The following is a 53,426-nucleotide window of genomic DNA, read 5'->3' on the forward strand; positions in this document are numbered from 1 at the left end:
TCGGCGACACCGGGACGACCGAGGTGCTGAACGGCGGGGCCAACGACGTCGGCGGGACGTTGATGGAGGAGACGATCAGCCGGATGGCCGGGTCCGAGCACGGATCGGAGCGCAGCGTCGATGAGCTGCACGAACTGGCTGGTCGGGCGGGTCGTCCGGCGCGGCAGCGGACCACCACCTACGGGCGGGCGGGGCGAGTGCAGCTGGGCATCAGCCAGGCTTGACCCGTTCGAGTGTGTCTCGGGTCACGGCATTCACTGGATCGAGTGGCTGTGATCTGGCCGTGAACCGGCCGCCTACCTGCGTCGTTTCGAAGATCAACAGACCCGAATTCGTGAGCATTTCTCGGGAAAATATGATCCTTTCCGTCGTGGTCGGTTTACGCAATGCGACCACGTGCGTGACGGCCGACCGGTACGGTCCGGCACCAGACTCGGACGAATGCTGACCCGATTGGGTCATCTGTCGTTAGGGAGGCGCGCTCGTGCGTAGCCGAATATCTCGCGTGGCCACGCGAGTCTCCGTGCTTGGTGCTGCCGCCGGGGCGGCGTCGCTGGTGACCGCTACGGCGGCCGCTGCCGACCCGCTGGCGATGGCCATGAGCGGATCGATGGACTCGCTGGCCACGCCGGTCGGCCTCACCGCAGTAGGGCTCGGTGTGGTCGGCATGGTCGCGGGAGTGTTCCGCAAGAAGAAGGTCACGCCCGAGAACCAGCGCAAGACCTCCTGAGCTCCTCCGGTGCCGGACGACGGTCAGTTTTGCCTGAAACTGACACCTCCCACGTCCCGGCGCTCGGTCAGTTTCAGGCAAAACCGACACCCCGCCGCAGCGCTGTCGGAGGTCGTTCCCACCGGCGGCGCGCGACTTGCGAGAATCAGCACGTGAGCAGCGACACCGCACCCCAGAACAGCCAGTCCGCGGCTCGGCCGCGCGTGTTGTCCGGCATCCAGCCGACAGCCGATTCGTTCCACCTCGGCAATTACCTGGGCGCCCTGCGGGAGTGGGTCGCCATGCAGGACGAGCACGACGCCTTCTACTGCGTCGTCGACCTGCACGCCATCACCGTTGAGCAGGACCCGGCGCAGCTGCGCCAGCGCACCCGGCTCTCCGCCGCCCAGCTGCTCGCCCTCGGAATCGACCCGGACCGCTCCACGCTGTTCGTACAGAGCCACGTCCCGGAGCACGCCCAGCTCAGCTGGGTGATGGAGTGCCAGACCGGCTTCGGCGAGGCCGGCCGGATGACCCAGTTCAAGGACAAGTCCGCCCGGCAGGAAGTCGAGCACGTCAGCGTCGGGCTGTTCACCTACCCGGTGCTGCAGGCTGCGGACATCCTGCTCTACCAGGCCGACGCGGTCCCGGTCGGCGAGGACCAGCGCCAGCACCTGGAGCTCACCCGCAACCTGGCGCAGCGGTTCAACTCCCGCTTCGGCAACACCTTCACGGTCCCGGCCGCGCACATCCCCAAGGGCACCGCGAAGATCTACGATCTGCAGGACCCGACCTCCAAGATGAGCAAGTCGGTGCCGGCTGGGGTCGTCGAGCTGATGGAGTCGCCGAAGCGCTCGGCGAAGAAGATCCGCTCCGCGGTCACCGACCTGGAGCGCGAGATCCGCTACGACGTCGAGAACAAGCCGGGAATCAGCAACCTGCTGGTGATCTACTCGGCGCTGACCGGGCGCGACGTCCCGGAGCTGGAGACGGCCTACGAGGGCAAGGGCTACGGCGACCTGAAGAAGGACCTCGGCGAGGTCGTGGTCGAGTTCGTGACGCCGTTCCAGGAGAAGGTCCAGGACTACCTCGACGACCCGGCGGAGCTGGACAAGGTCCTGCGCCGCGGCGCCGAGCACGCCCGCGAGGTGGCGAGCGAAACGCTGCGCACGGTCTTCGATCGAGTGGGCTTCCTGCAACCGATGCGCTGATCTGATCGACTCCGGTTAGCCTGCCACCGTTCAGGGGAAGCCGTTGCGGCGGGAGGTGCACCGTGACCGGGCAGCAGGAGGAAAAACCGGGGCGGCTGGTGCTGCTGCGCCGAAAGCACGGTTGGCTGGATCGGCTGATCCGGGCGTTCGAGCGATACCAGAAGCAGTACGGCGACTACTACGCCGCAGCGATCACCTACTTCAGCGTGCTCGCCCTGGTGCCGCTGCTGATGATCGCCTTCGCGGTCGCCGGTTTCGTGCTGGCGGGCAGCCCGGAGCTGCTCGGGCGGTTGCAGAACTCGATCACCACGGCGGTGCCCAGCTCAGCGATAAGCCAGATGCTGACCGGCATCGTCGACCAGGCGATCCAGCAGGCCGGGGCGGTCGGGGTGATCGGTCTGCTCACCGCGCTGTACTCCGGGCTGGGTTGGATGACCAACCTCCGCGAGGCGCTCACGGCGCAGTGGACGCAGGTGCCGGACAAGCAGCCGATGCTGCGGCGGATGGTCTCCGACCTGTTGTCCCTGGTCGGTCTCGGCGCGGCGTTGGCGGTCTCGTTCGGGATCAGCGCGCTCGGCGGCGGTGTGGGGCCGAAGCTGTTCGAGCTGGTCGGGATGGAGCACACCGCGGCGGCGGTGTTCCTGATGCGGGGCCTGGCGGCGCTGCTGTCGCTGACGGCGAGCTGGCTGGTGTTCCTGTGGGTGCTGTCCCGGCTGCCGCGCCAACCGGTCACGCTGCGCAGCGCGGTGTGGGGTGCGCTGTTCGCCGCTATCGGCTTCGAGGTCCTCAAGCAGATCGCGGTGATCTACCTGAACAGCGTCACCACCTCCCCGGCCGGCGCGGCGTTCGGGCCGATCCTCGGTCTGCTGGTGTTCGCCAACCTGACCTCGCGGTTCATCCTGTTCGTCGCCGCCTGGACGGCCTGCGCCCCGGAGAACATGGAGCTGGCGCCGACGCCCCCGCCCCCGCCGGGCCCGGCGATCATCCGCCCGGTGGTCCAGGTGCGCGGCAACCGCATCGGCGCACGCGCCACGGCGGGCCTGGTGGGCTTGGGCGCGATCGCCGGCTTGGCCTGGCGCCGCCGTCGTTGATCCGGAATTCCAATGGAAATCGGATGTCCAATTTCCATTGAAATTGCGGAAGTTCTCCACAGGGACCCGGGGGTTGCCCACAGGTTTCGGTGTGTCGGGTTATGACATGCCTGGGAGAGTCGGATCAGTCGGTGCCGGCGGCGATTTCGGCGAGTAGGGCGGCGAGGTCGGTGGGGCGGGAGAGCATCGGCCAGTGGCCGGTCGGCAGGTGGTGCACGTCGACCCCGGCCATCACCGCGAACACCGGGCTGCCGCTGTCGGCCATGGCCTGCACGTCCTCCGGGGTGAAGGTCGTCGCGATCACCGAGCGCGGCACGTCCGGGAGGACGTCAGGCCGCTGCAGCGGCTGCGTGGCGGTGGCGAACGGCTGCGGGGTGCTCATGGTGCGCATGCGGGCCAGCTGGCCGTCGTCGAGCCCGGCGAGGTCCTCCGGGCCGAAGTCGGGGAGCGGCAGGCGCCAGCCGTTGCCCTCGGCCGCGACGCTCTCGCGCCACGCCTCCTGGACTTCCGGCGGGTTGAAGTCGAGCAGGGATGCCCCGGCCGGCATCGGCCCGGCGTCAACGTAGACCACCCGCGCGATCCGCTCCGGGATGCGGTCGCCGACGGCCGTGACGGGCATGTTCGCGCCGCTGTGTCCGACCAGCACGACCTCGCGCAGGTCGTCGTCCTCGATGAGCCGTACCAGGTCGGCGGTGTGTGTCTCGACGTCCACCTCCGGGGTGGCTTCGTCGGCGCGGTCCGCGAGCCCGGGCAGCGTCACCGGGTGCACGTCGTACCCCGCCGCCCGCAGTTCCCGTGTCACGTCATCCCAAGCCCAGGCTCCGAGCCAGAAACCGGGCACCAGTACGAACGTCGCCATGGCCGCCTCTCCTCGTCCTTCGGATTCGCCTCCTGACAGTAGGGGCGAGGTCCGACAACTACTCCGGACCGCCGAGGAGCCCGGCGCTGCGGTACACCGATTCGAGGTAGGCGCGGGCCCCCGCGATATCGAGCGGTTCGGGCTGGGCCAGGCGGAACAGCACGGCGCCGACCATCATGTCGATCAGCACGTCCAGATCGGCATCGGCGGAGAGCGTTCCCTCGGCCTGCGCGCGTTCCAGCAGCGCCCGGGTGGTCCGCCGCCGGGGCAGGACGTAGTTCTCCCAATAGGTTGCCATCAGCTCCGGATGGCTGACGTTCGCCCCGAAGACGCGGGCGATCATCGCGCGCAGCCGCGGTTCGATGATCGCCTCGGCGAGACCGGGCAGGAGTTCCCGGATCAGCGTCGCCACCGGTACGTCGGCGACGCCGGTCGGTGTGGTTTCGGGGATCTCGTCGCGGGCGAACTCGATCGCGGCGGCCAGCACCGCTTCCTTGGAGTCCCACCGCCGGTAGACGGTGAGCTTGCCGACCCCGGCCCGCTTGGCGATCTGTTCGATGCTGGTGCCCTCGACCCCGCCTTCGACGAACAGGTCCAGTGCGGCCCGGAGGATCGCCCGGTCCGCTTCGGGGTTGCGGGGTCGGCCGCGCGTTCCGGTCATCCGGCCCTCCCGGTTCGCAAGGTCGTTTCGAACCAGCGCGCGAGCTCTGCCGTGCTGGTCCCGCGCCAGGCGAGGTGGGCGTCCGGGCGCACCAACAGGATCTCGCGACGCGGGTTCTCGGGCACCAGGTGCACGACGCCGTCCCCGAGCGGGATATCGGCTTCCTGACTGGAAAGCACCACCCAGCGGCCGCCGAGCTCGGAGTGCAACCGCGTCCGCCGTCCGCTGCCGTCCCGGCACACCAAGTCCGGCACGCGGTCGCCGGGACGAGGGCGGGGGCCGCGCCGGGAGCCGAGCGGGCCGTTGCGGTAGTTCACCCACAGCTGGGACGCCAGCCAGGTCCCGCGCCGCTGGAACGCTCCGAGGTTGGCCACCCGCGTGAACAGGTTGCGCACTGATCTGCCGACGACGCCCCCGGCCAGCATGAGCTTGGTGTTCGCCGTGGTGCCGCGCAGGACGCTCTCGGCCAACGGCCGCCGTTCGGCCTGGTAGGTGTCCAGCAGCGCAGCACCGGCGCGGCCCTGCACCACCAGCGCGAGCTTCCACGCCAGGTTCTCGGCATCACCGATGCCGGTGTTCATGCCTTGGCCGCCGAACGGGCTGTGGATGTGCGCGGCGTCCCCGGCCAGCAGGACCCGCCCGGAGCGGTAGCTGTCGGCCAGCCGGCGGTGGATGCGGAAGGCCGAGGTCCAGGTGGCCTCGCGCAGCCGTGCGTCGGTTCGGCCGGTGCGCTCGGGGAGCAGGCGGCGCAGCTGGCCGAGGACGTCGTCCTCGGCGTGCGCGACGTCGGCCATCAACCGCCACCGGTCGTCGGTCTGGCTCCGCATCGGCATCGCGACGAACATCCCGTCCCGGGCGAACCAACTCGACGAGCCGAGGCGGTCCAGGTCCCAGTCGGCGTCCACGTCCGCGAGCAGCCACTGGTCCACCAGCTGCGCACCGGGGAAGCCGATGCCGGTGAGCTTGCGGACCGCGCTGTGCGCGCCATCGCAGCCCACGACGTAGTCCGCGCGCGCCGTTTCGCCGGAGATCGTCGCGGTCACGCCGTCGGCGTCCGGCACCAGGTCGGTGAGCTCGCGGCCCCACTCGACGGTGCCGCCGAGCTCGGTCAACCGCCGCCGCAGCTCGGCCTCCACCTCGGCCTGCGACACCACGAGCGCGGAGAGCTGTTCGCCCTCGACTTCGCCGAAGCTGATGGTGGCGAGGATCCTGTCCCCGGCGTGCATGGTGATCTGTATGGCGCGATGCGCGCGATCCGGCAGGTCGCCGAGAGCGCCCAGCCGGTTCAGCACCTCGACGCCACGTGCGTGCAGGATGTTCGCCCGCGAGGTCGTCGCCGGTCCGGCGGCTCGATCGACGACTCGAACCGGGACGCCGTGCGCTCGCAAGCCGCACGCCAGTGCCAGTCCGGTCGGGCCTGCCCCCACCACGAGAACGCTCATCGTCCGCCCCCATTGATTAACGGTACGGGTCCGTTAACGAATTGAACCACGGAAAGCACCCGGCCGGTAGTGCTTTTCGGATCAGGGGTGGTCGTCTCCACCGCGGCGCCGACGGCGGGCGATGGCAGCCCGACGGCGCTGCAGGGCGATCGCGGCAACGATGGCGATGGTCGCCGCGGCCAGCAGCGCCAGCGGTCCGCCGACCGTGCCGAACATCGACGCCGCTTCCGGCTGGGCCTGCACCGGCTGGCCGTCCGGCTGGGCGTTGGTGGGCGCGCCGGGGGAAGTGGTCACCAGCTCGCCGACGGCGCTCGCACCGTCCAGCGCGAACCCGTAGTCCAGCAGCTTCATGGTCTGAGCGGACTGCCTGATCGGCTCGTTCTCGCCGCGCATCAGCACCGCTACCAGCCGCCGACCGTCGCGCTCGGCAGCGCCGATGAAGGTGTGCCGGGCATCGTCGGTGAACCCGGTCTTGCCGCCGATCCCGCCGGGGTAGGCGCGCAGCACCTGGTTGTCGCTCCACACCTCCAGCGGCGGACCGCCCGGTGCGCCCGGCAGGAAGGCCTGCTGAGTGCCGGCGATCGCGGCGAAGGCGGGCTCCTGCATCGCAATCCGGAAGATGGTCGCCAGGTCGTAGGCCGACGTGCTCATGCCGGGACCGTCCAAACCGGACGGTGTCGCGGCGCGGGTGTCCAACGCGCCCAACGATTCCGCCAGCGCGTTCATCTTCTGGACGGTGGCCTCCACGCCGCCCATCTTCATCGCCAGCGCGTGCGCGGCGTCGTTGCCGGACCGCAGGATGAGGCCGGTCAGCACCTGCTGGACGGTGTAGGTGACGCCGGGCTCGAGGCCGACCCGGCTGCCTTCCTGATCGGCGTCTTCCTGGGTCACCACGATCTTGTCGTCCAGGCGCAGTTCGCGGATCGCGGTCAGCGCGGTCAGGACCTTGATGGTGGACGCCGGGCGGTGCCGGGCGTGCGGGGCGTGCGCGGCCAGCACCTCACCGGAGTCCAGGTCCGCGAGCACCCAGCTGGCCGCGGTGACCTCGGGCGGCGGAGCCGGCGCGCCGGGCGGGGCGACGAACCCGCACCCGCTCATCTGGTCGCCGCCCACGGGCGTCTCAGGCACCGGCAGGGGCTCCGGAACGGGCTGGCCGGGCGCGGGTACCTCGGAGGTGTCCACCGGCGGCGGAGGCGCCGCGACATCGGGGCAACCGTCCTGCGCGTGCGCGGTGCCACCCATGAGCGGGAGCGCCACGCCGAGAACGCAGACGACGATCTTGGTGCGAAGCAGGTTTACCGAACCACGGGCACGTCGAGGCACACGCAGCAGGCTAGCCAATCCGGAAGGTCCGCGTCCGGGCAGAGTCCACCCGGGCCGGTGGGTGAGGCCGGTTACAGCGGATACTGTTCCCGTGACGATTTCCCGACGTGTTGCGCTGTTCCTGCTGGCCTTCGGCGTGTGGTCCTACCTGCTGTGGCCCAACTTCGTGCGCAACATCTGGAACAGCGACCGGTCCTGGGCAGACGGCTCCCCGACGAGCTACCTGATCGTCCACCTGGTGATCGCGGTGGTCTCCCTGGTCCTGGGCACGATCATCGGCGTCCTCGGCTGGCGCGCGTTCCGAGCTACCCGCCGCACCAACGACGACCAGAACACCACGGCCTGACACGCCGTTCCGCCTGATCAGCACCCGTGAGTCTTTTGGGATGCCATGACAGCCCAAAAGACCCACGGGTCCTGACCAGCTGCAGACCGACCCAACGAGCACGAAAAACCGGCGCTCACCCCGGAAGGTGAGCGCCGGTTCTTGCTTTCGCTGGAAGTCAGCGGCGCCGGAACATCAGCGCGCGCTTGACCTCCTGGATCGCCTTGGTGACCTGGATGCCACGCGGGCAGGCGTCCGTGCAGTTGAAGGTCGTGCGGCAGCGCCACACACCGTCGACGTCGTTGAGGATGTCGAGGCGCTCCTCGGCACCCTCGTCACGGCTGTCGAAGATGAAGCGGTGGGCGTTGACGATCGCCGCCGGGCCGAAGTAGTTCCCGTCCGACCAGTACACCGGGCACGACGTGGTGCACGCCGCGCACAGGATGCACTTGGTGGTGTCGTCGAACCGGGCCCGCTCGGCCACCGACTGCACCCGCTCGCGGGTCGGCTCGTTGCCCGTGGTCATCAGGTACGGCTTGACCGACCGGTAGGCCTCGAAGAACGGCTCCATGTCGACGATCAGGTCCTTCTCCAGCGGAAGGCCCTTGATCGGCTCGATGGTCAGGGTCGTCTCGCCGCCCTTGACCAGCAGGTCCTTCATCAGGACCTTGCAGGCCAGCCGGTTGACGCCGTTGATCCGCATCGCGTCGGACCCGCACACGCCGTGCGCGCAGGACCGGCGGAAGGTCAGCGAGCCGTCGACGTACCACTTGATGTAGTGCAGCAGGTTCAGCACGCGGTCCGAGGGCAACGCCGGGATCCGGTAGGACTCGAAGTGCGGGTCCTCGTCGGTCTCCGGGTTGTACCGCAGGATCTTGACGGTCACCATCGTGGCGTCGTCCGGGATCGGCGGTGCGTCAGCCGGCAGCTGAGTCTTCTCGTTGTTCGTGGTGGCGGCGGTCATCAGTACTTACGCTCCATCGGCTGGTACCGGGTGACGACGACGGGCTTGTAGTCCAGCCGGATGTCGGACTGGAAACCGGTCAGCCCCAGCGGGGCGTCCGGGTCCTCCTCCTCCGGCAGCACCTTGTACTGCATGCTGTGCCGCATGAAGTTGACGTCGTCGCGGGCGGTGTAGTCCTCGCGGGCGTGCCCGCCGCGGGACTCCTTGCGGGCCAGCGCGGCGTTGACCAGGGCCTCGGCCAGGTCGAGCAGGAAGCCCAGCTCGATGGCCTCCAGCAGGTCGGAGTTGTACCGCTTGCCCTTGTCGTGCACGGAGATCCGGCCGTAGCGCTCCTTGAGCGCCTGCACGTTCGACAGCGCCGTCTTCAGCGTCTCCTCGGTGCGGTACACCGACGCGTTGGCGTCCATCGTCTGCTGCAGCTCGGTGCGGATCGTGGCGACCCGCTCGCCGCCGTGCGCGGTGCGCAGGTGGTCGACCATGCCCTCGACGAGCTTGGTTGGCTCTTCCGGCATCTCGACGTGCTCGTGGGCCTTCGCGTACTCCGCGGCGGCGATGCCGGACCGGCGGCCGAACACGTTGATGTCCAGCAGCGAGTTGGTTCCCAGGCGGTTCGAGCCGTGCACCGAGACGCAGGCGCACTCACCGGCTGCGTAGAGGCCAGGGATGACGTTCTCGTTGTCCCGGAGGACCTCGCCCTCCACGTTGGTGGGGATGCCGCCCATGGCGTAGTGCGCGGTCGGGTAGACCGGCACCGGCTCCTCGGTCGGCTCCACACCCAGGTAGGTGCGGGAGAACTCCATGATGTCCGGCAGCTTCGCTTCGAGCAGTTCCTCGCCGAGGTGCGTGACGTCCAGCAGCACGTAGTCCTTGTTCGGACCCGCGCCGCGGCCTTCCAGCACCTCCAGGGCCATCGACCGGGCGACGATGTCGCGCGGCGCGAGGTCCTTGATGGTCGGGGCGTAGCGCTCCATGAACCGCTCGCCGTCGGCGTTGCGGAGGATGCCGCCCTCACCGCGGACGCCCTCGGTGATGAGGATGCCCAGGCCGGCCAGGCCGGTCGGGTGGAACTGGTAGAACTCCATGTCCTCCAGCGGCAGGCCCTTGCGGTAGACGATGCCCATGCCGTCACCGGTCAGGGTGTGCGCGTTCGACGTGGTCTTGAAGACCTTGCCGAAGCCGCCGGTCGCGAAGATGACCGCCTTGGCGTGGAAGACGTGGATCTCGCCGGTGGCCAGCTCGTAGGCGATGGCGCCGGTGCAGACCTGCTTCCCGTCCGGACCCTCGCTGAGCATGACGTCCAGGACGTAGAACTCGTTGTAGAACTCCACGCCGTGCTTGACGCAGTTTTGGTACAGCGTCTGCAGGATCATGTGGCCGGTGCGGTCCGCGGCGTAGCAAGCGCGGCGAACCGGTGCCTTGCCGTGGTCGCGGGTGTGGCCGCCGAACCGGCGCTGGTCGATCTTGCCCTCGGGGGTCCGGTTGAACGGCAGCCCCATCTTCTCGAGGTCCAGGACCGCGTCGATGGCTTCCTTCGCCATGATCTCGGCGGCGTCCTGGTCGACCAGGTAGTCACCACCCTTGATCGTGTCAAAGGTGTGCCACTCCCAGTTGTCCTCTTCGACGTTGGCCAACGCCGCGCACATGCCGCCCTGGGCGGCACCCGTGTGCGAACGGGTGGGGTAGAGCTTGGTCAGGACGGCGGTGCGGGCGCGCTGCCCGGACTCGATCGCCGCGCGCATCCCGGCGCCTCCTGCGCCGACGATGACCACGTCGTACTTGTGGATTTGCATGGTCGCCTCCTCGGGCGGCGGCGAGGTCCGTGGTCGGGCGACGACCTCGCCGCAGGTGATCGTCTGCGGCTAGCCGATGTTCGGGTCGAAGGTGAAGAGGACGAAGGTGCCCAGACCCACGGTCAGCAAGACCGAGACGTACAGCAGCATCTTCAGCCAGAAGCGCGTGCCGTCCTTGCGCGAGTAGTCGTTGATGACGGTACGCAGGCCGTTGCCGCCGTGCAGGCCGGCCAGCCAGAGCATCGTCAGGTCCCACATCTGCCAGAACGGGGATGCCCAGCGACCCGCGACGAAGGCGAAGTTGATCCGCTGCACGCCGCCGTCCAGGAACAGCATGATCAGCAGGTGACCCAGAACCAGGAACAGCAGGACCACGCCCGACAGCCGCATGAACAACCAGCTGTAGAGCTCGAAATTGTTGCGGCGGGCGGCGGGCCGGGAGGAGGAGCGCGGCTTCTCCACGGAAAGCGGTGCGTTGGTGACGGTCATTGCCCTCAACCCCCGAAGAACTCGTTGACGGCGCGGCTGAGCAGGCTGATCGCGGCTGGGACGATCAGGACCAGCCACAGCACGAGGACGGTCCACAACATCGGCTTCTGGTACTTGGTGCCCTTGGCCCAGAAGTCGACCAGCATCACGCGGATGCCGTTGAACGCGTGGAAAATCACGGCCGCCAGCAGACCCAGCTCGAAGAGGATCATCACCGGGTGCTTGTAAGTCTCGATGACCGTGTCGTACGCGTTGGGCGAAACCCGCACCAGGGCGGTGTCCAGTACGTGTACGAACAAGAAGAAGAAGGTGAGTACGCCCGTGATCCGGTGGGCGACCCACGACCACATGCCCAGATCGCCGCGGTAGAGACGCCCCTTGGCGCGCAGCTCGGTGGCGCGTTCCGGTGCGTCGGCCGCGGAGGCGGTGGTGCTGGCCATGGTGGAAGGCCTCCAACCTCGCTGGTGGACTGACGGCCCAGTTCGGGAACATGAGCGACCGGCCCCGAGTCGCAGTTGGTCCCAATGGGTATTGGGTGTACGCCCGTCACCGGCCACGAACAGGGGCCTTGACGCATCGGATGCTAGACCCGACCAATCACCCAGGCCTACTCACCCGCGCCCTCTGTGATCGACCAGACAGGCCAGCTAGCCCGGTTGATCGATGTAGAAATCATTTCGTGACACGCGAGCAATGTTCACTCGGCGGCGTCAAGACTTAATTTCGAGAGCCACGTCACCGAATGGCGTGCGCCGCGAACCGGAAGAACAATTCACCGAGGACGACACCATCGAGTGGAGTTCTACCGGAACCGCATCTCTCCGGCATGCCGGAGGCGCGGTTGGGGGCGTCGCGGTGGGACCAACAGGAAAGGGGAACGGCATGCGGCGGACGCCGACATGGAGGCGCTCGGGTGCCGGACGTTCACGAACGGCCACTGCGGTGGCCGTGCTGCTCACCGGGGCGCTCGCGCTCTCCGGCTGCGCGAAGGACAGCGGAGGGGGCGGCGGCAACAACGCCAGCGGTCAGGGCTGTCAGCTCAGCGCGCCGCCAGCCGGGGCCCCGGCGCCCAACCCGTCGCCGCAGCCGTCGGCCCCGCCGAACGCCAAGGACATGCGGGTCGGACTGGCCTTCGACATCGGTGGGCGCGGCGACGCCTCGTTCAACGACGCCTCGGTGGCCGGGCTGGACCGGGCGAAGTCCGAGATGGGCTTCTCCGAAGTCAAGGAGCTCGACGCCGGTGCCGGTGAGTCCGAGGACGCCAAGCAGACCCGCCTGCGTCAGCTGGCGCGCGAGGGTTACAACCCGGTGATCGCCGTCGGCTACGCCTACGCGGACGCGCTCAAGGCCGTCGCGCCGGAGTTCCCCGGCACCAAGTTCGCGATCATCGACGAGCAGATCGACGGCGTGCCCAACGTCACCCCGCTGGTCTTCGCCGAGGAGCAGGGCTCGTTCCTGGTCGGCGTGATCGCCGCGCACCGGTCGAAGAACTGCCAGGTCGGTTTCGTCGGCGGGGTGCGGACCCCGCTGATCCAGAAGTTCCAGGCCGGGTTCGAGGCGGGCGCCAAGGCCGCCGCGCCGTCGATCAAGATCGACAGCAAGTACCTGACCCCGGCGGGTGACTTCAGCGGTTTCCAGGACCCGAGCAAGGGCGCCGAGATCGCGACCGGCCAGCTGGAGGAGGGCGCGGACGTGATCTACCACGCCGCGGGTGCCTCCGGTAAGGGCGTGTTCTCGTCGGTCAAGCAGTCCGGGGCCATGGCGATCGGCGTGGACTCCGACCAGTACAACCAGCCGACCGTGGCCGAGTCCAAGGAAGTGATCATCTCGTCCATGCTCAAGCGCGTCGACCTCGCGGTGTACGACTACATCTCCGCGGTCGCCCGCGACGACCTGGGCTCGCTGCCGAAGAAGTTCGACCTGGCCATCGACGGCGTCGGGTACTCCAAGTCCGGCGGCATGGTCGACGACCTGGTGCCGGTGGTGGACGCCTACCGGAACGCCATCGCCAACGGCGACATCGAGGTCTCCGACAAGCCGTGACGTTCGACGGCGGTTCCGCGCGGGTTTCGCGCGGAACCGCCCGGTGGGGGTTTCACCCGGGCGGTGGCGGTTTCGCGCCAACTGGGTTGCGCCTGGGCCGAAACCGTCCATTGTTGAGCGTCCGTTCGCTTCGCTGCCGCGAGACGACGTCCTCTGGAGCGCCATGAACACCGCCACCGAACCGGAATCCGGTGACCCGCCCGCCGTCGAGCTGACCGGCATCACGAAGGCCTTTCCCGGCGTGGTCGCCAACTCCGATGTGAACCTGTCGGTGCGCGCTGGCGAGGTCCACGCGCTGTGCGGCGAGAACGGTGCCGGCAAGTCGACCCTGATGAAGATCCTCTACGGCATGCAGGCCCCGGACTCCGGCACGATCCGGGTCCACGGCGAGGAGGTGCGCCTGCGCACCCCGGCCGAGGCGATCCGCGCCGGGATCGGCATGGTGCACCAGCACTTCATGCTGGCCGACAACCTGACCGTGCTGGAGAACATCGTGCTCGGCGCGGAAGGCGAGCACGGCATCGGCGCGAAAGCCCGCCGCGAGGTGCGAGAACTGGCTTCCCGAGCGGGCTTCGAGGTTCGCCCGGACGTGCTGGTCGAACGGCTCGGCGTCGCCGATCGGCAGCGCGTCGAGATCCTCAAGGTTCTCTACCGCGGCGCGCGGATCATCATCCTGGACGAGCCCACCGCGGTGCTCGTGCCGCAGGAGGTCGACGAGCTGTTCGCGACGCTGCGCACCATGCGCGAGCAGGGCTTCACGTTCCTGTTCATCTCGCACAAGCTCGACGAAGTGCGCGCGATCGCCGACACGATCACGGTTCTGCGCCGCGGCACCACCGTCGGAACCGTGCCCACCGGCGAGGTCACCAGCCAGCGGCTGGCCGAGATGATGGTCGGCAGCGAACTCCCGGTGCCCGAGCGCGGCGAGTCCACGGTGACCGATCGCGAAGTGCTCGTCCTTTCCGGACTATCCGCATCGGAGCAGGACCGCGCGGTGCTGTCCGACGTGGACCTGGTGGTGCGCGCCGGGGAGGTCGTCGGCATCGCCGGGGTGGAGGGCAACGGCCAGACCGAACTGGTCGAAGCGATCATGGGCATGCGTTCGGTCGACTCGGGCCCGATCACCCTCAGCGAGCGCGACCTGACCGGCCTGCCCACCCTGGCCCGCCGCGAAGCCGGTATCGGCTACGTGCCCGAGGACCGGCACCGGCAAGGCCTGCTGCTCGACGAACCGCTCTGGTACAACCGCATCCTCGGTCACCAGACCCGCCGCCCGGTCGCCCGCGGCAGGTGGCTGGACCGGCAGGGCGCGAAGACCGACTCGGTGCGCATCGTCGAGCAGTTCGACGTCCGCACCCCCGGCATCGAGGTCGACGCGTCCGCGCTCTCCGGCGGCAACCAGCAGAAGTTCGTCGTGGGCCGGGAGCTCTCCGGCGATCCGGTGCTGCTGATCGCGGCACATCCGACCCGCGGCGTGGACGTCGGCGCCCAGGCCGTCATCTGGGACCACCTGCGAGCCGCCCGTGCGGAAGGACTGGCGGTGCTGCTGATCTCCGCCGACCTGGACGAGCTGATCGGCCTGTCCGACACCATCCGGGTGATGTTCGGCGGACGGCTGGTCGCCGAGGCGGACCCGCGCTCGGTGACCCCGGAGGAACTCGGCGCGGCGATGACCGGCGCCCAGGACGGTGAGGTCGCATGAGCAGCCCTGTGCCCGACCGCGCCTCGGGGGAACGTGACGCGACCCGGTCACAAGAAGCCGCGAAACGCGAGATCACTCTCGAACGCAACCACCACTGCGATTCCCGGAGAGGCGGGACCGCATGAACAACTGGCGGACACGCCTGCTACCTGCGGCGTTGGCGATCGTCTTCGCGACCGTGCTGTGCAGCGCGGTGCTGATGTTCTCCGGCGCGAACCCGATCGACACGCTGCTGGAGATGGTCACCCAGGTCGGCCGCGGGACGACCGCGGTGGACGTGGTCAACACCGCGGGCAGCTACTACCTGGTCGCCATCGCCGCCGCGATCGGGTTCCAGATGAACCTGCTCAACATCGGAATCGAGGGCCAGTACCGGCTGGGCGCCTGCGTGGCGGCGATCGTCGGCGGCGCGGTCAGCCTGCCGTTCGGGCTGCACGCGCTGCTGGTCGTCGTGGTCGGCGCGGTCACCGGCGCGCTGTGGTGCGGGATCGCGGCGGTGCTCAAGGTCTACCGCGGGGTGTCCGAGGTGATCTCCACGATCATGCTCAACACCCTGTCCATCGGGCTCATCGCCTACCTCGTGCAGGACTTCGGCGAGATGCGCGGAAACATGCAGGGCACCGCGATCATCCCGGAATCCGGCTGGGTGCCGGGGATTCCGCTGGGCGGCGCCGGGACGATGTTCGGGCTGGTGCTGCTGTCGGTGGCCGTGGGCGTCGGGTACGCGGTGCTCGTCGACCGCACCCGCTACGGCTTCCAGCTGCGCGCATCGGGCTTGTCGCCGACCGCAGCGCGGGCCGGTGGCGTCGACTCCAAGCGCATGATCATGTCGGCGATGCTGATCTCCGGTGCCATCGCCGGGGTGGCCGGGCTGCCGGAGATCCTGAGCCGCGACCACACATTCACCGTCAACTTCCCGACCGGCTACGGCTTCGCCGGCCTGGCCATCGCGCTGCTGGGTCGCAACCACCCGATCGGCATCGCGTTCGGCGCGCTGTTGTGGGCGTTCCTGGACAAGAGCTCGCTGACGCTGGACAACATCGGGGTGCCGAAGGAGATCGTGACCATCTTGCAGGGCACCATCGTGCTGTCCGTGGTCGTGGCCTACGAGCTGGTGCGCCGCCGCGAACTCGCCGCCGAGCAGCGACGGGTCGGCCGTGCGCTGGGGACCGGCGAGCCGGTCGCCACCGGAGGTGAGCGGGCATGACGACCGCGCTGAGCACCGAACCGGAGAAGACTTCGCACAAGGCCGCTCGACGCCAGATGCCCGGCTGGGCGCGCGTCGTGCTCTGGGTGATCGTCGCGTTCACGGCCGTGGCGATCGCCTCGTACCAGACCGGCGTGCCGCAGCTGACCTCGTCGGGCACCGTGCAGTCCGCGGTGCGCCTGGGCATCCCGATCCTGCTGGCTGCGCTGGGCGGCCTGTGGGCCGAGCGCGCCGGGGTCATCAACATCGGCCTCGAAGGCATGATGATCCTCGGGACCTGGGGCGGCGCCTGGGCCGGTTACCAGTGGGGACCGCTCGCCGGACTTGTTGCGGCGGCCGTGTTCGGCGCGCTGGGCGGCCTGGTGCACGCGATCGCGACGGTGTCCTTCGGCGTCAACCACATCGTGTCCGGTGTGGCGATCAACCTGCTCGGCGCAGGCATCGCGAAGTACCTGTCGACGCTGGTGTTCGAACCGATCTCGCGGAACCCGCGGGAATCGCCCATGGTGCCGAAGTTCGACACCTACTCGGCACAACCGCTGGGCACCTGGCTGCAACAGCTCGAGGACCTGCAACGGGTGGGCATCTCAGATCTCGCGGGCATCCTCGGCGGCCTGGTCACCGAGGTCTCGCCGCTGACGATGCTGGCGTACCTGCTGGTGCCGACGAGCTACCTGCTGCTGTGGCGCTCGCCGTTCGGCCTGCGCCTGCGCTCCTGCGGTGAGAACCCGGTCGCGGCCGAATCCGTCGGCGTCAACGTCTACCGCTACAAGTACCTGGCGGTCATCATCTCCGGCGCGCTGGCCGGAATCGGTGGCGCGGCGCTGATCCTCAACCCCGGCCAGGCGGGCTACCTGGAGGGTCAGACCAACAACCGCGGCTACATCGGCCTGGCGGCGATGATCTTCGGCAACTGGCGGCCGGGCGGCCTGCTCGGCGGTGCGGCGCTGTTCGGCTACTCCGACGGCCTGCAGCTGCGCAGCGGCGAGACCAGCGTGCACGCGCTGTTCTACGGTGCGACGCTGCTGCTCGTGGTGGTCGCGGCGGTGCAGGTGTGGCGGCGCAGCTGGTTCGCCGCCGGTATCGCGCTGGTCGCCGCGGCGGTGATGTACGCGGTGTACTGGTACACCGACTCGCTGCCCGAGGAGCTCACGGCTTACACCCCGCACCTGGTGACGCTGGTGGTGCTGGGCGCGGCATCGCAACGACTGCGACCACCTGCGGCGAACGGCCTGCAGTACCGCAGAGGAGCGGACTAGTGACCGCAGTGGACTGGGAAGCGCTGCGCTCGGAGGCGGTGAAAGCGGCGGCGCTGGCGTACTGCCCGTACTCGAACCTGCAGGTGGGTGCGGCGGCGCTGTGCGACGACGGCAGAGTGGTGACCGGCTGCAACGTGGAGAACGGCTCCTACGGAGTCACCCTGTGCGCGGAGTGCACGATGGCCGGCCAACTCCGCCTGACCGGAGGAGGCCGCTTCGTCGCAGTGGCCTGCCGAAGCGGCACGGGAGACCTCCTGATGCCCTGCGGCCGCTGCCGCCAAATCCTCCAAGAACTCGGCGGCTCCGACTGCCTCGTGGACACCCCCAGCGGAATCCTCCCGATGAGCGAAGTCCTCCCCGACGCCTTCGAGCTGTAGGCGGTTGTCTTCTGCGGTTGTCCGTGGGAGTTCGGCACCGTGGGTGTCGAGCGAGTCGTTGGGCCAGGTGCTTCCCGGGGCAGACCGGGACCCTGGCCCAGCGCATTTCCGCGGTGGAGTGCCTGCCGATTCAGTTGTAGAACTTGCTCGTATGACTGGACTTCTGCGTAGATCACTCGTTTGGGGTGTATCTGTTGGAGGGGTTCGCGCCTCTATATATGCGAGAGGTTTCTTCGGGCTTGGAGGTGGTTGGGATGCATTCCGCAGTTGATGTGATTCGGGCGAAGCGTGATGGTGGGCGGCTCAGCGATGCGCAGATCGACTGGGTGGTCGACGCCTACACACGTGGGCAGGTTGCTGACGAGCAGATGGCTTCGTTGGCGATGGCCATCTTGTTGCGCGGCATGACGGCGGCGGAGACCGCGCGCTGGACTGCGGCGATGGTCGCGTCCGGCGAGGTGTTAGCGCTGGACCGGGTGCGAAAACCCACTGTGGACAAGCATTCCACCGGCGGCGTGGGGGACAAGATCACCCTGCCGCTGACTCCGCTGGTCGCCGCGTGCGGTGCCGCCGTGCCGCAGCTGTCCGGGCGCGGGTTGGGGCACACCGGCGGCACGCTCGACAAGCTGGAGTCCATTCCCGGCTGGCGGGCGCAGCTCTCGGACGAGGAGATTCGCGCGCAGCTCGACGACGTCGGGGCAGTGGTGTGCGCCGCGACGGAGGGTTTGGCGCCGGCCGACCGGAAGCTCTACGCCTTGCGGGACGTGACGGGCACGGTCGAGTCGATCCCGCTGATCGCCAGCTCCATCATGAGCAAGAAGATCGCCGAGGGCGTGCAGTCGCTGGTGCTGGACGTCAAGTGCGGCTCCGGCGCGTTCATGAAGGACCCCGGCCAGGCGCGGGATTTGGCCACCGCGCTGGTGGAGATCGGCACTGCCAGCGGGTTGCGGACCAGCGCGCTGATCACCGACATGTCAGTCCCGTTGGGACGTGCGGTCGGCAATGCGCTGGAAGTGGCCGAGGCAGTGGATGTTCTGCGCGGTGGCGGTCCATCGGATGTCGTGGAACTGACCCTGGCCTTGGCTCGTGAGATGCTCGACCACGCTGGACTGTCCGATGTGGACCCAGCGGAGGTCCTGGCGGATGGACGCGCCTACGACTCGTGGTGCCGGATGATCCGGGCCCAGGGTGGAGATCCTGAAGCGGAGCTGCCACGCGCACAGCACGTCGACGTGGTCACCGCTCCGGAAGACGGTGTGCTCACCGAGCTCGACGCGTTCGCGGTGGGTATCGCCGCATGGCGGCTGGGCGCGGGACGAGCGCGCAAGGAGGACGACGTCGAGCACGCCGCAGGAGTGCTGTGCCTGGCGAAGCCAGGTGACCGGGTCACCGCCGGACAGCCGCTGCTGGAACTGCACACCGACCGGCCGGAAACCGTTGCGGGCGCCCGAGAAGCCTTGACCGGCGCATACGAAATCAGCGGCGCCGACTGGAGGTCGACGCCGCTGATCCTGGATCGAGTGGCTGCGAACAGCTGACTCAGCTGATGCGCGGCGGTTCGGGGCTACCCGCGCCGCCGCGCAGAGCCTGAAATTAGGCGCTCTCGGCGGTGAAGTCGTCTTCGCCGTCGGTCAGGGCCTTGTCCGTGGTGTCGCGCTTGGCGCTCTTGGAGCGGCCGCGGCGCTGCTGGCGGGGGAGCGTGGTGGGCGGCGGCGGGGCCGACGGCGCGCTGCCGCCGAGGATCAGCTCGGCGAAAGTGGCCATGGCCTCGTCGAGCTGCCCGGCATGGCGCCGCTCGCTCTCCTCGTTGGCCTCGCGGACCAGGGCGTTCAGCGAGTCGCTGTCCGGGCGGGACGCGAGCGTGCCCGACAGCTGCGTGAGGTTCTTCGACAGCGTGCCGCCGAGGTCGCCCAGGCCCGTCTTGACGCCTTCCTCGACGGTGTCGAGGCGGTTGGTGAAGCCCTGCTCGACGGTGTCGATGCGGGTGTTGACGTTGTCCTCGACCTGGTCGAGACGCGAGGTGACCTGGTCCAGCCGGTCGGTGAGCTGACCCAGGCGGTCGGCCAGCTTGTCCAGCTTGTCGGTCGGGTCCACCGCCGGGCGGGCCGCGAGCTGGTCCAGCTTGGCGTCGATCTGGTCGCGGGTGCCGGCCACGGCGTCGGACAGCGCGTTCTGCGCGTTGCCGGTGGACTCGGTGACCGCGCGCTGCAGGGCCTCTCGGGTGCCGTCGAGGTGCTCGTGGACGCCCTCGTCGATCTCGGCGAAGCGGCCGCGCAGGCTGGTCTCCAGCGAGTCGATGCGCTCGCGGACCGGGCCGTGCACCGTCGCGGGCAGCGACTCCAGACGGCCGTCCTGCTTGTCCAGGTGCAGCCCCAGCTCGTCCAGGCGCTTGTGGATGTGGCCGAGCTTGTCCTCCAGGCCGTCCATCCGGCCGACCACGCCGTCCATCCGCCCGGCGACTCCGTCGAGTCGACCGTCCAGCTGGGCGAACGGCTTCGCGAGCTTGTCGACCAGACCGTCGACGGAGCCCTTCAGCTCGACCAGCGCGCCGTCGTGCGCCTCGAGCTTGGCCAGCGCTTCGTCGAGTCGTTCGGCCAGCACGCTGACTTCGGTGCGGTCCGGCAGCTCGCTCAGGCGTTTCCGCACGGAACCCAGCGACTCCAGCGGGGAGAGCCGGGCGTGGATCTCGTCCAGGGCGTCGAAGATCTGCTGTTGTTCGCTCTCGCGGATCTCAGCCGCACGCGTGAGCATGTTGCGCATGCGGTCGAACGACATGTTCTCGGTCACGGCTAGGGGCGTCCTTCGTCGAGTGGGGATGAGGACTCGCCGAGCCTAGCCACTCTGTTCCGGCGTTCCCAGGCGCCCCCCGGTACATTGCGTGATTACCTGACGAGGCATGAATCCATTTGGGGCAGCACTGTTCCGCCAAAAAGTCCAGTCGACTCGACGCCGACTGCGATAAGCGTTGTATTCAGGATCCGTCCGAGTGAGTTCTGCGGGACGGCTGTTCGGCTCCGCAGGCCTCGGAAACCCGTTGTTCCTGAAGTTTTCGCAGGGTTTTCGCTGGTAGCTGTCCGTGATGCACCGATCGGCTCCCTGTAACGTGGATGCATGTCGACTCCGGTGAACCTGAACACCATCCGGCAGGCGCCCAAGGTGCTGCTGCACGACCACCTCGACGGTGGCCTGCGGCCCCAGACCGTGATCGATCTGGCGCATGCTGCCGGGTACTCCGACCTGCCCCACGAAGATGCTGCTGAGCTGGGACGATGGTTCGAAGCGGCGGCGGATTCGGGGTCGCTGGAGCGGTACTTGGAAACCTTCGCGCACACCGTCGCGGTGATGCAGACGGAGGAGGCGTTGGCCCGGGTCGCGGCCGAGTGCGTCGAGGACCTGGCCGAGGACGGAGTGGTCTACGCCGAGGTGCGCTACGCCCCGGAGCTCTTCCAGCAGGGCGGGTTGACGCTCGACCGGATCGTGCAAGCCGTCCAGGACGGATTCCGGGAAGGTGAGCGCCGTGTAGCCGCCGCCGGAAAACGTATCCGAATTGGTACCTTGCTGTGTGCCATGCGGCAGAATGCGCGGTCGGCGGAAATCGCCGAGCTCGCGGTTCGGTATCGGGACGCGGAAGTCGTCGGCTTCGACATCGCCGGACCGGAAGCCGGATTCCCGCCCACCCGGAACCTGGACGCCTTCGAATACCTGCGCCAGCAGAACGCGCATTTCACGATTCACGCTGGTGAGGCGTTCGGGCTCCCGTCGATCTGGGAAGCCATCCAGCACTGCGGTGCGGAACGGCTCGGGCACGGCGTCCGCATCGTCGACGACATCAAGGTCGACGAGGACGGCTCGGTGCACCTGGGTCGGTTGGCGTCCTACGTGCGGGACCGGCGGATCCCGCTGGAGATGTGCCCGTCGTCGAACCTGCAGACCGGGGCGGCCGAGTCGATGGCCGAGCACCCCATCGGCCTGCTGGCGAAGCTGCGCTTCCGGGTCACGGTGAACACCGACAACCGGCTGATGAGCCACTGCTCGATGTCGGGCGAGTTCGCCGCGCTGCACGAGGCCTTCGGCTACGGCTGGGAGGACATGCAGTGGTTCACGGTGAACGCGATGAAGTCGTCGTTCATCGGTTTCGACGAGCGCCTCGAGCTGATCAACAACGTGATCAAGCCCGGCTATGAGGCACTGCTCGACTAAGGAGAATGTTCCAGGCTCGTTCTGCGTGGCGGTGCGGGTGGCGGAACCTCAGCGTCCGCCTGGTCTGCGGGTGCCCTGACTTATGCCAATACACGGTGTCAGGGCCGTCCTCGCCAGGCGAACGCTGAGAACCCGCGGCGGCGCGAGTTGCGAGGGTGGGCTAAGCGGCTGCGCCGCTTTAAAAACAAAAATGGATCGAAACATCGCGTGCTGCACATAAGGTGCTGCGCTCGGATCGGCGGCATTGGATACTGCCAGTCCTGAACGCGATTCATGGTCGGCGCGAGGGCAGCGGCGCCGGGGACTCCCGGGAGGGACACGGTGGTACGGGGTGGCGCGCCAACGCTGATCACGTCGGTGCAGCGCGCGCTTCGGTTGTTGGAGGCGGTCAGCGAGCAGCCGTCCGGCACCACGGCGAAGAACCTGTCCAGGCGGACCGGGATCGCGCTGTCGACCACGTACCACCTGCTGCGCACCCTGGCCCACGAGGGATATCTCGAGAAGCTGGACGACGGCGCGTTCATCATCGGCGCCCAGGTCGCCGGGCTGCATTCGGCTGCGCAGGACCAGGGCCTGCGCAGCCGAATCCGCTCGGTGATGACCGAGCTGCGCGACGACCTGAACGCGGCGGTCTACCTGGCCCACTACTGCGACGGTGACGTGGTGGTGGCCGACATCGTCGACAGCGCGCGCACCCCGCGGGTGGACACCTGGGCCGATTTCAAGGAAGCCGCGCACGCCACGGCGATCGGGAAGTGCCTGCTGTCCGGGCTGAGCAAGGCCGAGCGCGCGGACCACCTCGACCGCTACCCGCCGGCGAACCTCACCCCGCGCACGATCACCCGGATGCGCGACTTGATAGACGGTCCGGAGAACGCGGTCGTCACCGATTCGGAGGAGTACTCGTTGGGCACGGCGTGCATGGCCGCGCCGGTCGTGGGCACCGGTTTGCCGATGACGCTGGCGATTTCGTTCCCGGCGCGCAAGCTCACGGCCACCGATTCCTTCGAAATCCCGTTGCTCACGGCTGCCGGGGAGATCTCCAGGACGGTCGCGGTCGTCGGCGATTTTCCCACGGCTGGGTGACTTTCGGGCGCGGAAGTCCGGCCTACCTGGGAGTAATCACTATCTGAAATATTCCATCTTGTCCTATGCCAGCGGTTTCGCGAGCATCTTTCGCAGCGGGGGCGTATTCGATGAGGGGCGTAAACCCCTTGGCGACGTCCCTCACCGGTGCAAAGGCTGAGGGGAACCATGTGCGCGGGCGACGACGGGGCACTGCTCGAAGCGGTCCGATCCGGCTCGTCCGCAGCGTTCGCCGAGCTCTACGCCCGGCACCGCGCGGCAGCGCGGACGATGGCCAAGCAGGTCGCGGCGACTCCGGCCGATGTGGACGACCTGGTCTCCGAGGCGTTCGCCAACATCCTCGACGTCCTCCAGCGCGGCGCTGGACCGGTCACGGCCTTCCGCGCCTACCTCCTCACCGCCATCCGGAATCTCGCGGCCGCGGCCAGCAGCCGTGATCGCCGCGTCCTCCTGGCCGCCGAGCTCGACGGCTCCCAGCTGGACGAAACCCTGCCGTTCGTCGATCCCGCGGTGGCGGAGCTGGAGCGCAACCTGGTCAAGCAGGCCTTCTCCCGGCTCCCGCGCCGCTGGCGCCACGTGCTCTGGTGCGTGGAGGTCGAGAAGCAGACCCCGGCAGAGGTCGGCAGGCACTTCGGGATCAGCCGGAACAGCGCGGCAGCGCTGACCTACCGCGCCCGCAAGGGCCTGCGCGAGGCCTACACCCAGGTGTGCCAAGGCGAACCGACCCAGCGTCGCCTCGCCGCTCCCGGCGAACTCCTGGCCGCCGCCTGATTTCTCACCCGCTCGAGTTCCGGGAATGATCCTTTTTCATCCTGTCTGGCCTACGGCCGCGAAGCGCGACCGGCACCGCGCGGCGAGGGGCCGCATGCGCCGCAGGTGCATAGCTCACCCTCGCAGCTGGCACCGCCACCCGCACCGCCACGCACAACGAGGATGGAAAAACCTCAATGAAAAGCGCGCACCTCCGGTGATGAGGTGCGCGCATTTCGAGTTCGGGTCAGTGCGAGCGGAAGCGCTCTTCGAGGTCTTCGACCAGCTTGCGCCAGGCCTCGACCTCGGCGTCGAACGGGCCGCTCGGGGGCAGCCGGTTCGGGCTGGGGCGCAGGACGAACGAGACCAGCCAGCCAAGCCGCTCCGACGCCTGCAGCGCCTGCTCGACGCTGTTGTCGTCGGCCCAGGCCGCCGCGTCCATCAGCAGTTCCTCGGCCAGGTCCAGCTGCGTCGGGTCCACATCGGACGGACCGCTGCCGAGGTCGGCGTCCAGGCCGGTCAGCACGTAGGTGTTGTCGTCTTCGACCTCGACCTCGAGCTCACCGGCGGTGGCCTTGTCCCGCACCTGCGACCAGGTCGAGACCCGCTCCAGGTCGGTGCCGGACACCGCGTCGTCGTCGGCGACGAACCGGGCCAGCGCGCGGGCGCTGGGGAACACGTCGATCTTCCCGCCGCTGCCCAGGAAGACCGGGTCGTCGTCGAGGTAACAGCGCAGCGAGTAGTGCTCGCCGGTGCTGGTGATGATGCGGATCGGGTCGATGCCGACCTCGCCCCAGAAGCCGAGCTCGACCTCCTCGATCTCGTCCACGTCGGACTCGTCGGAGGTGTCCGCCTCCTCCTCGGCGCTGGCCTCCAGGGACTCGGCGAGCTCGGTCTCGGCGGCGGCGACCGCGTCGTCCGGGACCTCCGGGGTGGTGACCACGGCGTCGATGGCGTCCAGGACCTCGTCCCAGCGCTCCACGACGACCTTGCACAGCTCGGTCCAGCGACGCTGCCCGTCCTTGCCGGAGAAGGCGAAGGTGCCCTGGTCGAGGATGGCGAACCCGTCGGTGGAGTCCAGCACCTCGTGCACCGCGTCCAGCTCGCAGACGTCGGCCAGCGAGCGGGCGATCTCGACGATGTCGGCGAGCTCGCCGACGGTCCAGGTGTCCAGCGGCTCGGCCACCAGCTCCGGGACGCCGACAAGGTCGAACTGGTGGTCCTCGTCCGGGTTCAAGTCCTCGGCAGCGAGCTGGGGCACCACGTGCCACGCCGGGTGGTCGTCGAGGTCGTGCTCCTTCGCAGTGCGCACGAACGCTGCCAGGTGCGCGGCGTCGGGGAACGCGTAGAGGTCGTCCTCGTGTCCGAGGAACGCTTCCCACTCCTCGCCGTCCTCGCGCCAGCGCGGCGCCCACAGGGTGACGACGTCGCCCTGCGGCAGCCCGAGCTCGATGGGGACGATGTCGTGCGCCATCTTTCTACCTCCGGTCACCGAACCAGACCTCGCGAAAGCCTACGTGTTGTCCGTTCGCTGCGTGTTCCCCGGTCCGGCTGTCACCGTATCGAGCCCGAGGTGTGCAACTGTCGACGGAACAATTCGTAACGATCAGTCGTTGGTGTGGTGGATTCGTCCCAATGGCGTTGGGCTGTTCGGCGCAGCGGGGGTCGAGGTCACCTTTGGCGGTACCCCTCCGATGTTCGCCGGGCGATCATGATCGGAATGGACGTCACGGAGCTGTGGACCGAGATCGTGCGCTGGTTGTCCGAGCACGCGCCGGTCACCGCAGCGTCGTTGCGCCCGCCGGTGCCGCCGCCGGACCTGGCCGAGCTGGAGGCGGAGTTCGCCGTCGGGATTCCGGCCGAACTGCGCGAGCTGTGGCTGTGCTGCGGAGGCACCGACGCGGATGTGCTCGCCGACGTCCTGCCGCCGTTCTACACGCCCTACAGCGCGGCTGAGGCGCTCCAGGCTTGGCGCGACCACCGCAAGCACTGGGCCGCGCAGTGGGAGCGCCCGGCCTGCGACTACTACGCGGGCTCGCCGGGTTCGAGCTTCCACCCGGCCTGGATCCCGATCGCCGGCGACGGCTTCGCCGACGAACTGGTGGTGGACCTGCGCCCGGGACCGCTGCACGGCTGCGTCCTGGAGTGGGAGCAGGAGGCGGCCCAGGTCCTCCGCCCCGAGTGGAAGGGCGTCGCGGCGATGCTGTCCGACGTCCGCCGAGCCCTGGCCGAAGGAGCCCCGGCGGGCCACAGCTACCCGACGGTCACCGAAGACGGCCGCCTCGACTGGCAAATCCGCTAACTCACCCGGCCTTCGCCACCGGACGCACGACGGCCTCGGCCGCTTCCAGCGCTGCGAGCAACCGCTGCGCTTGTTCTGGCCCTAGGCTGGGCGCTGGCTTCGCCGGCGGCTTTCCGTTCGCCAGAGCGTCGGCGCAGGCGGCGCGGATCCATTCGGACAGAGTCGAGCCACTGGCTTCGACTGTGGCGCGGATCTCCAGGGCTTCGTTCTGTGGAAGGCGGAACGACATCGTGACGTTGAGCGGGCGCGCGACCATCATCTCGACCTCGTCCCCGTCCAGATCGGGGTCGTCGCGATGGGCGTAGCGGTAGTCGGCCAACTCGGCGTCGGTCATTTCTTCGGGGTGCTTCGACACGGTGGAACCTCCGATGCGCTGATCGGCCGGGCGCTGCGGCGCGCGGCGTCGTAGATGAAGTTGACTCGGACGGTTCTACCTCCGTTGCTGCGGCCCAACACGTAGCGGTCGGCTGTTCTGCCGCTGCGGTTGTGCCGGAACACCAGTGCGTTCTCGAAGGCCGCGATGACCTCGGCGACGTGGACTCCGTGCCGCGCCAGGTGCGGCAGGTTCAGATCGTCGAACTCGATGTCTTCGATGATCAAGAGCTGATCTCAGCTCGTGTAATACATGCTACAGGCATTCGGTATTACATCACGAGGCGTTGCTTCTCGATCGAGCGATGGGTCCATGTTGTCGACTAGTTTGCGTCGCCTACTAGTTGGTGTTATGTTGTCGGCATGGCGGACAGGACGATCTCGGGACGGCAGGCGCAGTGGCTGCGCGGCGTGCTCGACCTCGCTGTGCTGGCCCTGCTGGCCGAGGACGGCGAGGGGTACGGCTACACGCTGCTGCAGCGGCTCGCCGAAGCCGGATTGCCGGGGATGAAGGCCGGGACGCTGTATCCGCTGCTCAACCGGCTCGCGGCTGATGGGCTGCTGAGCGCCGAGTGGCGGGCTGGGGAAGGTGGTCCCGGTCGGAAGTTCTTCGCGCTGACCGATGAAGGGCGCGCAGCGCTCGCCGAGCAGGGGTCGAAGTGGGTCGAGTTCGCGAAGAACTCGATCTCCGTGGTGGAACGAGGGGTGCAGTCGTGATGGTGTTGGACGAGAAGTACCGCGACGAGCTGCTGATCGCGTTGCGGATGCACGAGATCTCGGGTGAGCGCGTGGGTGAGGTGCTGGCCGAGGTCGAGGCGCACGTGCGCGAGACCGGGGAGGACCCGGTCGAGGCCTTCGGCAAGCCCCGCGAGTACGCCGCGCAGGTCGCGGAACAGCTGGACGCCAGCACCGGCAAGCCGTCGACGCTGGGGGTCACGATCAGCGTGCTGGCAACGGCAGCGCTGACCATGTTCGGCTCGGACTTCCTGCTGGACGCGCTGTTCGAGCGAACGGACTCGATCGCCTACACGCTGAAGGACACCGTCGCCCTGACCTCGCTGCTGGTGCTGTTCGTGGCCGGGACTCTGCTGGCGTTCAAGGCGTACACGGCGAAGTCGGCGAACAAGATCTACGCAATCGCGATGGTCCTGGCCTTCGGCCTGGGAATCCTGGCCCAGTACGTGGCCGGCCAGGTCTTCGACGACACGACCCCGCTGTACGAACTGCCACGCTGGGGCGCGGGCGTCCTCGGCGCGCTGGCACTCGCGGGCGCCATCGCCTTCCTGGTCCGTGCGGCCCGCCGAGGTCGAGTTGTCTACCCGAAGGTCGGGTGAGGTTCAGCGGGGCTCCGCGACTTCCATTGCAGCTGTAGGTTTCAGTCGCGACTGAACACAGTTTCAATTGAAACTGTAATTCCCAGGCAGGGGTGACCACAGTTTCAATTGAAACTGTGGTCCCTCCGGCGTGTCGGGCGCCTGACACGCCGGAGGTGTGGACAGGTCCCGAGTGCTGCGGAGAACTTCTGCAACTTCAATGGAAATTGGACGTCTGATTTCCATTGAAGTTGCGTGTTCATGGACCGTCAGGTGCCGACGGGGTGCCAGACGGTTTTGACCTCGGTGAAGGCTCGGAGGCGTTGGATGTCCGGTTCTCGGGTCCAGTCCGGTTCGCCTCGGACCGGGAGGACTCGTTTGACCGTGTCCGCCGCCGCACGCCCGAGTTCGGCGCGCAGGTCCGCCGGAGCGCCGGTCGGGTCGAGGGCGTTGACGTCGGCGTGCGACGCCAGCCACGGGCCGAGTTCGGCCGCCTGACCGGTCAGGACGTTGACCACGCCGCCGGGGACGTCGGAGGTGGCCAGCACCTCGGCGAGGGTCACCGCGGGCAGCGGCCGGTCCGCGCTGGCCACCACCACGCAGGTGTTGCCGGCCGCGAGCACCGGCGCCACCACGCTGATCAGGCCGAGCAGCGAGGATTCCTGCGGCGCGAGCACGCCGACCACGCCGGTCGGTTCCGGGACGCTGAACGAGAAGTATGGTCCCGCCACGGGATTCGCCGCGCCGAGGACCATCGAGATCTTGTCCGTCCAGCCCGCGTACCAGACCACCCGGTCGATCGCGGTGTCCACGATGGACTGAGCTCGTTCGGCCGACAGGCCTTCCGCGGCGGTGACCTCGGCGGCGAACTGGTCGCGCCGACCCTCCATCACCTCGGCGATCCGGAACAGCACTTGGCCCCGGTTGTAGGCCGTCGCGCCGGACCAGCCGGCGAACGCCTTGCGCGAGGCGGCGACCGCGTCGCGGACGTCCTTGCGGGACGCGTGCGCGGCGTTGGCGAGGAACTCGCCGCCCGCGCTGTGCACCGGGTAGACCCGGCCGGACTCCGAGCGCGGGAAGGATCCGCCGATGTAGAGCTTGTAGGTCTTGGCCACGGCTAGCCGCTCCGGGGTGCGGGTGTCAGACATCGAGGTACGCCTCCAAACCGGCCCGGCCGCCCTCCCGGCCGAATCCGGATTCCTGGTAGCCGCCGAACGGGGCGGTCGGGTCGAAGCGGTTGAAGGTGTTCGCCCACACGACCCCGGCCCGCAGTTGCTGCGCCGCCCACAGGATCCGCGAGCCCTTGTCGGTCCAGATCCCGGCGGACAGGCCGTACGGGGTGTTGTTCGCCTTGGCGATGGCCTCAGCCGGGGTGCGGAAGGTCAGCACCGACAGCACCGGGCCGAAGATTTCCTCGCGGGCGATCCGCATCGACTGCTGCACGTCGGAGAACACCGTGGGGGAGAAGAAGAATCCGCGTTCCGGCAGCGGGCACGAGCTGGTCCAGCGCTGCGCGCCCTCGGCGTCGCCGCTGTTGGCCAGCTCGGTGATCTTGGCCAGCTGCTCGGCGGAGTTGATCGCGCCGACGTCGGTGTTCTTGTCCAGCGGGTCGCCCACGCGCAGCGTCTGCACCCGCGCCCGCAGCTTCTCCAGCAGCTCGTCGGCGATCGACTCCTGCACCAGCAGCCGCGAGCCCGCGCAGCAGACGTGGCCCTGGTTGAAGAAGATCCCGTTCACGATGCCCTCGACGGCCTGGTCCAGCGGGGCGTCGTCGAACACGATGTTGGCGGCCTTGCCGCCGAGTTCCAGGGTCAGCTTCTTGCCGGTACCGGCGACGGTGCGCTGGATCTGCTTGCCGACCTCGGTGGATCCGGTGAACGCGACCTTGTCGACGCCGTCGTGGGCGACCAGCGCTGCACCGATGTCCCCGGCGCCGGGGACGATGTTCACCACGCCCGGCGGCAGTCCCGCCTGCTGGCAGATCTCGGCGAACACCAGGGCGCTCAGCGGAGTGGTCTCAGCGGGCTTGAGCACCACCGTGTTGCCGCAGGCCAGCGCCGGGGCGATCTTCCAGGCCAGCATCAGCAGCGGGAAGTTCCACGGGATGACCTGCCCGGCCACGCCGAGCGGGCGCGGGTCGGGACCGTAGCCGGCGTGGGCGAGCTTGTCGGCCCAGCCGGCGTGGTGGAAGAAGTGCGCGGCGGCCGTCGGGATGTCGGAGTCCCGGGATTCCTTGATCGGCTTGCCGTTGTCCAGCGTTTCCAGCACCGCGAGTTCGCGGCCGCGCTCCTGGATCAGCCGGGCGATGCGGAACAGGTACTTCGCGCGCTCGGTGCCCGGCATCGCCGACCAGGTCTGGTCGAAGGCGCGCCGCGCCGCCCGCACCGCTTTGTCCACATCGGACTCATTGGCGCTGGCGACCTCCGCGAGCACCTCCTCGGTGGCCGGGTTGATGCTCTTGAGCGGCTCACCGCCGCCGTCGGTGAACTCGCCGTCGACGAACATCCGGTAGCTGGGCTTGAGGTTCGCGATGTCCCGCGACTCGGGGGCGGGCGCGTACTCCCACGGGGTTTCGATCATCAATCCACCGCCACGTAGTCGGGGCCGCTGTAGTGGCCGTCGAGCTGGGTGCGTCGCTGCATCAACAGGTCGTTGAGCAGGCTGGACGCGCCGAAGCGGAACAGCTCCGGGGTGAGCCATTCCGGACCGGCGACCTCGTGCACGGCCACCAGGTAGCGGATCGCGTCCTTGGTGTTGCGGATCCCGCCCGCCGGTTTGACGCCGCGCAGCTCGCCGGTGGTGTCGCGCCAGTCGCGGACCGCCTGCAGCATCAGGTGCGTCACGGGCAGGGTCGCGGCCGGGGAGACCTTGCCGGTGGAGGTCTTGATGAAGTCGCCCCCGGCCAGCAGCGCCAGCCAGGACGCCCGGCGCACGTTGTCGTAGGTGGCCAGCTCGCCGGTCTCCAGGATGACCTTCAGGTGCGCGTCACCGCAGGCGGCCTTGACGGCCTTGATCTCTTCGAAGACCTGCCCGTACCGGCCGGACAGGAACGCGCCGCGGTCGATCACCATGTCGATCTCGTCGGCTCCGGCGGCCACCGCGTGCTCCACGTCGGCCAGCTTGATGGCCTGCGCCACGCGGCCCGCCGGGAACGCCGTGGCGACCGAGGCGACGTGGATGCCGGTGCCCTCCAAGGCCTGCACCGCGGTCGCAGCCAGGTCGGAGTACACGCAGACGGCGGCGACCTGCGGAGTGTCCGGTCGCGTCGGGTCCGGGCGGCGCGCCTTGGCGCACAGCGCGCGGACCTTGCCCTCGGTGTCCGCGCCCTCGAGCGTGGTCAGGTCGACCATCGAGATCGCGGTGTCGATCGCCTGGAGTTTGGCGTCTTTCTTGATGCTCCGGGTACCGAGCCCGGCGGCCCGCTGCTCCAGCCCGACCTGGTCGACACCGGGCAAGCCGTGCAGGAACCGCCGCAGCGACCGGTCATCCCGGACCGCATCGGCGAGCTCGGACGAAGTCGGCGACTGTGCCATGCCCGGAGTCTAAGCGGCGCGCCCTCGGCACCGCTGGTCCTGGAGTGATCACGCCAGCAGGGCGACCGGAGGCGGTTCGGAAACCGGCGTACTGGGTCCGGACGCTCTGGCTTCCAACCAGTCGGAAGGTCAACTCGCGGTGGGCCGGCTCACAACTGCGGCATGCTGGGCCGGTGGCACGCATGCACACCCCGTGGGGTGATTGGGAGCCAGCTGCGCCGGCTGAGGTGCACGAGTTGTTCGCGGAGTTCCCGGCACCGTGGTGGTTGGCCGGTGGCTACGCCGTCGAGCTGGCGCTCGGGCACCCGCTTCGCGAGCACGGAGACATCGACGTCGTGGTGCTCCGCCGCGATCACCTGGCTGTTCAGGAGGTTTTGCGCGGGTGGGAGTTGTGGGCCGCCGATCCGCCGGGGGTGCTTCGGCAGTGGCGAGCCGGCGAGGTCCTGCCCGTCGATGTCTGCGACGTCTGGTGCCGCCCGGACGCTGATCAGCCGTGGCGGATCCAGGTCATGATCGACGAGTCGGCAGGCGGGTACTGGACGTCGCGCCGCAACCCGCGCGTGCGCCGCAGCGTGCGGTCGATCGGCCGCACCGGTCCGGACGGCACCCCCTTCCTTGCGCCCGAAATTCTGCTGTTCTACAAGGCGAAGGACACCCGGGCGAAGGACGAGACCGACTTCGCCGCGCTGCTGCCAGTGCTCGGTCCTGAGCAGCGGCGGTGGTTGGTCGAGGCGATTCGCGATACCTGCGGTGGGCACCCGTGGTTGCCGCGCATCGGAGTGCTCACGAGTGTCCTGGTGGTACGCAACTTCCATTGAATTCAATGGAATTCGCGGATCCCCGCACTCGCGGGGCGTCACCTGCGGGCGCGGCGGGTTGTCGCCGGTCGGCGGGTTGCTGCTGGGCGATCGCCCCGGTTGGGCGTGGTGACCCCTGTCGTCTGCTGACGGTCCCAGGGGAGGAGTTGCTTGGAACTGCTGCGGTCGGCCAGGCGGAGGGACTGGGCCGAGGTGAGCCATTCCTCCGACGGTTCGGCGATTTCCAGCAGCAGCGCCTCGAACTCCGAGCGGGTCGTCTCCAGGATGTGCGGAGCCGCCAGCCAGCGCAGGACCTTCCGGCCGGTCACCGCCATCCGCTGGCGCGGCGAGGTGACCAGCTGCTCGCCGAAGTAGCGGACCAGCACCTCGTCCATCACGTCCCACGCGTTGGCCGCGCCGAACAGGTCCTTCACGTCCTCGGCGTCGAGGATCCGGAAGCACTCGTCCAGCAGCTGCATGACCTCCACGCGCAGCACGTTCAGGTGGCCGTAGGAGGTGAACTTCAGGTTGTTGCGCAGGTCCAGCCCGCTGCGCCGCACCACCGCCATGCTGCCGAACGACGGGTCGTGCGCGCGTTCCCGGATCACGTCGGAAACCCGCTTGTCCCGCCAGAACAGCGCGGTCTGGTTGTTGAACTGGGTGAACAGCCGGTGGAAGTCGGTGTTCGGCCGCGAGTTGCCCGAGCCCAGACCACGGCCGTAGCCGAGCACCCGTCGGTAGGCGTTGATCCGGTCGCGCTTGGTGTAGCGCAGCACGTCCCGCCGGTCGAACCGGTACAGCCCGAACGCGCCTTCGCCATCGAACAACCGGATCGCGCCGCGCTCGAACAGCTCCCGGAGCTTCTGCACCACGCGGAACATGCCCATCCGCTCGTGCTGGTACAGGTAGTACATGTCGGCGACGGCGATGATGCGTTCGGACGCGATGGTCTCGTCGTAGTTCTCGATGCCGTGCGGCATGCGGGTCGCGCCGATGTCACCGGCCGACTCGCCGCCGATGCCGACCAGCTGCGCGAGACCGCCGTCCGGTGGTCGGGGTTCGCTCTGGTCCTCGGTCTCGACGGCGAAGAGCATGTCGTCGATCTGCTTCAGCAGCGCCTCGCCGACCTGCGGGTTGCTGCCGAGCTCGTTCGACAGGTTGCCGGCGACTTCCCTGCGCAGCGCGGCGACCCGGTCGAACAGTTCCCGGTACTGCTTTTCGGTGGCCATCATTCCTCCGTGCGGGGCGCGGGCGGACCGCTATTCCGGCCGCGGGGCGGGCTTGGGCTCGGGTCGCGGCTTGCGTGTCCGCCGCTTGGTCGCGGCATCGGGCTCCGCGATGACCGGTTCCGCCGAGGCGCTGACCACCGGAACCGCCTGTCCAGTGCCGGGCGGTGGTGCCGGTGACCAGGGAGCCGGTCCGGCTTCCGGCGCCGGTGTCGACCCGGGATCCGGCGGCGGCATCAGCCCGGAACTCGGCGGTGTCGGGCCTGCGTCCGGAGGAGGCATCGGTTGGGACGGCGGAGCCGGTGGGCCCGGCGGGTCTTCGGGCACTGCGCCGTGCCGGATCGGCTTGGCGACGCGCACGATCTCCTGGAGGTGGTCGTGCAGCTCGTCGATCGCGCGCTGCACCCGGGAGCTGAAGAACCCGGCCGGCAGCGTCGCGCGGTAGTTGCCGTACACGTCCTCGGCGCCGCCGTCGTTGCGCCGCGGCAGGTTGCCGACGAGCCGAGTCAACCGGGTCACCACCTGCAGGAACGCACTGTCCACGCCGTCCTTGCCGGCCGATTCGATCAGCGTGCGGCCTTCGAAGCAGGCGAAGTCGTGCACCCAGCGCAGCAGACCGCCCAGCGCCATCGAGCCGCCCTCGGGATCGGGGATCCGCAGGACCTCCCGGTCGCCGCGGTGGATGTGCACCGACTTCAGCGCCCCGACGAGCTCCTCGACCTGCACCGCGGTCGCCGACAGCAGCTGGGACAGCGCGGTCACGGCCGGTCCGAAGAACGGCTGGCCGTTCTCCGGCTGCGCGAACGGGTCGATGCGGTCCCGCGAGTCCAGCCAGCCCCGGTACAGCGACAGCACCCAGTCGACCAGCGTGATGAACGAGGTCTGGATGCGCTCTTCCTCGATGGTGTTGACCAGCCCGCCGACCATGCCGAACTCGTCGCGCAGCATCCCGAGGTGGCCGCGCACCCGGTCCGGGTCCACCGCCGCCGACGGGCTGCCGAGCAGCAGCAGGAAGAGCTGGTCGACGCGCGGCACGCGGAGCAGCGCGCACTCCAGCTCCTTGCGGATCTCCTCCAGGTCGTGCCGGACCAGGCTGCGGAATCCCTCGCAGTTCTCCGGATTCGCGCCCGGGCGCAGCGGTTTCAGCGAGTCCAGCAGCTCGGTCGCGTCCTTGATGGCGCTGCGCGCGCGGGCCGCCAGCGACGCTTGGCCACCGGTGACCGCACCCAGGTCGGCCTGCACCGCGTAGCCGCGCGGCGTCCACCGGGCCTCGGTGTGCCCCTCGACGCGCTTGAGCTCGAAGCTGCCGGTCAGCGCGGCGGTGAAGCCCTTGGTGTCGCCGTTGCGCCACTTCCAGCCGAGCACGTCGCCGATCGCCTTGTTCGCCACTTTCCCGGGATGCGCCCACCACGGCGGGCACGGTGGTTCGTGCCGGGTAACCAGTGGGTACGCGCTGTCGATGTCCTGGGCTGGGGGGAGCGCGGCGCCCCGGTCCACGTCAGCGCCGCCCTCGTCCGCGTTGCGCTGGTTGAGGCGGTCGTCGTTGATGGTCATCGCCTGCCCTCGCTGCCTTCCTCGATGCCGAACCGCATCGCGAGTTCGGCGGTTTCGCGCCAACACCGCAGCATGGTGTTCTCCGTGCTGCGCAACGAATCCACGCATCCGTCCACACCGGACCGGATGCTGCGGGCCCAGCCGAGCCACTGCGGGCCGCGTCCCTGCACGGCCCGCGCCAGCTCGGTGGCCGCGTGGTGGCACCGGAACTCGTCGTCCAACCGCCGCTGTGTGCGCAGCAGCGCCAACGCGGTGGCGTGCAAGGCGTCCGCGTCGGGTCGCCCGCGCAACGCGCGCAGCGCCGGCTGCAGGTCCGCAGTGCCGTCGGTGACGACCTCGGCCAGCCGGTCGGAGGCCGCCGGGCGCTCACCGCTCGGCAGGTCTTCGACCACGCTCACCTCCAGCGCGCGCCACGCCGCCGCGAGCTGCCGGAACTTCCGGGCCAGCACTGGGAATTCGCCGTGCAAGGTCACCGCGACCGCCTCCCCAGCTCCTCCACGAAGAAGTTCGCCAACCGCTTCGGCGGCGCCATCCGCTGCTCCAGCGCGTACCGGACGGCTCCGATCAGGAACCGCTCCGGTGCGACGCCGGGAGACACCCCGCAGGCGAGCCGCTCCGCGACCTCCTCGACCATCCGCTGTTCCTTGGGCTCGAACCGCAGGACCCGCGCCAGCTTCCGGTCGCCCAGCGACGGGTACGAGGTGAAGCACATCGCCTGCACCACGGCCGGGACCGCCTTGGTCGCAGTGGCCAGCAGCGCGGGCGGCGCGCCGATCAGCTTCGGCCGCGGGTACATTGCGTGCCACGCGCGTTCGTGCTGCTCGGCCCGCTTCGGAAAACCCATCCGCCGCAGCAGCTCGATGTTCAGCATCCCGCGCAGGTAGGACGAGGGATGCGGGTCTCTCGCGCGGAACTTCGACGCGGCGCGCGGATCCCGGGCGATCACGTCGAACAGCGACCCCACGATCATCGGCCCGCCCAACAGCAGCCCGGCCAGGTCGGCGAAGGTCTCCCGGTTCCACCGCACCCACTGCGACACGATCGCCGGCGGTATCCCGGTTTCGGTCAACCGCGCCGCGACCTGCATCGGAACGGCCTTGGCAAGCCCCAGGTCGTTCTGCAGGTTGTGGCTGACCTCGTGCAGCACGGCGCCGAGCGTCCACGGATTGACCAAGCGGTGGAACGGAAGCTGGATCAGCGGGAACGGGTTGATCCGGTGGCTCAGCCGCTGCAGCGGGATGCCGCGGCGCGAGGTGGCCGGCCCGTGGCTGGGTTCCAGGTAGCAGAACGGCGGCGGCGTCGGGATCGAGCGCCACTTCCCGATCCCCAGGTAGGCGTACTGGTAGCAGTCGAGCGCGATCCGGTCCGAGGCAACGAGCCACGGGGCGATCGAGCTCTGCCGCTGGTTGAACAGCTCCAGGTAGAAGTCCCAGATCCGCTCGGTGTCGCGCACCAGCCGGTAGGCCTTGGACTTCGCCCGCAGCACGGTCTGCAACTGCTGCGAATTCGGTTGCCGGGCCGCGTGTTCGGCGACCCGGCGCAGGTCGCGGGTGGCTTCGTAGAGCGGTTCGCGGAGGCTGGTCATGGTCTCGTTGACCGCGGCCAGGTGCGCCCGGCTGGGCCCGGTGGCCGGATCGCCGAACTCTGCCCAGCTGAACGGCCGGAGCGCGGCGAGGTGGCGTTCGCTGCTGATGGCCTGGGTCCGCACCCAGGTCGCCAGCAGGCGCGCGGTTCCTCGGTCCATCGGCTGCGTCGGCCGCCTGGTGCGCACCGCGGCCGACCGCAGCTCAACGGCGGCGACCACGGCCTCTGCTCCGGCGCCGAACCGGCTTGCGCGCCCTGGCTACGCGGGCCCTGCGCATCTGAGCGGCACGGCGGGCCTGGGTGGCGCGGTGGTGACGCGGCGGGGCGCCGCGGCGGCGGGTGGCCGGACGACGTCCGCGCACGGCCTTGCTGTGGCCGACGGCGTTGGCGGTGTGCCCGGCCAGCGAACGCGCGATGTGCTTGCCGGTGACCCGCTGGCCCCGCGCGTAGCGGCGGCCCATGTCACGCGCAGTCCGGCCGGCGATCTTGGGCACCTGGCGGACCGCGCGGCGGGTCGTCGGGCTGCTCCACAGCTTCTTGCCGACCACTTTGACGCCCTTGATGATCTTCGGGGCGAACTTCTTGACCAGTGGCATGGCCTTCGGCGCCAGCTTCAACGCCAGCGGGGCCAGCGCGCCGAGGAATCCCTCGACCTCCGCCTCGGATTCGGCGCGCTCGGCCTCGAAGGCGAGCTTGGCCATGGTCTCGGCGTCCGGGTAGATGCGGCGGGACGGGCTGGAGAAGCCCTCGTCCTCGTCCTCGAACTCCGCTTCCAGCTCGCGGACCAGCTGCTCGAACTCCTCTTCCAGCTCGTCCTCGTCCTCGAATTCGAACTCGTCCTCGTCTTCGTCCTCGAGCTCGTCCTCCAGCTCCTGGACCAGGCCTTCCAGCTCGTCCTCGAGTTCGTCCTCGAACTCGTCCTCCATCTCGTCCTCGAGCTCCCGGGCGAAGTCCTCGTCTTCGAACTCGTCCTCGAACTCGCCTTCCAACTCGTCCTCAAGCTCGCGGGCCAGCTCGTCCTCCAGCTCCCCGTCGACCGCTCGGTAGCGACTCATGGTGGTCCTCCTGTCCTGCACCGCGGCCGGCGGAGTTGTCGGCCGGTCGTGGGTGAGCGCGTGCGAACAGTCCATTTCAAGCGGCATTCGGGTGGTAGTCACACGTTCTGATGCCGCCTTTCAGGATTAGTCAGCCTGCGTGTCACACGAATCGACGATGCGCGGATGGACGATGTTGGCTTTGCTGGTACGAAATGCGGTGGACGCCGCATCGGCCTGGCGTGGGGGGTGCGGGGCCACTCCGAGGTGGCGCGACCCGCCGCCCGACCTGGTTCTGGGGAGGCCGGTTGCATTGACGAAAGACGCGACTGCAACGCCGATTCCGCGCGTCGAACGAGAACTGCCGGAGCAGACCCGGCGCAGCCCTGACCTGCACTCCGACGAGCTGATCCAACACCTGGTGCGCGCGCTGGTGCGCCGGGTCGGCGAGATCGCCGGACCGAACCGCGGTGCGCGAAAACCACTGCTGGACATCACTGATCTCGGCGTGCGCTGCCTGCTGGTGCCGGTTGCGCCGAAGGTCGACGAACTGCTCAGCCCGCGGGAGCGGGAGATTGCGCGGATGGTCGGTTTGGGCTACACCAACCGCGCGATCGCCGCGGTCCTGGACATCAGCCTCTACACGGTTTCCGCCCACATGCGACGCATTTTCACCAAGCTCGGCGTGGGTTCACGCGCAGCGATGGTAGCCGCGCTTTCCGGCAACCTCGACCTCTACGCGGCGGACTGACCCGGCAGCGCGGTGGAATCCGGATGCGGCTTTTGGGCCGCTTTCCGATCGATAGCCTCGTGGACGCGGAAGGCCGACATGAGGAGATCGGGTGCGCAGAATTCCTTTGTTCGCAGCGGTATCCGCCGCTCTCGTGCTGTCCTGCCTGCCCGGCGCGCAACCCGCGCTGGCCGAATCCGACCTCACCCGGGAACCCTGCGGTGGTCAGCAAGGGGAGTGAACGACGGTAGTCCTGGTACCCGCAGGGCATCACCACGACCGCCGACGCCAGTCCGACCGGTGACTTGGCTGGCAAGTGGGCGGTGCTGATCAGCTGGTACGGCAAGGGGAAGGAAGCCGGAGACGCGAACGCGGCTGGGCTCGCGAAGGGCGTCCGGATCAGCTTTTTAGACGCGAGCACGGACCGGGGCTGCGTCGCGCAGAACCTCCCAACTTTAGGGAAATTTGGAGACCCCCAATGCCGGAGCCCGGCTCGCCTTCCTGTCGGGCTGGGTGCCAATTTCGCGAGAAATTGACCGTCACCCGGGTGAACGTCAATTTCTCGCGAAGTTGACGCCACCTGGCGGAACGCGGGGTGAGCTGGTCTCGGTCGGGTGAGGAGGCGGTAGATCTCCATCCGAACGGATGGATCACGGTCCGATGTGACGGGGTGGCCTTGAACGAGTGGAATCGGCGCCCGGTGGTCCCGGTCGGGCAGACAGGGGAACGGCTCGGTGGGGGTGATCGGGGTGTCACGGTTCGTCGGTGGATGGCGTGGAGGTTCGGGTGCAGTTACCGCAGGCGTTGTTGTGGGACCACAACGCGCACTACCACTCGTGGTTGCTGCGGCAGTTGCCGCTGCGGAGCGCGCGGGTTCTCGACGTCGGGTGCGGAACCGGTGAGTTGGTCCGGCAGCTCGCGGAACGGGCGGAGCGCGTCGATGCGGTGGACGTCTCGGCCGAGATGATCGAGCGCGCCAGCAGTGCGTCGAACGCGACAAACGTCCGGTGGTTGTGCGGTGACCTGCTCGATCCCGACCTCGAGCTGGATCCGTCCGGCTACGACGCGGTGACCGCCATTTCGAGCGTCCACCACATGCCGCTGCGCCCGGTGTTGACCCGCCTGGCTGAGCTGGTGCGGCCAGGCGGAACTCTCGCCGTCGTCGGCCACTACCGAAAGTCGACCCGGACAGACTTCGCCCTGGATGCGGTGACGCTCCCGGCGAACGCGGCGGTCGGTGCCTACAAGGCCGCGCGAGGCAGAGCGGGCAAGCCCCACGACGAGGGCATGCCGATCAGAGACCCGGCGGACACGCTGTCGGAAATCCGCGCCGCAGCGGAGAAAATCCTCCCGGGATCAGTCCTCCACCGCCGCCTCTTCTGGCGCTACACCCTCCTCTGGCGCAACCGCTGATCAGCCACCCCGCCGAACAGCAGTCAAAAACCCAGCCCACTGAGACCGGCTGAAGGTGAGGGTCCCGCCGGCGCGGTCCTTGGTGTCGCGAACGCCCACCAGCTCAGGCGTGACCGCGACCTCGACGCATGATGCGTTGTTCGCGCTGCGGCTGGACTTGCGCCATTCGGCCGTCGCTAAGCCTGACGATCGATCGTGCTGCATGCGCTCACCTTACGTCGCGATCACAAGCGCTGGTAGGCGTCGCGAATCCGCTTCAGCGAGTCTTCCCTGCTGAGAGCGCGCTTACCGGCTTCAGCATGGGCGAGGCCGTACTCCCGGACCATCATCGGATCGAAGATCAGCTGGGTCGACGTCACGGTTTCCTGCCACAGGAGCGTTGGCAGCTGCCCGCTGGGGAAGGTCATCAGGTAGAAGCTGGACCCTCCCATCGCGTGATGTCCGGTGGCTTCGAACGGGACGATCTGCAGCACCAGCGTCTCCCACAGGGCCTCGATCGATCGTTCCAGGTGCTTGAGCTGTTCGGCTAGGACATGCCGACCGCCGATCTGCTGGTACAGGGCAGCCTCGCTCATCACTGAGACGAGTTGTACCGGGGAGTCTCCGACGAGACGCTGCTGGCGGGCGAGCCTCGCGTTGAGACGGCGGTCTGCTTCGGCGAGCCGAACATTCGGGCTGCCGGATTCGATGACCGCCCGTGCGTAGTCTTTCGTTTGCAGCAGACCGTTGATCAGGTCGCTGTCGTACGTGTGCAGGCTGTCGGCGCCGTGCTCGAAGCCGAAGAACCGGATCATGTCCGTGTTGAAGATCGCGGTGTACTTGTTCCACCAGCCGCGACGTGTTGCGTCTTCGCGCAGGTTGCGGAGTTCTTCGGCCTCATCCTCCGCGAACTCGTAGATTTCGATCAGGATCTCCAGTCGGTCTGCTGAGAGATTCTTCTTCCCGCGCTCCACATCGGACAGGTAGGCAGCGGCGATGCCGATCTTCTTTGCGGCGCCTGCGCCGCTGAGTCCGGCTTCGTCTCTTTTGTTGCGCACGCGCAGTCCGAGTTCCCATGCCGCAACGGTTGGGGAGGTCGGTGCCATGGTTCTCCTTCCGTGTGATCCGCACGCACGAGATCAAACTCGATCGGTTGATACGACTGTGTAATTAACAAGGCGTGCCATATGGTCGGGGCAGGCGGTAACGATAGCAATACGCACTGTTACTGATCGGCGGTGGCCCTGGTCGTCCCTCCCCGGCCACGGGCTGGGGCCACTGCCTTCCCCCCTTCGATTTCCCTTGGGAGGCAACGTGTCCGACATCTTCCAGCCGCAGGGATTGATCGCCTACTGGCGGCCCGCCAGCGGGCTTCGGCACGGTTTGGAGCCCGATGAACTGCCACGGTCGGGTCAGGAGCGGGACACCTTGTGCGGGCTGAGCATCACCGTCGGTTCGCCGACCGAGCGCGATTGGCTCGATCCCACCTGTGAAACCTGTTGGAACGAAGCCAGATCCCGTCGCGACGCGGCATCCGGAGGTGCGCGATGAACCTGTTCGACCTCGTGCAGAACCCCAACGTCTACTTCATCGTCTTCGTAGTGTCCTCAATGGCAGTAGGAATTCTCGCACTCATACCCATACGAGGCGGCAACGGTCAGCACGCGGGCGCCGGGCCAGGCGCGGTGATGGTCTGGCAGCTCAGTGAGACCCTGGAAGCCGAGCGCACCGCCCGGACCACGCGTCCCCGTATCCCCGCAATTTCCATTGAAACTGCGGACCGTCCCGGGGATCCCACAGCTTCAAAACAAACTGTGGACGAACCCCCGCCCGAAAACGTGATCCGGTGGCCGGAGGAGCCGGTGGCGGAGTATGTGGGCCGCCACCGGCTCCTGTGGGACATCGACGAACACCCCCCGTGCCTCGTCGGCATCCAGCTGGGGCCGGATTTCCCCGGTCACGGGGGCTTGAGTCTTCTGGCCAGCTACAGCAACCCAAAAGACTCAAGGGCACTCAGTGGCGGAACGGTCCGGTGATCTCGTAGGTGTAGCCGTCGGAGAACTCGCCGGACGGGCCGTATTGCGAGGAGAAGTACATCCGGTCGCCCGCCGGGTTGAACGCCGGCCCGGTGAGCCCGGACGAGTCGTGCCCGTTCACCCTCAGCACCGGCGCCACCACGTCGTCCGGGGTGATGATGCAGACCTCCATGTTGTCGCCGTCCTCGGCGACGTAGAGGTCGCCGAAGGAACTCCCGGTCATGTTGTCGACGGCGCCCAGGCCCCCACCGCCGTCGTAGGCGAGCCCGAAGGTGTCGTCGGCGACGTTGAACTGCCACACGCGGGTGTCGCCGGTCGTGGTGAACCAGCACCGGTCGGAGGCGTAGTAGCAGCCCTCGCCGCCGTCGAAGTGCTTCGCGTCGTCGACCTGCTCGCGGGTCGGGGTGTCGCCCTCGTCCGGCGTCGGGTTCGGCACCTTCACCCAGCTGCCCTCGCCGGAGGTCTCCTCCCCGGCGACGAACACCTCCAGCAGTCCGCCCGCTCCCAGGTCGCCCCAGGTGTTCGGACGGAATCGGTAGAAGCAGCCGTCCGGTTCGTCCTCGGTCAGGTAGATGACCTTCCGATCCGGATCGCACGCCGCGGCTTCGTGGTTGAAGCTGCCCATCGCATCCCGCCGCACGGCTTCCTTGACGCCCCACGGGTCGGTCTCGAAGACGTACCCGTAGCTGACCTCCTCGCAGGAAAGCCAGGTGTTCCAAGGAGTTGCGCCGCCCGAGCAGTTGCGCCGGGTGTCTTCGAGGATCCGGTAGGCGTCGGTGACGTTGCCGCTGGCGTCGAACTTGATCGCCCCAACGCCACCGCCGGGCTCGACCTCGGAGTTCGACACGTAGATCCAACCGTCCCCGTCGACGAAGCACGCGCCGCCATCGGGCGCGTCGTGCCAGGTGTAGTCGGTGCCCGCGACCTTGTCGGAGGAGTGCGCGATGACGCGGCTGGTGAAGCCTTTCGGCAGCTCGATCCCGTTGTCATCCGCGCCCAGCAGCGGCCCGTAAGGACTCTCAGCAATCCGCCGAACCGGCCCGCCCACGGCGGCCCCGGTCCACAACCCACCGGTGAAAGCGGCAACCCCGCCACCGATCACGGCAGCCCGAAGAAAAGAACGACGCCGCACAACGACTCCCTTCAGTCCGTCGGCGGCGGACCCCCATCCTGACCGTCACTCACCGCGGAACGCCACCCATTGCCCCCGAACGGCCCAACACCGTCAACTTCTCGAGCAACCCTCGTTCGGGTGACGCCCATCCGTGTCTCGGGTTGCCTGGTACCGGGTAGTCCCGAGTCGGCACGGATAGGGGAAACGCGCGTCTTCACCCGGAGGTGGTCTGACATGAAGGCAGTCGTGTACCAGGAGCCGTTCTCGGTGGCAGTCGGCGAAGTGGACCGGCCGACGATCCAGCACCCCAACGACGTGATCGTGCGGGTCACCTCGACTGCCATCTGCGGCTCCGACCTGCACATGTACGAGGGCCGCACGGCCGCCGAGCCGGGCATCGTGTTCGGGCACGAGAACATGGGCATCATCGAGGAACTCGGTTCCGGGGTGACGAGCCTGAACCGCGGTGACCGCGTGGTGATGCCGTTCAACGTCGCCTGCGGGTTCTGCAAGAACTGCATGGCGGGCGACACCGGGTTCTGCCTGACCGTCAACCCGGGCTTCGCCGGTGGTGCCTACGGCTACGTCGCGATGGGGCCCTACACCGGTGGGCAGGCAGAGTACCTGCGGGTTCCCTTCGCCGACTTCAACTGCCTGAAGTTGCCCGCCGACGGCAGCCACGAGGCCGACTTCGTGCTGCTCGCCGACATCTTCCCGACCGGGTACCACGGCTGCGAGCTCGCGCAGGTCTCGCCGGGGGAGAGCGTCGTGGTGTACGGGGCCGGACCGGTCGGGTTGATGGCCGCCTACTCGGCGCTGCTGCGCGGGGCCGCGAGGGTGTTCAGCGTCGACCGGATTCCGGAGCGGCTGGCCAAGGCGGAGGAGATAGGTGCCATCCCGATCGACTTCTCGCAGGGCGACCCGGTTCAGATGATCAAGGACCAGACCGCCGGGGAGGGGACGGACAAGGGCATCGACGCGGTCGGTTACCAGGCGCAGGTCGGCGATGGCACCAAGGAGGAACCGGCCGTGGTGCTGAATTCGCTGATCGACACGGTCCGCCCGACCGGTCGGCTGGGAGTGCCGGGTCTGTACGTGCCGGCCGACCCCGGTGGTCCGACGGACGAGGCGAAGAAGGGCATGCTGCTGGTGTCGGTGGGGCGCATGTTCGAGAAGGGCCAGGTCATCGGGACCGGTCAGTGCAACGTCAAGCGCTACAACCGCCAGCTGCGCGACATGATCATCGCGGGCCGGGCCAAGCCGAGCTTCGTGGTGTCCCACGAGCTGTCCCTCTCCGACGCCCCGGACGCCTACCGCAAGTTCGACCAGAGGATCGAGGGTTACACCAAGGTCGTCCTCCATCCGTGAGCCGCGGGAGAGGGTGCCAATTTCTCGCGAAATTGACCACCGCCGAGCCAGGTCTGGCGTTTCCGCCAGGTGTGGCCCGTGAGCACTTTGTGGTGCTACGGCACCAGAAAGTGCTCACGGCCTAGCGGCTTCCCTCGGCCGGGTTAGCGGTCGAGGACCGTGCGCAGGGCGTTCTCCAGGTCGGCGGCGGAGCCGGGGCCTGGCTGCGCCAGGCGACGAAGCGGTCCGGGCGGACCAGGACGGCTCCGTCGGTGGGGACGCCGTACTTGCCGGTCCAGTCGCCGGACACCTCGCCGCCGAGCAGCTGTGCCCGCAGGCGGATCCCCAGGTCCTCGGCCAGCTTCTCGGCCACGCCGGCCCAGGACTCGGACTCGGTCAGCAGGACGAACTCCCGGCCGAACAGGTCGATGGTGGACCGCTCTCCGTCCGGTGTGGACAGTCGGACGTGCGGGGCGCGCGAGCCGGGGCGACCGGTCGGCTTGTACGGCTCCTCCAGGAGTTCGCCCTCGTCGCCCGGTTCCGCGACGACTGCGCCGTTGTGCCGGTAGCCGAACATCAGGATGTTCGCGTCCTCGATCGGCGGGGTGTCGTCCGGCCGCATCAGGTGCGGCATGCTGCGCACGATGGCGTTCATGTACTGGTTGTTCGCGATCAGCTCGCCCACCGGGCGCCGCTCGACGTCGTGGCTGTCCAGCAACCCAGGACCGGCTTCGCCCCGGAGCACCGCGGCGAGCTTCCACGCCAGGTAGAAGCCGTCGAGCATCGCGGTGTTGCCACCCATCCCGCCCTGTGGAGGCATGGTGTGCGCCGCGTCGCCGATCAGGTGCACCCGGCCGCTGGAGAACCGGTCCGCGACGTGCATGCCGGTGGTCGTGAAGTCGGCTTCGAGGACCTCCAGCTCCAGGTCGGGTACACCGACGACCATCCGGATCTGCTCGATGGCGCGCTCCTCGGGGAAGTCGGCCAGCCCTTCCCGCTCCGGGTCGTAAACGACGCCGACCACGAACTGGTCCGGGTGGTCGGTGCTGACCAGCACCCCCGAGCCCCCAGAGACCTGCGGGTTCACCACGTTGTAGAGGACTTGGCGGTCGCCCACGACGGACGTCAGATCGGTGCGGATCAGCCAGAGGATCGTGCTCTGCACGGTGCCGCGGCCGTGGGTGCCGATGCCCAGCTGCTCGCGGATCGGGCTGCGGTGACCGTCGGCGGCCACGAGGTAGTCGGCGTGCACCTCGCGGGTCCCGGCGGCGTCGCAGAGGACCGCGCGCACCCCGGATTCGTCCTGCTCGAACGACTCCAGCTTGGTGGAGAAGCAGATCTCGGCGCCCAGTTCGCGGGCGCGCTCGGCGAGGATGCGCTCCGCGTTGGCCTGGCTGGCGTCCGCCGAGCGAGCGGGCGTCAGCTCGTCGAGCGGCACGAAGGTGTCGTGCAGGATCTCGCGGAACACCGGGCCGCTCGCGCTTTCCGCTATTCGCAGCAGGAATCCCTGATCCCGCGGTGAGGCTTCGACCATGGCGTCGGCCAGCCCGGCGTAGCCCAGCGCTTCCATCGCGTCGTGCAGCTGGCCGCGTGCCTTCGGCTGGGTCGAGGTGCCCGAGCGGCGCTCGACCACCAGCGACGGAGTGCCGTGCATGCCGAGGAAAACGGCGGTCGACAGACCGGCCAGCCCGGCGCCGACGATCAGGACGGGAGTGCGTTCGGGCATTTCGGTGACCCCGCTTTGCGAACAGTGTTCGTGTGGCGAACACTGTTCTACACTCGAACAGTGTTCGCGTCAAGTACGGTGTTCGCGGCAAGAGCAGTGTTCTGATGTGGGGAGACCGATGTCCGTGCCCGTCCCGCCCTGGCGGCAGCGCGTTGAGCGCGAGCGGCCGGTGAAGCAGCCGTTGAGCCTGGAGCTGATCGTGCGCACCGCGCTCGACCTGCTCGACACCGAAGGACTCGACGCGGTCAGCATGCGCAAGGTCGCGCAGCGGCTCGGCACCGGTGCGGCCTCGCTGTACGCCTACGTCCGCAACAAGGACGAGCTGCACGAGCTGATGCTCGACCTGGTGATCGGCGAGCTCGCGCTGCCGGAACCCGACCCGGAGAAGTGGGAGGAGCAGATCAAGGAGCTGATCCGCCAGCAGGTCGCGGTGCTCAGCGCCCACCCCGGCATCGCCCAGGTCGTCATGCGCACCCCGGCGCCGACCGGTCCGAATGCGCTGGTCGTCAGCGAGACGATGATGACGGTCCTGCGCTCGGCCGGGATGCCGGATCGCGCGGTGGCCTTCGCGGCGGACATCCTCGCCCTCTACGGCACGGCGGTGGCCTTCGAGCGCACCGCGGACTTCGACCTCAGCGACGCCGAACGCCACGAGCGCTTCGCGCAGGTCGGGCAGTACCTCGCCGAGCTCCCGCCCGAGCGTTTCCCGACGATCACGGCTCTGCTCCCGGTCCTGATGGACGGCACCGACGACGAGCGCTTCGAGTTCGGCCTCGACCTCCTGGTCCGAGGCCTCGCCACCACCCAGACATGGCCCGGGTCAACGCAAACTCAATAATTGGAAATCGGACCCCTGATTTCCAATTATTGAAATCACGTGATCCATCCACAACCTCACCGACTTCTCCACAGGTCCCGGTGTGTCGGGGTCCGACACGCCGGTGCCGTGTCCGAGTGGATCTACAGTTTCAATTGAAACTGTGATCCGCCGTGGGTGGAATTTGCAGTTTCAATTGAAACTGTGGTCCCCGGGCCGGTGGAGGTATGGCGCCTGGTGATCGGTGGTTGACTTTGCGCAGCGGGTGGTTGCGACCGACGACACGTTGTCGAGCAGCTGCGACGTGGATCCGGTGGGCGGCCGTTACTGTTGTCGGTCATGGATGTTCGGGTCGTGGACCACCCCCTGGCGAAGGCAAGGCTGTCCACCATGCGTGACGCGCGCACCAACAGCGCCGCGTTCCGCGCCGCGTTGCAAGAGCTCACCCTGATGCTCATCTACGAGGCCACGCGGGAAGCCGAGGTGGCGGTGGAGCCGATCCACACCCCGGTGGCGCGCACCGACGGCTACCGGCTGGCGAACCCGCCGCTGCTGGTGCCGGTGCTGCGGGCCGGGCTGGGCATGGCCGACCAGGCGCACCGGCTGATCCCGGAGGCGCAGATGGGCTTCGTCGGCCTGGCGCGCGACGAGACCACCCTGCAGCCGACGCCGTACCTGGAGTCGCTGCCCGCCGACCTGTCCGGTCGCCCGGTGATGGTGCTCGACCCGATGCTGGCCACCGGTGGTTCGATGGTCCACACGATCCGGATCCTGGCTGACCGCGGCGCCACCGACGTCACGGCGATCTGCACCCTCGCGGCCCCGGAAGGCGTCCAGAAGCTGGAGGATTCCGGTCTCCCGGTGCGCATCGTGACCGCGAGCATCGACGAGCGCCTGAACGAGTCGGGCTACATCGTCCCGGGCCTCGGCGACGCGGGAGACCGCGAGTACGGCACGGTCTGACCCGTTCCCACATTTCCGCGGCAAAAGGATCCCGATTTCCCCGAAATCGGGATCCTTTCGCATTTCCCGGCTCATCACGCGGTGATGTGAACGGTGAAGGGCACCTTCAGGCCGTTCAACACCGTGGCGCGAAGCGCTTCCTCGGGGGTGGTCGGCTTGCCAAAAGGTGCCCTTCACCATGAAAAACCGGGGAGCAAGCGGGTTCGGCTGGACGGGCGATAGCTGGTCTAGACCTGATCAGAATATGGTCTATACCACATGAAGCGATCCCCCCGATGAAGCAGGAGTCGCCATGTTCAGCCGAAGACGACGGTTCCCGTTCCGACTCCCGGTGCTGCTCTCCGCGGTCCTCGCGCTGGGACTGCCGGTCCTGGCCTCCCCGGCGGACGCCACCGACACCCCCGCAGCCCCCCAACCGCAGGCCGCCGCCCGCAAGGTCGGCTACTTCACCCAGTGGTCGATCTACGATCGCAACTACTTCGTCAAGAACATCGACACCTCCGGCGCCGCAGGCCGGCTGACCCACCTCAACTACGCATTCGGCAACATCGACGCCTCCGGCCAGTGCTTCCAGGTCAACCAGGCCGGCGAGGGCGACGCCTGGGCCGACTACCAGCGCCGCTTCACCGCCGAGCAGAGCGTCAGCGGCCAGGCCGACGCCTACGACCAGCCGCTGGCCGGCAACCTCAACCAGCTCAAGCAGCTCAAGGACAAGTACCCGGACCTCAAGGTCTACATCTCCTTCGGCGGCTGGACCTGGTCGAAGAACTTCCACGCCGCGGCGGCAACCCCCGAATCGCGCGCCGCGCACGTGAAGTCCTGCATCGACATGTGGTTCCGCGGCAACCTGCCGCAGATCGGCGAGCCGCAGGGCGGTGAAGGCGTGGCCGCCGGAATCTTCGACGGCGTCGACCTGGACTGGGAGTGGCCCGCGTCCGAGGGCGGCCCCGGCAACGTCGTCGATCCGGCCGACAAGCAGAACTACACCGCGCTGCTGCAGGAGTGGCGCACCCAGCTCGACGCCGTCGGCCAGGAGCTCGGCAAGAACTACGACATCAGTGCCTTCCTGCCCGCCGACCCGGCCAAGATCGAGGCCGGCTACGAGGTGCCCAAGGTCTTCGACCTGCTCACCTTCGGCACCATCCAGGGTTACGACCTGCACGGCGCCTACGACCCGACGACCAACCACCAGTCGGCGATCCTCAGCCCGGACGGCGACCCGTCACCGGAGAAGTGGAGCATCGACCAGACGGTCAAGGCCTGGCGCGATGCCGGGGCACCGGACGACAAGATGGTGCTCGGCGTGCCGTTCTACGGGCGCGGCTGGACGGGCGTGACCAACGAGGACGACGGCCTGTTCCAGAACTCCACCGGCCCCGCGCCGGCCACCTACGAGGCCGGCATCGAGGACTACAAGGTGCTCAAGGCCAAGGCCGGCCAGTTCACCCTGCACCGCGACGACAAGGCCGGTTTCGCCTGGCTCTTCGACGGCACCACGTTCTGGACCTTCGACGACGCCACCGAGATCACCCGCAAGGTCGAGTACCTCAAGCAGCAGGGCCTCGGCGGTGCGATGGTCTGGTCGATGGACGGTGACACCCCGGACGGCGAGCTGGTGACCGCCCTCCACAACGCGCTCGGCTGACACCACGAGTTGTCGTGCTCGGTGTGGTGAGACCCGCCAGATCGGACACGACGCGCGCTGGCCCCGAAAGCAACCCCCCGTCGCTTCGGGGTCAGCGCATCCAGCCGACCATCCCGTTCGTCAGCGCCCGTTCGTAGCGGGCGCTGTCCGCGTTCCCGGCGAGCGCGGTTCCGAGCAGCTCCAGCGAGATCAGGCCGTGCACCAGCGACCAGGCGGCGAAGGTGATCTCGTCCGGATCGGCGTCGATGAGCACGCCCTGCTCGATGCCCCGCGCGACGACCTCCTGCAGCGGGCGCATGCTGCGCAGCGCGGTGGCCGCGGCCTCCTCGTCCGGGACGAAGTCGGGCACCGCTCGGCCGAACATGATCGAGTAGAAGTGCGGGTTGGCCAGCGCGCTCTCCCGGTAGGCCAGGCCGAGCGCGCACAGGTCCTCCACCGGTGATCCGGTGCGCGCCACCTGCTCCATTCGGTCGCCGAGCCGCCGGAAGCCCTCCACGTACAGCTCCCGCACCAGCCCCGGCTTGCCACCGAACAGCGAGTACACCGCGGTGGTGGAGGTGTCGACGTCCGCGGCCAGTCGTCGCAGGCTCAGTCCTTCAGGGCCTTGCGCGGACAGCAGCTCGCCCGCCCGGTCCAGCAACCGGGTACGCAGGGCGTCGTCGTGCGCTCGCGGTCTAGCCATTGACCGAAACTATCGCCTTCAACGAGTGGTATCAGCGCGATACCATCTAGCGCATGGCCATGACCCTGCGCCTCACCGAGGAAGAGAACCAGCGGCTCGCCGAGCTGGCGGCGGCCGAAGGTCGGTCCAAGCAGGAGGTCGTGCGCAGTGCGCTGGCCGAACGCTGGGCGCGGCAGCAGAAGGAGCAGCAGCTCGACGAGGTCGTGCAGCGGGTGCTGCCCCGCTATCGGGGCTTGCTGGACAAGCTCGGCAGCGCATGATCGACTATTGAGAACGTGATCGTTTACCTCGACACGTCGGACCTGCTCCTGCTCGCCACGGCGGTGACCGACGGCGACCTGATGGTGCGGGACGGCGGCCTGCTGGACGCGGCGGCGTACCGGCCGCACGCCGAGATGTTCGGCGTTCCGGCCTACGAGACGTTGTGGCTGAAGTCCGCCGCGCTGCTGGACTCGATCGTCCGCACCCGCCCGCTGGCCGAGGGCAACTGGCGGTTGGCGTGGGTGGCCGCGGTGGCGATGTGCGACCTCAACGGCTGGTGGGTGGAAGCCAGCGACGACGCGGCCCTGGACCTGGTCCGGGAGGTCGGTCGGGACCAGCGCGAGCTCACCGACGTCGCCGTTCTTCTGGAGTCCTGGGCGAAGCCGAAGGCTTGATCTCCGCATTCATGCCGGGGGAGCGGTATCTGAAACGCTCCAGAGCCCCGGTACTTCGAGAGAGTTCGGCCCGGACGAGCGGTGGCCCGGTCGGGATTTCCGGCCGGGCCACCGAGTTCCTGCTTCGGTTGGGGTGGTGGTCAGCCGACTGGGCCGCCTTGTAGCTTGCGCAGCGCGATCGGTGCGCCCGCCAGGTCTTCGTCGTTGCAGAGCAACTTCAGGTCGTAGTACGGGGCGCCTTCGCCGTCGTCGTAATCCAGGTGGACTGCGATCACGTCGACGGGCTCCCCCAGCCATTCCTGGGCTTCGCGGAGCCACTTGGCGGAACGCTCCAAAGCGGCCGGTAGGTCGTTGTCGCGGAACTCGACAGGTCGGTAGGGGACGCCCTGAACCTGATCGTGTGAACCAGGGGGCCGTGGAAGATCCACCGAGACGCCGGAATCGTCGAGTTCGAGTCGGATCGTTTCCTCACTCACTGTCGCAGCGTAACCCCTCCGGCCATGCAAATGCTGCTGGAGGCCCTGCATGGATGCACTGGGGTGGTCTGAACGGGGCAGTTGAGCGGGATTCGGTCGGTTACCGAGCGCGAGGAGGGGCGCCCCGAACATCGCACGTTGATGAGGGAAGGCGGGCTTTGCCCAGGGCGCCCCGGTCGTCAAGGGGCGCGCCCCGACGACACGATCAGGTTACTCGGCCAGCTCGGATCAAGATCAACTGGGGTTCTTCCGCTGCCCCACAAGCGAAAACGGCTCCATTGGGATCAAAGGATCCGTGAGCACTTCGGGTCGCTACGGCAGCCCAAAGCGCTCACGGGCACTGGCCAGGCAAAACAGGGAGTCCTGCGGATCAATCGACGTCCATGAGGCCGGCAGCGATGGTCGCGCCGAGTTCCCAGCAGGCCGCCAAGTCGGACTTCTCGGGCGTGCCCAGCACGGTGACCGGTTCAGCGACCTGCTGCCAGGAAAGTCCAGTCGTGATCGAGCGGATCGCGCGCTGCGCGCCTTCGACACCCTCGTTGCCGTGCACGTAGTAGCCGAACGGTCGGCCCGCGGTCGAATCCAGGCACGGGTAGTAGATCGTGTCGAAGAAGTGCTTGAGCGCGCCGCTGATGTAGCCGAGGTTCGCCGGGGTGCCCAGCAGGTAGCCGTCCGCCTCGAGCACGTCGGACGCGGTGGCGTTCAGCGCCGCGCGGCGCACCACCTCGACGCCCTCGATTTCGTCGGTCGTCGCGCCCTCGACGACCTTCTCGAACATCGCCTGCATGCCCGGCGACGGGGTGTGGTGCACGATCAGCAGGCGGGGCATTCAGTCTCCTCGCACGAGTTCGGAAACGGCGCGCTCCAGCGCGGCGAGCCGGCCCGCGGCGCGCTGCTTCGTCGTGGGCAGCGCATCGACCTGCTCGACGACTTGCAGGTAGCACTTGAGCTTCGGTTCGGTCCCGGACGGCCGGATGACCACGCGCAGACCTCCGGCGCCGGTGATCACCAGGGCATCGGTGTCCGGCAGCAGGTCCTGAACGTCCACAGTGGTCTCGGCGAGCCGAGCAGGTGGTGTTTCGCGAAGTCGCTGCATGATCCGCGGAATCACGCTCAGGTCCGAGACGCGAACGGAGATCTGCCCGGTCCGGTGCAGGCCGTGCGCGGTGGACAGTTCGTCGAGCAGTTCCGGGAGGCTGCGTCCGGCGGCCTTCAGCGTGGCGGCCAGATCGCTGGACAGCACCGCGGTGGAGATGCCGTCCTTGTCGCGCACGAAATCCGGGTCGACGCAGTGGCCGAGCGCTTCCTCGTAGGCGTAGATCAGTCCGGTGCCCACGCCGTCTCCTGCGCGCACCAGCCATTTGAACCCGGTCAGCGTCTCGTCGTAGCGGACGCCGAACTCCGCGGCGATGGAGCGCAGCATGGTCGCGGACACGATCGTCGTGGCCACCAGCGGATCCGGCGTCACCGATCGATCCAAAGTGGACAAGATGTGCCAGGCCAGCAGGACACCGGTCTCATCGCCGCGGAACATCCGCCAGGTGCCGTCCACCGGCACGCCCAGCGCGCACCGGTCGGCATCCGGGTCCAGTGCGATCGCCAGGTCCGCGTCGACCTCGGCGGCCAGCGCCAGCAACGCGTCCGTCGTCCCCGGCTCCTCGGGGTTCGGGAATCCGACGGCGGGGAAGTCCGGATCCGGCTCGGCTTGGGACGCGACGAGGTGCACGTCCTCGAAACCTGCGCGGCGCAACGCTTCCCGGAGTGGCTGCGCGCCGACGCCGTGCAGTGCGGTTGCCGCGATGCGCAGGCTGCGGGCGTCGCCGCGCGGCAAAGTCGCGACCCGGGTCAGGTAGTCGTCCAACGCGGACTCGTGGATCGTCCAGGTCTCCGCGCGGGGCACCGAATTCGCCGCTGGCGTCGCGGCCACCGCGGCCTCGATCTCGCCGTCGGTGGGGTTCACCAGGTGGATGCCGCCGCGCAGGTACAGCTTGTACCCGTTGTCCTGCGGCGGATTGTGCGAGGCGGTGATCTGAATGCCGGCGACCGCGTCCAACGCGCGCACCGCGTGCGCGACCACCGGTGTGGGCAGAGGTTCGGGCAGCAGCCGCACGTCGAAACCGGCTGCGGCCAGCACTCCGGCGGCATCGGTGGCGAAGTCCTCCGAACCGTGCCGCGCGTCCCGGCCGACGACTACGACGCCACCGCCGTAGCCGTGCCCGGTCAGCCACTCGGAGACCCCGGCGGTGGTGCGCACGACCACCGCGCGGTTCATGCCGTTCGCTCCGGCGCGGACCTCGGCGCGCAGACCGGCGGTGCCGAACTGCGGCATCCCAGACATCCGGTCCGCGAGCTCCGGCGAATCGGCGTCGACCAACTGCTGCAACTCCGCCTGCGTGCGCGGATCGACGTCCCCGGCGATCCACCGCCGAGCCGCCGCACGCACATCAGTCCCGGACCCAACCACCGATTCGCTCACGCGGCCTCCGATACACCCAGTCATGCCCAGCAAGGCGTCGTGAGTGCGTAGCAGTGTTCGAACACTGCTACTTCGGCGCATCAAAGATCAAAATCCCGGATCAAAGGCAGGCACTCAGGCCGCCGACTTCGCGGTCCACTGGTCCCAGCTGAGGAGCCAGTCG

Annotated in this window: 57 protein-coding genes (1 of these 57 cut by a window edge); 29 read left to right on the plus strand and 28 right to left on the minus strand. The window is 68.5% G+C overall.

Annotation, left to right across the window (positions count from 1 at the left end; all coding sequences use genetic code 11):
• From ACWCO2_RS06125 to yhjD, 4 genes are all read left to right on the plus strand, one after another.
• A protein-coding gene (locus ACWCO2_RS06125; protein ID WP_450126611.1) for a bifunctional FO biosynthesis protein CofGH crosses the window boundary here: on the plus strand, positions 1-224 show its 3' portion. Its footprint begins 2,362 nt before the window's first position; the window shows 224 of its 2,586 coding nt (coding positions 2,363-2,586); its start codon lies beyond the left edge, outside the window; it ends in the stop codon at positions 222-224.
• 281 nt (positions 225-505) lie between these two features.
• A complete protein-coding gene (locus ACWCO2_RS06130) occupies positions 506-730 on the plus strand; it encodes a hypothetical protein (protein WP_450126612.1) in 225 nt (74 codons plus the stop codon).
• 152 nt (positions 731-882) lie between these two features.
• A complete protein-coding gene (gene trpS / locus ACWCO2_RS06135) occupies positions 883-1,920 on the plus strand; it encodes a tryptophan--tRNA ligase (RefSeq protein WP_450126613.1) in 1,038 nt (345 codons plus the stop codon).
• Positions 1,921-1,982: 62 nt separating this feature from the next.
• A complete protein-coding gene (yhjD, locus tag ACWCO2_RS06140) occupies positions 1,983-3,011 on the plus strand; it encodes an inner membrane protein YhjD (protein WP_450126614.1) in 1,029 nt (342 codons plus the stop codon).
• A gap of 124 nt (positions 3,012-3,135) precedes the next feature.
• Here the strand turns inward: yhjD and ACWCO2_RS06145 are convergent, their stop codons facing one another.
• The 4 genes from ACWCO2_RS06145 to ACWCO2_RS06160 form a co-directional block, all read right to left on the minus strand.
• Positions 3,136-3,870: an alpha/beta fold hydrolase gene (locus tag ACWCO2_RS06145; RefSeq protein WP_450126615.1), complete on the minus strand. Its 735-nt coding sequence runs from the start codon at positions 3,868-3,870 to the stop codon at positions 3,136-3,138.
• A 58-nt stretch (positions 3,871-3,928) separates the two neighbouring features.
• Entirely contained in the window at positions 3,929-4,531 is a 603-nt protein-coding gene (locus ACWCO2_RS06150) for a TetR/AcrR family transcriptional regulator (RefSeq protein ID WP_450126616.1), read from the minus strand.
• Positions 4,528-5,973 carry an FAD-dependent monooxygenase gene (locus tag ACWCO2_RS06155; protein ID WP_450126617.1) on the minus strand — a complete coding sequence of 482 codons (1,446 nt, stop codon included), beginning with the start codon at positions 5,971-5,973 and terminating at the stop codon, positions 4,528-4,530. The genes ACWCO2_RS06150 and ACWCO2_RS06155 overlap by 4 nt, the downstream gene beginning before the upstream one ends.
• A gap of 81 nt (positions 5,974-6,054) precedes the next feature.
• The gene (locus tag ACWCO2_RS06160; RefSeq protein WP_450126618.1) at positions 6,055-7,296 is read right to left on the minus strand and encodes a D-alanyl-D-alanine carboxypeptidase family protein; all 1,242 of its coding nucleotides are present in this window, start codon (positions 7,294-7,296) and stop codon (positions 6,055-6,057) included.
• Between the two features lie 91 nt (positions 7,297-7,387).
• Here ACWCO2_RS06160 and ACWCO2_RS06165 point away from each other — a divergent pair, with 91 nt between their 5' ends.
• Positions 7,388-7,642: an SCO4848 family membrane protein gene (locus ACWCO2_RS06165; protein ID WP_450126619.1), complete on the plus strand. Its 255-nt coding sequence runs from the start codon at positions 7,388-7,390 to the stop codon at positions 7,640-7,642.
• A 157-nt stretch (positions 7,643-7,799) separates the two neighbouring features.
• On the opposite strand, the gene ACWCO2_RS06170 is transcribed toward ACWCO2_RS06165, so the two are convergent.
• The 4 genes from ACWCO2_RS06170 to sdhC form a co-directional block, all read right to left on the minus strand.
• Positions 7,800-8,585: a succinate dehydrogenase iron-sulfur subunit gene (locus tag ACWCO2_RS06170; RefSeq protein ID WP_450126620.1), complete on the minus strand. Its 786-nt coding sequence runs from the start codon at positions 8,583-8,585 to the stop codon at positions 7,800-7,802.
• Positions 8,585-10,375, minus strand: coding sequence for a succinate dehydrogenase flavoprotein subunit (gene sdhA, locus ACWCO2_RS06175; protein ID WP_450126621.1), 1,791 nt, complete (start codon positions 10,373-10,375; stop codon positions 8,585-8,587). Before sdhA ends, ACWCO2_RS06170 begins: the two co-directional genes overlap by 1 nt.
• 69 nt (positions 10,376-10,444) lie before the next feature.
• On the minus strand, positions 10,445-10,864 hold the full coding sequence (locus ACWCO2_RS06180) for a succinate dehydrogenase hydrophobic membrane anchor subunit (RefSeq protein WP_450126622.1): 420 nt from the start codon (positions 10,862-10,864) through the stop codon (positions 10,445-10,447).
• Positions 10,865-10,869: 5 nt separating this feature from the next.
• Entirely contained in the window at positions 10,870-11,304 is a 435-nt protein-coding gene (gene sdhC, locus ACWCO2_RS06185; protein ID WP_450126623.1) for a succinate dehydrogenase, cytochrome b556 subunit, read from the minus strand.
• A gap of 442 nt (positions 11,305-11,746) precedes the next feature.
• Here sdhC and ACWCO2_RS06190 point away from each other — a divergent pair, with 442 nt between their 5' ends.
• From ACWCO2_RS06190 to ACWCO2_RS06215, 6 genes are all read left to right on the plus strand, one after another.
• The gene (locus tag ACWCO2_RS06190; RefSeq protein ID WP_450126624.1) at positions 11,747-12,907 is read left to right on the plus strand and encodes a BMP family lipoprotein; all 1,161 of its coding nucleotides are present in this window, start codon (positions 11,747-11,749) and stop codon (positions 12,905-12,907) included.
• Between the two features lie 163 nt (positions 12,908-13,070).
• Positions 13,071-14,609, plus strand: a complete 1,539-nt coding sequence (locus tag ACWCO2_RS06195; RefSeq protein WP_450126625.1) for an ABC transporter ATP-binding protein — start codon at positions 13,071-13,073, stop codon at positions 14,607-14,609.
• Between the two features lie 121 nt (positions 14,610-14,730).
• Entirely contained in the window at positions 14,731-15,816 is a 1,086-nt protein-coding gene (locus tag ACWCO2_RS06200) for an ABC transporter permease (RefSeq protein WP_450126626.1), read from the plus strand.
• On the plus strand, positions 15,813-17,075 hold the full coding sequence (locus ACWCO2_RS06205) for an ABC transporter permease (RefSeq protein WP_450126627.1): 1,263 nt from the start codon (positions 15,813-15,815) through the stop codon (positions 17,073-17,075). The genes ACWCO2_RS06200 and ACWCO2_RS06205 overlap by 4 nt, the downstream gene beginning before the upstream one ends.
• Entirely contained in the window at positions 17,075-17,452 is a 378-nt protein-coding gene (locus tag ACWCO2_RS06210) for a cytidine deaminase (protein ID WP_450126628.1), read from the plus strand. Before ACWCO2_RS06205 ends, ACWCO2_RS06210 begins: the two co-directional genes overlap by 1 nt.
• 254 nt (positions 17,453-17,706) lie before the next feature.
• On the plus strand, positions 17,707-18,990 hold the full coding sequence (locus tag ACWCO2_RS06215; RefSeq protein WP_450126629.1) for a thymidine phosphorylase: 1,284 nt from the start codon (positions 17,707-17,709) through the stop codon (positions 18,988-18,990).
• Positions 18,991-19,045: 55 nt separating this feature from the next.
• On the opposite strand, the gene ACWCO2_RS06220 is transcribed toward ACWCO2_RS06215, so the two are convergent.
• On the minus strand, positions 19,046-20,239 hold the full coding sequence (locus tag ACWCO2_RS06220; RefSeq protein ID WP_450126630.1) for a hypothetical protein: 1,194 nt from the start codon (positions 20,237-20,239) through the stop codon (positions 19,046-19,048).
• A 324-nt stretch (positions 20,240-20,563) separates the two neighbouring features.
• Between ACWCO2_RS06220 and ACWCO2_RS06225 the strand changes: the two genes are divergently transcribed.
• The 3 genes from ACWCO2_RS06225 (at position 20,564) to ACWCO2_RS06235 (ending at position 23,509) form a co-directional block, all read left to right on the plus strand.
• A complete protein-coding gene (locus ACWCO2_RS06225) occupies positions 20,564-21,652 on the plus strand; it encodes an adenosine deaminase (protein WP_450126631.1) in 1,089 nt (362 codons plus the stop codon).
• Positions 21,653-22,009: 357 nt separating this feature from the next.
• A complete protein-coding gene (locus ACWCO2_RS06230; protein ID WP_450126632.1) occupies positions 22,010-22,738 on the plus strand; it encodes an IclR family transcriptional regulator in 729 nt (242 codons plus the stop codon).
• 168 nt (positions 22,739-22,906) lie between these two features.
• Positions 22,907-23,509, plus strand: a complete 603-nt coding sequence (locus ACWCO2_RS06235; protein WP_450126633.1) for an RNA polymerase sigma factor — start codon at positions 22,907-22,909, stop codon at positions 23,507-23,509.
• Positions 23,510-23,735: 226 nt separating this feature from the next.
• Here the strand turns inward: ACWCO2_RS06235 and ACWCO2_RS06240 are convergent, their stop codons facing one another.
• On the minus strand, positions 23,736-24,962 hold the full coding sequence (locus tag ACWCO2_RS06240) for a primosomal protein (RefSeq protein ID WP_450126673.1): 1,227 nt from the start codon (positions 24,960-24,962) through the stop codon (positions 23,736-23,738).
• A 246-nt stretch (positions 24,963-25,208) separates the two neighbouring features.
• Here ACWCO2_RS06240 and ACWCO2_RS06245 point away from each other — a divergent pair, with 246 nt between their 5' ends.
• A complete protein-coding gene (locus tag ACWCO2_RS06245; RefSeq protein ID WP_450126634.1) occupies positions 25,209-25,790 on the plus strand; it encodes an SMI1/KNR4 family protein in 582 nt (193 codons plus the stop codon).
• 1 nt (position 25,791) lies between these two features.
• Here the strand turns inward: ACWCO2_RS06245 and ACWCO2_RS06250 are convergent, their stop codons facing one another.
• Positions 25,792-26,145 (minus strand): hypothetical protein, encoded by a 354-nt coding sequence (locus ACWCO2_RS06250; RefSeq protein ID WP_450126635.1) that lies wholly within the window; start codon positions 26,143-26,145, stop codon positions 25,792-25,794.
• The gene (locus ACWCO2_RS06255) at positions 26,121-26,390 is read right to left on the minus strand and encodes a hypothetical protein (protein ID WP_450126636.1); all 270 of its coding nucleotides are present in this window, start codon (positions 26,388-26,390) and stop codon (positions 26,121-26,123) included. The genes ACWCO2_RS06250 and ACWCO2_RS06255 overlap by 25 nt, the downstream gene beginning before the upstream one ends.
• Before the next feature lie 135 nt (positions 26,391-26,525).
• On the opposite strand from ACWCO2_RS06255, the gene ACWCO2_RS06260 reads away from it, so the two are divergent.
• Together ACWCO2_RS06260 and ACWCO2_RS06265 are read left to right on the plus strand one after the other, a co-directional pair.
• Positions 26,526-26,879: a PadR family transcriptional regulator gene (locus tag ACWCO2_RS06260; protein WP_450126637.1), complete on the plus strand. Its 354-nt coding sequence runs from the start codon at positions 26,526-26,528 to the stop codon at positions 26,877-26,879.
• A complete protein-coding gene (locus tag ACWCO2_RS06265) occupies positions 26,879-27,496 on the plus strand; it encodes an HAAS signaling domain-containing protein (RefSeq protein ID WP_450126674.1) in 618 nt (205 codons plus the stop codon). The genes ACWCO2_RS06260 and ACWCO2_RS06265 overlap by 1 nt, the downstream gene beginning before the upstream one ends.
• Before the next feature lie 248 nt (positions 27,497-27,744).
• On the opposite strand, the gene ACWCO2_RS06270 is transcribed toward ACWCO2_RS06265, so the two are convergent.
• Genes ACWCO2_RS06270 through deoC form a run of 3 tightly spaced genes read right to left on the minus strand, consistent with a single transcriptional unit; the run spans position 27,745 to position 31,008 of the window.
• Positions 27,745-28,623, minus strand: a complete 879-nt coding sequence (locus ACWCO2_RS06270; protein WP_450126638.1) for an aldehyde dehydrogenase family protein — start codon at positions 28,621-28,623, stop codon at positions 27,745-27,747.
• Positions 28,616-30,055: an aldehyde dehydrogenase family protein gene (locus ACWCO2_RS06275; RefSeq protein WP_450126639.1), complete on the minus strand. Its 1,440-nt coding sequence runs from the start codon at positions 30,053-30,055 to the stop codon at positions 28,616-28,618. Before ACWCO2_RS06275 ends, ACWCO2_RS06270 begins: the two co-directional genes overlap by 8 nt.
• Positions 30,055-31,008, minus strand: coding sequence for a deoxyribose-phosphate aldolase (gene deoC, locus ACWCO2_RS06280; RefSeq protein WP_450126640.1), 954 nt, complete (start codon positions 31,006-31,008; stop codon positions 30,055-30,057). The genes ACWCO2_RS06275 and deoC overlap by 1 nt, the downstream gene beginning before the upstream one ends.
• A 182-nt stretch (positions 31,009-31,190) precedes the next feature.
• Here deoC and ACWCO2_RS06285 point away from each other — a divergent pair, with 182 nt between their 5' ends.
• On the plus strand, positions 31,191-31,826 hold the full coding sequence (locus ACWCO2_RS06285) for a nucleotidyltransferase domain-containing protein (RefSeq protein ID WP_450126675.1): 636 nt from the start codon (positions 31,191-31,193) through the stop codon (positions 31,824-31,826).
• Between the two features lie 38 nt (positions 31,827-31,864).
• Here ACWCO2_RS06285 and ACWCO2_RS06290 read toward each other — a convergent pair whose 3' ends face one another.
• The 5 genes from ACWCO2_RS06290 to ACWCO2_RS06310 are packed head-to-tail and all read right to left on the minus strand — an operon-like array spanning position 31,865 to position 37,224.
• Entirely contained in the window at positions 31,865-33,034 is a 1,170-nt protein-coding gene (locus ACWCO2_RS06290; protein ID WP_450126641.1) for a hypothetical protein, read from the minus strand.
• Positions 33,035-33,064: 30 nt separating this feature from the next.
• Entirely contained in the window at positions 33,065-34,585 is a 1,521-nt protein-coding gene (locus ACWCO2_RS06295; RefSeq protein ID WP_450126642.1) for a hypothetical protein, read from the minus strand.
• Entirely contained in the window at positions 34,582-35,058 is a 477-nt protein-coding gene (locus ACWCO2_RS06300; RefSeq protein WP_450126643.1) for a hypothetical protein, read from the minus strand. Before ACWCO2_RS06300 ends, ACWCO2_RS06295 begins: the two co-directional genes overlap by 4 nt.
• Positions 35,055-36,389 carry a hypothetical protein gene (locus ACWCO2_RS06305; protein WP_450126644.1) on the minus strand — a complete coding sequence of 445 codons (1,335 nt, stop codon included), beginning with the start codon at positions 36,387-36,389 and terminating at the stop codon, positions 35,055-35,057. The genes ACWCO2_RS06300 and ACWCO2_RS06305 overlap by 4 nt, the downstream gene beginning before the upstream one ends.
• On the minus strand, positions 36,373-37,224 hold the full coding sequence (locus ACWCO2_RS06310) for a hypothetical protein (RefSeq protein ID WP_450126645.1): 852 nt from the start codon (positions 37,222-37,224) through the stop codon (positions 36,373-36,375). Before ACWCO2_RS06310 ends, ACWCO2_RS06305 begins: the two co-directional genes overlap by 17 nt.
• Positions 37,225-37,516: 292 nt before the next feature.
• On the opposite strand from ACWCO2_RS06310, the gene ACWCO2_RS06315 reads away from it, so the two are divergent.
• From ACWCO2_RS06315 to ACWCO2_RS06325, 3 genes are all read left to right on the plus strand, one after another.
• On the plus strand, positions 37,517-37,954 hold the full coding sequence (locus ACWCO2_RS06315; protein ID WP_450126646.1) for a helix-turn-helix transcriptional regulator: 438 nt from the start codon (positions 37,517-37,519) through the stop codon (positions 37,952-37,954).
• Between the two features lie 91 nt (positions 37,955-38,045).
• Positions 38,046-38,174 carry a hypothetical protein gene (locus tag ACWCO2_RS06320; RefSeq protein WP_450126647.1) on the plus strand — a complete coding sequence of 43 codons (129 nt, stop codon included), beginning with the start codon at positions 38,046-38,048 and terminating at the stop codon, positions 38,172-38,174.
• Positions 38,175-38,698: 524 nt separating this feature from the next.
• Entirely contained in the window at positions 38,699-39,346 is a 648-nt protein-coding gene (locus ACWCO2_RS06325; RefSeq protein ID WP_450126648.1) for a class I SAM-dependent methyltransferase, read from the plus strand.
• On the opposite strand, the gene ACWCO2_RS06330 is transcribed toward ACWCO2_RS06325, so the two are convergent.
• Together ACWCO2_RS06330 and ACWCO2_RS06335 are read right to left on the minus strand one after the other, a co-directional pair.
• Complete coding sequence (locus tag ACWCO2_RS06330; RefSeq protein ID WP_450126649.1) at positions 39,347-39,550, minus strand: DUF397 domain-containing protein; 204 nt, start codon at positions 39,548-39,550, stop codon at positions 39,347-39,349.
• A gap of 20 nt (positions 39,551-39,570) precedes the next feature.
• The gene (locus ACWCO2_RS06335; protein ID WP_450126650.1) at positions 39,571-40,431 is read right to left on the minus strand and encodes a DUF5753 domain-containing protein; all 861 of its coding nucleotides are present in this window, start codon (positions 40,429-40,431) and stop codon (positions 39,571-39,573) included.
• A 208-nt stretch (positions 40,432-40,639) separates the two neighbouring features.
• Here ACWCO2_RS06335 and ACWCO2_RS06340 point away from each other — a divergent pair, with 208 nt between their 5' ends.
• Together ACWCO2_RS06340 and ACWCO2_RS06345 are read left to right on the plus strand one after the other, a co-directional pair.
• Complete coding sequence (locus ACWCO2_RS06340; protein ID WP_450126651.1) at positions 40,640-40,876, plus strand: zinc finger protein; 237 nt, start codon at positions 40,640-40,642, stop codon at positions 40,874-40,876.
• Entirely contained in the window at positions 40,873-41,361 is a 489-nt protein-coding gene (locus ACWCO2_RS06345) for a hypothetical protein (protein WP_450126652.1), read from the plus strand. The genes ACWCO2_RS06340 and ACWCO2_RS06345 overlap by 4 nt, the downstream gene beginning before the upstream one ends.
• On the opposite strand, the gene ACWCO2_RS06350 is transcribed toward ACWCO2_RS06345, so the two are convergent.
• Positions 41,339-42,493 (minus strand): alkaline phosphatase PhoX, encoded by a 1,155-nt coding sequence (locus tag ACWCO2_RS06350; protein ID WP_450126653.1) that lies wholly within the window; start codon positions 42,491-42,493, stop codon positions 41,339-41,341. The two genes, ACWCO2_RS06345 and ACWCO2_RS06350, sit on opposite strands and share 23 nt — an antisense overlap.
• Before the next feature lie 216 nt (positions 42,494-42,709).
• On the opposite strand from ACWCO2_RS06350, the gene ACWCO2_RS06355 reads away from it, so the two are divergent.
• Positions 42,710-43,843 carry a glutathione-independent formaldehyde dehydrogenase gene (locus tag ACWCO2_RS06355; protein ID WP_450126654.1) on the plus strand — a complete coding sequence of 378 codons (1,134 nt, stop codon included), beginning with the start codon at positions 42,710-42,712 and terminating at the stop codon, positions 43,841-43,843.
• A gap of 121 nt (positions 43,844-43,964) precedes the next feature.
• Here the strand turns inward: ACWCO2_RS06355 and ACWCO2_RS06360 are convergent, their stop codons facing one another.
• The gene (locus ACWCO2_RS06360; protein WP_450126655.1) at positions 43,965-45,548 is read right to left on the minus strand and encodes an FAD-dependent monooxygenase; all 1,584 of its coding nucleotides are present in this window, start codon (positions 45,546-45,548) and stop codon (positions 43,965-43,967) included.
• A gap of 118 nt (positions 45,549-45,666) precedes the next feature.
• Between ACWCO2_RS06360 and ACWCO2_RS06365 the strand changes: the two genes are divergently transcribed.
• The 3 genes from ACWCO2_RS06365 (at position 45,667) to ACWCO2_RS06375 (ending at position 48,973) form a co-directional block, all read left to right on the plus strand.
• On the plus strand, positions 45,667-46,386 hold the full coding sequence (locus ACWCO2_RS06365; protein ID WP_450126656.1) for a TetR/AcrR family transcriptional regulator: 720 nt from the start codon (positions 45,667-45,669) through the stop codon (positions 46,384-46,386).
• A gap of 318 nt (positions 46,387-46,704) precedes the next feature.
• Positions 46,705-47,328 carry a uracil phosphoribosyltransferase gene (upp, locus tag ACWCO2_RS06370; RefSeq protein WP_450126657.1) on the plus strand — a complete coding sequence of 208 codons (624 nt, stop codon included), beginning with the start codon at positions 46,705-46,707 and terminating at the stop codon, positions 47,326-47,328.
• A gap of 292 nt (positions 47,329-47,620) precedes the next feature.
• Positions 47,621-48,973: a glycoside hydrolase family 18 protein gene (locus ACWCO2_RS06375; protein ID WP_450126658.1), complete on the plus strand. Its 1,353-nt coding sequence runs from the start codon at positions 47,621-47,623 to the stop codon at positions 48,971-48,973.
• 91 nt (positions 48,974-49,064) lie between these two features.
• Here ACWCO2_RS06375 and ACWCO2_RS06380 read toward each other — a convergent pair whose 3' ends face one another.
• Complete coding sequence (locus tag ACWCO2_RS06380) at positions 49,065-49,655, minus strand: TetR/AcrR family transcriptional regulator (RefSeq protein ID WP_450126659.1); 591 nt, start codon at positions 49,653-49,655, stop codon at positions 49,065-49,067.
• A gap of 53 nt (positions 49,656-49,708) precedes the next feature.
• Between ACWCO2_RS06380 and ACWCO2_RS06385 the strand changes: the two genes are divergently transcribed.
• Both ACWCO2_RS06385 and ACWCO2_RS06390 read left to right on the plus strand, forming a co-directional pair.
• The gene (locus ACWCO2_RS06385) at positions 49,709-49,915 is read left to right on the plus strand and encodes a type II toxin-antitoxin system VapB family antitoxin (protein ID WP_450126660.1); all 207 of its coding nucleotides are present in this window, start codon (positions 49,709-49,711) and stop codon (positions 49,913-49,915) included.
• Between the two features lie 15 nt (positions 49,916-49,930).
• Entirely contained in the window at positions 49,931-50,311 is a 381-nt protein-coding gene (locus ACWCO2_RS06390) for a type II toxin-antitoxin system death-on-curing family toxin (protein WP_450126661.1), read from the plus strand.
• Positions 50,312-50,451: 140 nt separating this feature from the next.
• Here ACWCO2_RS06390 and ACWCO2_RS06395 read toward each other — a convergent pair whose 3' ends face one another.
• From ACWCO2_RS06395 to ACWCO2_RS06405, 3 genes are all read right to left on the minus strand, one after another.
• The gene (locus ACWCO2_RS06395) at positions 50,452-50,787 is read right to left on the minus strand and encodes a hypothetical protein (RefSeq protein ID WP_450126662.1); all 336 of its coding nucleotides are present in this window, start codon (positions 50,785-50,787) and stop codon (positions 50,452-50,454) included.
• 370 nt (positions 50,788-51,157) lie between these two features.
• Positions 51,158-51,616 (minus strand): flavodoxin family protein, encoded by a 459-nt coding sequence (locus tag ACWCO2_RS06400; RefSeq protein WP_450126663.1) that lies wholly within the window; start codon positions 51,614-51,616, stop codon positions 51,158-51,160.
• Positions 51,617-53,263, minus strand: coding sequence for a phospho-sugar mutase (locus tag ACWCO2_RS06405; protein WP_450126664.1), 1,647 nt, complete (start codon positions 53,261-53,263; stop codon positions 51,617-51,619).
• Positions 53,264-53,426: the final 163 nt, after the last annotated feature.

This window comes from Saccharopolyspora sp. NPDC002376 (assembly GCF_053593195.1).

Coding starts and splice junctions, on each gene's coding strand:
- ACWCO2_RS06145 (WP_450126615.1), bottom strand. CDS start 3,870: ATGGCGACGTTCGTACTGGTGCCCGGTTTCTGGCTCGGAGCCTGGGCT.
- ACWCO2_RS06150 (WP_450126616.1), bottom strand. CDS start 4,531: ATGACCGGAACGCGCGGCCGACCCCGCAACCCCGAAGCGGACCGGGCG.
- ACWCO2_RS06155 (WP_450126617.1), bottom strand. CDS start 5,973: ATGAGCGTTCTCGTGGTGGGGGCAGGCCCGACCGGACTGGCACTGGCG.
- ACWCO2_RS06170 (WP_450126620.1), bottom strand. CDS start 8,585: ATGACCGCCGCCACCACGAACAACGAGAAGACTCAGCTGCCGGCTGAC.
- sdhA (WP_450126621.1), bottom strand. CDS start 10,375: ATGCAAATCCACAAGTACGACGTGGTCATCGTCGGCGCAGGAGGCGCC.
- ACWCO2_RS06180 (WP_450126622.1), bottom strand. CDS start 10,864: ATGACCGTCACCAACGCACCGCTTTCCGTGGAGAAGCCGCGCTCCTCC.
- sdhC (WP_450126623.1), bottom strand. CDS start 11,304: ATGGCCAGCACCACCGCCTCCGCGGCCGACGCACCGGAACGCGCCACC.
- ACWCO2_RS06190 (WP_450126624.1), top strand. CDS start 11,747: ATGCGGCGGACGCCGACATGGAGGCGCTCGGGTGCCGGACGTTCACGA.
- ACWCO2_RS06195 (WP_450126625.1), top strand. CDS start 13,071: ATGAACACCGCCACCGAACCGGAATCCGGTGACCCGCCCGCCGTCGAG.
- ACWCO2_RS06200 (WP_450126626.1), top strand. CDS start 14,731: ATGAACAACTGGCGGACACGCCTGCTACCTGCGGCGTTGGCGATCGTC.
- ACWCO2_RS06205 (WP_450126627.1), top strand. CDS start 15,813: ATGACGACCGCGCTGAGCACCGAACCGGAGAAGACTTCGCACAAGGCC.
- ACWCO2_RS06215 (WP_450126629.1), top strand. CDS start 17,707: ATGCATTCCGCAGTTGATGTGATTCGGGCGAAGCGTGATGGTGGGCGG.
- ACWCO2_RS06225 (WP_450126631.1), top strand. CDS start 20,564: ATGTCGACTCCGGTGAACCTGAACACCATCCGGCAGGCGCCCAAGGTG.
- ACWCO2_RS06235 (WP_450126633.1), top strand. CDS start 22,907: ATGTGCGCGGGCGACGACGGGGCACTGCTCGAAGCGGTCCGATCCGGC.
- ACWCO2_RS06240 (WP_450126673.1), bottom strand. CDS start 24,962: ATGGCGCACGACATCGTCCCCATCGAGCTCGGGCTGCCGCAGGGCGAC.
- ACWCO2_RS06245 (WP_450126634.1), top strand. CDS start 25,209: ATGGACGTCACGGAGCTGTGGACCGAGATCGTGCGCTGGTTGTCCGAG.
- ACWCO2_RS06260 (WP_450126637.1), top strand. CDS start 26,526: ATGGCGGACAGGACGATCTCGGGACGGCAGGCGCAGTGGCTGCGCGGC.
- ACWCO2_RS06265 (WP_450126674.1), top strand. CDS start 26,879: ATGGTGTTGGACGAGAAGTACCGCGACGAGCTGCTGATCGCGTTGCGG.
- ACWCO2_RS06270 (WP_450126638.1), bottom strand. CDS start 28,623: ATGTCTGACACCCGCACCCCGGAGCGGCTAGCCGTGGCCAAGACCTAC.
- ACWCO2_RS06275 (WP_450126639.1), bottom strand. CDS start 30,055: ATGATCGAAACCCCGTGGGAGTACGCGCCCGCCCCCGAGTCGCGGGAC.
- deoC (WP_450126640.1), bottom strand. CDS start 31,008: ATGGCACAGTCGCCGACTTCGTCCGAGCTCGCCGATGCGGTCCGGGAT.
- ACWCO2_RS06285 (WP_450126675.1), top strand. CDS start 31,191: ATGCACACCCCGTGGGGTGATTGGGAGCCAGCTGCGCCGGCTGAGGTG.
- ACWCO2_RS06290 (WP_450126641.1), bottom strand. CDS start 33,034: ATGGCCACCGAAAAGCAGTACCGGGAACTGTTCGACCGGGTCGCCGCG.
- ACWCO2_RS06295 (WP_450126642.1), bottom strand. CDS start 34,585: ATGACCATCAACGACGACCGCCTCAACCAGCGCAACGCGGACGAGGGC.
- ACWCO2_RS06310 (WP_450126645.1), bottom strand. CDS start 37,224: ATGAGTCGCTACCGAGCGGTCGACGGGGAGCTGGAGGACGAGCTGGCC.
- ACWCO2_RS06330 (WP_450126649.1), bottom strand. CDS start 39,550: ATGCAGCACGATCGATCGTCAGGCTTAGCGACGGCCGAATGGCGCAAG.
- ACWCO2_RS06335 (WP_450126650.1), bottom strand. CDS start 40,431: ATGGCACCGACCTCCCCAACCGTTGCGGCATGGGAACTCGGACTGCGC.
- ACWCO2_RS06345 (WP_450126652.1), top strand. CDS start 40,873: ATGAACCTGTTCGACCTCGTGCAGAACCCCAACGTCTACTTCATCGTC.
- ACWCO2_RS06355 (WP_450126654.1), top strand. CDS start 42,710: ATGAAGGCAGTCGTGTACCAGGAGCCGTTCTCGGTGGCAGTCGGCGAA.
- ACWCO2_RS06360 (WP_450126655.1), bottom strand. CDS start 45,548: ATGCCCGAACGCACTCCCGTCCTGATCGTCGGCGCCGGGCTGGCCGGT.
- ACWCO2_RS06365 (WP_450126656.1), top strand. CDS start 45,667: ATGTCCGTGCCCGTCCCGCCCTGGCGGCAGCGCGTTGAGCGCGAGCGG.
- upp (WP_450126657.1), top strand. CDS start 46,705: ATGGATGTTCGGGTCGTGGACCACCCCCTGGCGAAGGCAAGGCTGTCC.
- ACWCO2_RS06375 (WP_450126658.1), top strand. CDS start 47,621: ATGTTCAGCCGAAGACGACGGTTCCCGTTCCGACTCCCGGTGCTGCTC.
- ACWCO2_RS06380 (WP_450126659.1), bottom strand. CDS start 49,655: ATGGCTAGACCGCGAGCGCACGACGACGCCCTGCGTACCCGGTTGCTG.
- ACWCO2_RS06385 (WP_450126660.1), top strand. CDS start 49,709: ATGGCCATGACCCTGCGCCTCACCGAGGAAGAGAACCAGCGGCTCGCC.
- ACWCO2_RS06400 (WP_450126663.1), bottom strand. CDS start 51,616: ATGCCCCGCCTGCTGATCGTGCACCACACCCCGTCGCCGGGCATGCAG.